The sequence below is a fragment of the Bradyrhizobium sp. ORS 111 genome (genome assembly GCF_045571485.1).
In the GTDB taxonomy this organism is placed as follows: domain Bacteria; phylum Pseudomonadota; class Alphaproteobacteria; order Rhizobiales; family Xanthobacteraceae; genus Bradyrhizobium.
Genome location: NZ_CP120701.1, coordinates 2,462,934 through 2,520,604 on the forward strand (window position 1 = coordinate 2,462,934; position 57,671 = coordinate 2,520,604).

Here is a 57,671-nt window from a genome sequence, read left to right on the forward strand (position 1 = left end):
GTTGTTGAACGCTACGACCGGCAAGCCAGTGGGAACGACATCATCCGGGTACACCAGGAAGATATCTGCCTGGCCATGGGCATCCTGCCGACCAGGAAATACCAGAACGAGGGCGGACCAACGCCTGCAGATGTGATTGAGCTCTTACGCACTCGCTCGACGGACCGCGCGGCTGACCTTGAGACGTTCGCCAGGGCTTTGGGCTTCAACTGGCTCATTGGAGGCTCCGACGCCCATGCCAAGAACTATTCCTTGCTTCTGGCGAGCGGCCCTCACGTCCGTCTCGCACCGCTGTACGATATAGCGAGCATTCTTACCTACGACCGCATTGACCAGCGAAAAGTCAAGCTCGCCATGAAGGTCGGGGGCGAATACAAGCTCGACCAAATTGGTGTGCGTCAATGGCAGAAATTTGCGCGCGAAACGCGCGTTGATGCGGACGAGCTTATTGCAAGCCTGGTTTCCATGGCCGAACAGATTCCCGACCGCGTGGCGGATATTCACGCGCGCGCTCACCAGGAGGGGTTAGATTAACGCCGTCGTCGGGCGATTGTCAACCTTGCTGCGTAAACGAGCCAATGACTGCCAACGTCTACTAAAGAGAACCTAGTTTTCGGCGAAGCAGGTCAGTGCCGGCAGCATCAGCGCCAGCATGATGATCGTCGGCGTCGCGATCGATACGGCGATGATCGCGGCGATCGCCGTTGGCATGACCGGCACCGCAATCGCCGGACCGCGATTGCGGTGATCTGTCCTTCCACAAAGCGGCTGCGCTTCATGCTCTGGTCCTTTGGCCAAAGCGAATTTAAAGCCGGGTTAGGCGGGTTGCGGCAAGTCACCGGGGCGTAAAGAGCAATGCCCACCGATCTCGCGTACTTGATCCAACTGGCTTTCGCTTTCAGACGCTGACAAGGATCCCGATTTCGCGAAGGCGCTTGATGCGAAGCGTCACGGCCTCGGACATGATTGCAGAAGCGCCTTCATGCCATCAAGGCCTGGTTCGCTCTTCGGCAGCTCGATCGATGCGGCATTCCAGTTCGGCGGGACCTGCCCAAGTATGTTACGAACGAAGTAGTCTAGGAGCTTGAGCTGGGTATAACGGCCGGGCGTTCCGTGATCGGCGCCGGGCACATAAAGCATGTCGAAGTATTTTCCCGCCCTGATGAGCCGATCGGCAAGCTGGAAGGTGGAGGACGGATCGACGTTGCGGTCCATTTCGCCGACAATGAGCAACAGCTTGCCCTGCAGCCTGTGGGCGTTGTCGATGGCGGAGGATTGCGAATATTCGATGCCGACCGGCCAACCCATCCACTGCTCGTTCCACCAGATCTTGTCCATCCGGTTGTCGTAGTTGCCACTGTTGGCCACGGCCACCTTGTAAAAATCAGGATGGAAGAGCAGCGCGCTCACTGCATTCTGGCCGCCGGCGGACGTGCCAAAAATGCCGACGTTGGAGATATCGTACCACGGATACTTCGCGCTCGCCGCCTTGTGCCAGAGGATGCGGTCGGGAAGGCCTGCGTCCTTCAGGTTCTTCCAGGCGATATCATGGAAGGCGCGCGAGCGGTTGTTCGTCCCCATGCCATCGATCTGGACGACGACAAATCCCAGCTCGGTGAGCGGCTCGACCCACGTCGAGAAGGATTTCGGAACGAAAGAGCCCTGCGGGCCGGCATAGATCCGCTCCACGACCGGATATCTCTTGTTTGGATCGAAGTTGGCCGGCAGGTGAATGATGCCCCATATATCGGTCTTGCCGTCGCGCCCCTTGGCATGGAAGCTGAGCGGCGGCTGCCAGCCGGCAGCGCTGAGTTCGGCGATGTCGGCACTCTCGACATCCATCAGTTTGGCATTATCGCTGGCGCGATACAGCACCATGTGCGGCGCGACGTCGATGCGGGACCATAGGTCGACATAGTAGCGGCCGTCAGGCGAGAATTCGATGTGATGATTGGCCTGCTCAGGCGTGAGCGCAGTCAGGCCCTTCCCATCGAAATCGATGCGATAGGCGTGGACGTAGTAGGGATCCTCCCCTGGGTTCATCCCGCTGGCGCCAAACCAGATCTGGCGCTTGATCGGATCGACATGATAGACCGCGCGGACCACCCAATCTCCTTTGGTGATCTGGTTTTTGAGTTCGCCGGTCCGGCCGTTGAACAAATAGAGATGCTCGTATCCATCGCGCTCGGAGGCCCAGATGATCTCGTTTCCGTCGTCAACGTCGTAGCGGAAGATCTTTCCACTATGCGGCTGGTTCACCAGAGGATGGTAGTCGACAAAGGTTTGGCTGACCTCATCAATCAGAGAGCGCACGTGGCCCGTGGCGGCGTCTACCGCGACAAGTCGATAGAGCTGATGCCCACGTTGATTGTAGTCGAAGGTGAAGCCGCGCCCGTCCTCCCACCATTGGATCGGCGAAAGTTCATAGGGATTTGGAAACAGGGTATTATCGATTGGGATCTCGCGCTGGCTGACGATGTCAAACAGCACCGGCTGGGGCAGTGCCAGGGCATCACCTGGCTTCGGATACAGCATCGTCGAATGTCTGGGTTGAAGCTGATCCCTCGGCGATGACTCCACGTAATGGATCTCTCGCTTGTGGCCCGAACGGATGCGGTAAGCCGCGAGGTGACGTGAATCTGGAGACCATTTCAGCGTTGAGACGGCATAGTAGTCGCCTTCGGATCCGTCAAAGGTCAGTGGAATGTCCTGCAAGCCGTCCTTGCTGCGCAGGACAATATTGTAGTTCCTGGTATAGGCCAGCCATTTGCCGTCAGGCGATACGCTTGCCTTGTGCGGATCATTCTCCGCGGGCGGCGTGTGGTCGTAGTAGCTCTGCTGATCGGCGTCCAGGCGCGATGCGTTTCGTGTGCAGGCGTAGCTTACAAGGTCGCAGCTCCACCGGATATTTTCAATGCTGAAGTCGACCTTATTGTCGGTCAGCTCGAAACGGGCGAAGGGCAGGTCGTCAGCCTTATAGTTCTTGTGGCTCGCCCTGTTCAGAGCCTTCGCGAGGCGGGCCTGATCAAAAGCCGGCTGCTTTACGCCAGTTGCCGCATTCACCAGCATGAACTGCTGCTTGCCTTGGGTTGTCCGTCGGTAGACGAACGCCTCGCCCTCGCGGAGCCAGAACGGTTCGTCGGGGATATTCACGGTGAGCCGGCCATAGCGAGCGCCGATCGTGAGCGCTCGCTCGTAATCGGATAGCGCCAGCGGTGGTTTAGCGATGTCCTCGGGCAGAGTCCGCGCGGCTGCCGAGTCCTGCGGAGCCAACAGCGCAAGCATCAAGGCGCCGTACTTGTACATGATCCCTCCTGTTTGTATGTCGATACCGGAATACTGGAATTGAGCGCCGCCAATCACGTGCGGCAGCGTCGATGTCTTCTTGGGGAGGGCCGCTCCGGCCTTCTTGCGCATGACGCGACCGCGAACGTTGGCTCGAGCTGGGCAGAATCACACTGCGCACTTGCGGACATCTGGATGGGCGGTTCTGGTTGCTCTCAAGGCGAAGACAGCCGATGAAAACGCAAGCGCCGCCGACGCCGGTATTCGTCTCGAAGATCGGTAAATCCCACCCGACGAACTGCTCCCTGTATCGTGACCGCCCCGGTTCGTTCGCTGCTCGATTAACATGAACGTTTCATGGCCTCCGTCGCCGTTCTGCGCTCTGAGCGGCACGTGTCCGATCTGCTGTATGCATTCGTCATGCCAAGGTGCAAACGCAACAAAGTCGTCCGCAACGGCCAATGTCCGATATCCGGGATCGTCGTAGATCGGACAATGTCACTCGACATTGCTCGGCCGGCGGTGGCATCACGGAGCGTGCGGCCACCACAATGCGCCGTGACCGCACCTAGACCTCATCAACGTGTTCATGCGACGTCTGCGGCTGCTCGGCCGGCCCGATCAGCTGGAACCTCGAGGTCGTTGGTATCTTCGCCTTGGACGAGTTTGGCGATCGCGTTGGCAAAAGCTCCGATGAGCACCGATCAGGTTCGGGATATTCACCGGCTGAACGCAAAAAGACGCAAGTAACCAAGGACCCTGGTGCCACGTGCTCAGCGATCCATCGCCAACACACGGGTCCGCCGCTCCCTTCGACCTCGAGCGGGGCAAGTTGGCGTGCCCAAGGCCTATATGGCCATCGCCCTCGTGACCGCCGTAGGGCTGTAGTCTCCTTGAGAAAAACCAAAGAATTCGCGCATCTCGGTGAGTTGGTTGTCCATCATCACGACGCCCGGCTGCACGTAGCAGCCGCGCGCTTGTGCGGTAAGCAGCAGCGGGGTCATCTGGGGATGAACGACAACGTCCCCGACCAATGCCCAAGACACCAGATCAGTGCAGTCGATCGAGATCGGATCATCCGGTTTCATCCCGATCGGACTGGCATTCACAATGAGATCGTATCCTCGCGCCGATGCTGCCGAAATCCCGGACGGGATTCCGGCTGCCTGAAGTCGGCTCGCGAGAGCGCGCGCGCGATCTGTCACGATGTCCGCGACATGGACAGAGGCCGCCGCCGCCTCTGCAATAGCGAAGGCGATCGCAGTGCCAGCTCCTCCCGCGCCAACGATGAGCGCACGACGTCCCTCAATGCGTTGACCGGCGCCCAGCAATCCCCTGACGAACCCGACGCCGTCGAGAATGTCTGCATGCCAGCGGCCTTGGTCGTCCCGCCGCATGACGTTCACAGACTGCACCCGACGTGCCCGGTCTGTATGGATGTCCGCATGGTGCACAGCCGCCAGCTTGTGCGGGATCGTAACGATCAGACCGGCCAGGTTCCGGATCGTTTGCAGACTCCTGAGGGCGGTCTTCAGCTCGGCAGGCTTGACATGGAGCGGGACGCAGACCGCATTGAAGCCATTTGCGCGAAACAGAGCGCTCCAGACTTCAGGCGCGCGCACCTGCTCAATCGGATCCCCAACAATACCAAGGAGCTGCGTCGAGCCGTCAATGATCTTGCGCATCAAGCCTCCGCTTGCGAACTGAGCCCGCAGTTCGCTGAAGGACGGGCTACGGTTCTTCGCGAGTGCCGGCGCGCAGCCCGCCGTCGGGTTCTCCTGCGTTGAGCTTGCACCGACCAGCAGCGCCAGGCTGTGCCCGTGACCTGAAGATGCCGTCGCGGCAAGTGTCGTTGCGGAGCACGCGCGTCAGCCGATGTTGGCTCAGGACGACAAGATGGCTCGCGGAGCCGTTGACAGGTGTCGAAGTCTTGGACGAGCGGACGGCCGCGATCACGATCGGCGCGACAATCAAATCTTTCGATCGACACAGGAGCTAGACCTTGGCGAGCGACGGCAACGGCCCGGACGGATTTCATCAACAGTCTCGCATGAGCGGGATCTCCTGTCGAGCGACGATCCCGCTGGTCAGCAAGCGCGCAAGCGCAACCGCCACATTTGAGCTGCGGGCGCTCCAGTCGTGAGACGCCACCGGCCAGCCTTGAGGACGTTCGAGCTCGTCACCAAAGACGACTTTCTTGACTTGGCGATTCATCTCGTCTTGTCCAAACGGCGTCGAGGTAAAGACACTATGTGTGTCAGGAGTCCGACAATGGACGCCCAATCTTCGGGCGAGGGACGTGATGCTGCCCTCTCAGGCAGGCTTCTGACAGTGTCTTTTGCGGCATGCCGATTGCTCCGACATCCCCTGATGGAGCCGTTATGACCCAGACAGTCCCAACCGATCACTGACGTTGGATTTCTGATGGAACTTGCTCGATCTCAGTTGATCAATCCGTTGAAGGCAGCTTCATGGATCGAGGCGTTGTCATGTGACTCGAGCGCGTCATTGTTGCGCGCGCGGCGGCGTCGGTCCTTGAGGGAAGCAAAGAGCGCCCAGGCACTTGCCGGCGGCGAGCTCTTCCATGAGATGGAGCCGTGCGCTGGCACTGACCGATGCTCGAGCCGCAGAGCGAAATGCGGGTCGATGATTTCGGCGCTCGTGCGAGAAACCGGAAGTGGTGGTGTTGAAGCAGCTTGAGAGCGTTTAGATCATGATTGTAAGGGGGGGATGAACTCATTGCCAATGCAATGTCTGAACATTATGGGCCCGGCAATGACGCCAGTTGACAGAGCGTGCGACGTCCAGTGAGCGAGATATTGACAGGTTCATCGTGGCGGACCCTGGCGCACGGCACAGCATGGACGGCAAGGTGTTGCTCAGTTCGACGAGAGGAAGTCCGTCAAGCTAACCAACGAGGCCACGCCACCCCATCTCAGCACGATATTTCGCATGCAGCACCCTTGTCGGGCTTTGAATCTTATGGAGGAGATCACGCCCACCAAAGGCCTATCGAAGCTCGCGTCGGCGGCGGAAATGCATAGAGCCGACGAATTGCTCTGCCGTTCACTTCGTGCTTGCACGCTAAGCGCAGTCCAAAAAAGCGGCGGTGGACACATTGGCTCATCGCTTTCGTTGATCGAAATCCTCTATTGCCTGTTTTATCGATTTCTGCGCATCGATCCGCTGAAACCAGACGATCCCAACAGAGATCGCTTCATTTTGAGCTCTTGCCAAGGAGCTGTGGCGCTCTTTGCCGTCATGCAGCTTCGCGGGTTCTTGCCGCCATGTTCGCTGGAGCGGTTTCTCGCGCCTGGTTCTGAACTGACGATGTTTCCAACCACCCGGATACCCGGCGTGGAGATGACGGGTGGATCTTTAGGGCACGGGATCGCGTTTGGAATCGGAACGGCGCTGTCCGCAAGACGATATGGTCAATCCTACTTAACCGTCGTGCTTATCGGCGACGGGGAAATGAACGAAGGATCCATCTGGGAGGCAGCCCTGGCGGGCAGCCACCTCAAGCTGAGCAATCTTCTGGTCATCATCAACCGAAATCGACTTCAGATTGACGGCCCAACCGAATCGATCATGGCCCTTGAGCCCCTGGCTGAGAAATGGAAATCGTTCGGTTGGAATGTGCAGGAAACCGACGGACACTCGCCATCGAACATCTTGCGCGCGCTCGATCTTGCCAGGGCCAACGCTGAAACGTCGACATCTCCACAGATCTTGATTGCGCACACGACCAAGGGGCGGGGCGTATCCTTCATGGAGAATTGCTTGGATTGGCATTACCGCGTTCCATCTGAGGCGGAGTACGAGATGGCGATCAAAGAGGTGGAGGCGTGCCGGTGCGCTGGCGGTCAATAACCGCCGTGACCTGCGGATCAGGTTGGCCTAGCTCGTCGACCTGCAATGTCGAGAGTGAGCCTCGCCGGCGAATGGCTGGCTGACGGAATAGACGGGCCGATGTGGTGCAACGAGACGTCCCGCGGCTGGCATCGTCGACAGCAGCTCATCCCGGTGTCCGCCGCAAAGCAGATCCAGTTGCGCCCTCCATTGCGCCGTCACCGCAACAGTCGGTGCTTATGGCCAGAAGCCTGTCAAGTCCAGTAAGGAGCCACGCCTAGCCGTGTCGAGCCAATCTGTTGATCTTCGTTCCGCGTTCGCAGCCGCGCTCATCGGAAAAGCAAGGGAAGAACACGCCTTCACCCTCATTTCCGTTGATTCGAAGACATCATCGCATGTCGAGCAAATCGAGGCAGAGTATCCGGCTTACTTCCTAGACCTTGGGGTGATGGAGCAGTGCGCGGCCGGCGTCGCTGCCGGACTGGCCAGCTGCGGCCACAAAGTATTCATTGTCGGCATCGCATCGTTCGTCACCATGAGGGCTTATGAGCAGATCCGCACAGTTCTGTCCCATGAGAACTACGACGTTAAGATCGTCGGCCTGTGGTCCGGCCTCTACTACACCTTCCAGGGGCATACCCATGTTCCCCACGAAGATATCTCGATCATGCGCAGCTTGGACAATGTATCCATTTACTGCCCAAGCAGCGAGCTCGACATGCGCAACGTCGTCGATCTCCTCTTTGCCGAACGGGGATTTGCTTACCTACGCGTGGAGAACCCGTTCTTGCCGGCCAGGATGAGGGCGCATGGTGGAGAGAGCTTGGAACTCGGCAGGCTGCAGATCTTAAGGCGGGGCCACCGCGTGACAATTCTGAGCATGGGCCGCTGCCTTCTCGGCGCTATCGACGCCGCTGATTTGCTAAATGACAAAGGGATCAGCTGCAGCCTTCTCAATGCAATCCGTCTGTGGCCGTTTGACGAAACCAGCTTTCTGACAGTGCTCAAAGAAACAGACGTACTCGTCACTGTCGAAGAACATGGGAAGGTCGGCGGGCTAGCCAGCATTGTTTCGGAGTTGCTCGTACGGCATCGCCTGGATCACGTCAGACATTTGCCGCTCTCTGGTTCCTCGAGATATCAAAACAATCTGTCCTATGAGGACGCGCTCGACAGCTTTGGATTGACGGGCGTCAAAATATCGACGGCCGTTATGCAACTGCTCGACGGCCGTGACGACACGCAGGCCGACTAACGCATGTTCCAGCCGCCATCCACCGTTATGGTGTGGCCTGTGATCATCCGGCTCTTGGTGTCGGAGGCGAGGAAGAGCACGAGCTCGGCGATATCGCGAGCCTGACAGAAGCTGTTTAAAGGCACCTGGCGTAGGAGCGATTGCTGCTGTTCCTCCTGCAGGCGAAGCATTCCTCCCTCTACTCCGCCAGGCGCGATGCAATTGACCCTGATATTGAACTCTGCAAGCTCGCGCGCCAGTGATTTGGTGAGGTTATGGACCGCAGCTTTTGATGCGCAATAATGGATACCGGAATTGCTGTACGGAAACCTGTTTGACGTCGCGCTTGTGGCTCCAATGAAGCCCATCACTGAGCCGATGTTGACGATATGACCCGAGCGCTGCCGACGGAAATACTCGCTTGCGGCCTTGCAGGTCAAGAACACGCCGTTCAGATTGACGTTGATCACATTGGTCCACTCATCAAGGGTCAGATCCCAAAGCCGTGCTCTTGTTGAGCCCTCTCGCTTGGGCGAGATTCCTGCCGCGTTGACCAATAGATCAAGTCTGCCCTCCCGATCAAACAGTTGCGCGAAGGCCCCGTTGACCTGATCTTCTCTGCAAGCATCTCCCGGCAAGTAGATCACCTCATCGGAGGAACGATCCCGCGATGGGGGACGTCGATCGAAAACGGCTGTGCGATAGCCCTGATCCGACAATGCGTGCACGATACTTTGTCCGATATTGCCAGAACCGCCCGTGACGATTGCAACCTGCCGGTTAGCGAGCATTAAGAAATCTCCGTTTTTGTTCCAGGCAAGCCAAATGCGGTTGCATCTGCTTGGCTGAATGGTTTCTCGATAAATATGTCCGAGCCATCCCGTCGCGCTCGATCGCGCTTTGAGAGCGTCCATCGGCGCTGGGCCATTAGCGCCCGCCCGACACATGGATCAGTGAACCGGAGACATAGTTTGCCGCATCGCTCGCGAGAAACCCGACCAAGGAGGCGACTTCCATCGACGTCGCAATTCGGCCGATCGGGATCGTTGATAGGATGCGGTCGTAAGCGTCACGCGGCAACGCATCGGCCATTCGCGTTTCCGTCATCCCAGGCAAGAGCGCATTGACCGTTATGGCGTAGGAGGCGACTTCCTTTGCCAGGCTGCGCGTAAGCCCGAGCAAGCTTGCCTTGCTTGCCGCATAGGGGCTGCCATTGGGCAAGCCTTCTGTCGCGGCTATCGAAGAAATGTTGATGATGCGACCCCAGCGTGCTTCTTTCATGGCGGGAATGACAATTTTGGTCGCGAATACAACTCCAAACACGTTGGTCGAGAAGACGTCACTCCAGGTCTGATTGTCATGCTGTTCGAACGGGCTGACCGGGCAATGGACCCCGGCATTGTTGACCAGGATATTTGCATTTCCCCAACGGACCCTGAGCATGTCGAACGCAGAACTCACCGCATGGTAATCAGAAACATCCACGCGAAGCGTCAGGAGCCGATCGCGGTGCTCCCCAACATGTTCGCGCAGCTGCTTGGCAGCCTGCTCGTCACTATGAAAGAAAGCGCACACATTGGCCCCCTGTTCCAGAAAAAGCGATGTGATGGCGCCGCCTATTCCTTGCGTGCCTCCAGTCACGACCACGGTCTTGCCCTCAAACGCGGAATGCATCCTGTTACCCTCCTTTGCCGCGGCGACCCGCAAGGACACCGCCTCCATTCGAGCGTGTGCCGGTTGGCGCGAGGCAGGCACGCGGAGCAACGGGTCGACCCAACGACATGGAGTCTTTGATTGCCTGTATGACAGACAATGTCGACGCGGCGTCTTCCAGGGTAATTGCCGGATTGCACTGTCCCTCGATCACGGCAAGAAAGTGCTCGACCTCGCGTAAAAGAGGATTGCACGAAGCATTGTCGGTCACGTCTGCAAAGATCGAGTGTTCAAGCCGCTCCGTCCATCCCTTACCGGGCCGCTTGGTCGACCAGATCTCTCCCGATGGAAAGCAAATCGTGCCGGTTGCTCCGAACAGGAGGTAACAGTCCTTGGGGTATCTGTGAAAGACGCCGTTCTCTGCAGCGTCGTTCTCATAGCTGAACGGTGAGGGGCTTAGGTCAGAGTGGATAAAGGTGAGGTGACAGGCGCCGCCCATCCTGTTCTCGATTTTGGCCGTGATCGTACATGAATGATCGAGTTCATCCCGAGTACGTATCGTCTCCTGACCGACAGCGCTCACCTCGCAGATCGGACCAAGAAGATGCTGAAACGTATCTATCTCGTGCACGATGTTGATCATCATCATGCCGCCACCAGCAGACGGTTCAACGCGCCAGGAACCAAAATAATCGTCTGGCTTGCGTACCAGCCAAAGCGCAACGGCGCGGTTGATTGATCCTACGATCTTTTCGTCGATGGCGCGCTTCAGCCATCCAATTTGATTTGAGAATCTGCGGTGATATCCGACAAGCACCGGCGTTCGACGCAATTTGACGGCTGATTGTAGGCGTCCAATCTCCGTCACGTCTCGAGCTCCTGGTTTCTCGAGCAGGACAGGAACGCCTCGTTCAATGCATCGCTCGGCCATCTCAACCAGGCTGTCAGTCGAGGCTGCGACGATGACGCCGTCCGGCCTGGCATTGTCAAGCAAAGCCGCGATAGAGTTATAGACTGGAGCTCCAAGGTATTCGGCCTTTTGAGCGTGTTTGGACGGATCTTTAACGCATAATCCGGCCAGCATCGCCTTTCTGGTCGCGAGAACCTGCTGCGCCATCACGAAGCCATGTCCCAGACCAACGACCCCGACCCGTAACCCGCCAGTGCACCCGGCCTCACTTGGCATGCTTTTCTCGTCCTCAAGCATCGTACCTGACGCCATTTGCTCCAGGCTCTTGACCATTTGTTCATCCGGCGAGCTTTTGTGATTTCGCTCGCGCCTTGCATTGATGCGAGTCACGATGGCGCTGACAAGCTATCCAACGTCACAGGCTTGCGCGACAATCAGCGTGCGTGGAGGCTGTGCTGTTTGAAGTCTCGCCGACAATGTTGTTCGGTCTCGCACAGAACGCGCGAATGCAATTGTCATATCGAGCCGAAACTATCGGTCGAGTCTGATCTTACTCCAAGTGCCACCCAGTCTTTTAGTGCACCGTTGGACATGACTGGCTAATTGCCGCGGGCAACTGCAAACTGCCTCGGAGTTGCACGGGACTGCCGGACGATGTCACCGACGCGGTCCTGGAAGCGGGGCTATTCGCTATTCGCCAAGTGCGGCCCCGGCAGCCGGCACGCGGCATCGGCGCCTCGCCGAACCTGACTGCGCAGCCGTGCAAGACCGATTCAAGCGCCGGGACGTGACGCTGTCGATCCTTGACAATCTGTGGGTTACCCCTCGATGATAGCCCTATACTTCTTCTCGATCTCTTCGGATTCCGGGTCGATCCGGACACCCGGTCCTCCAAAAGCTCTCGCCTCCGGCGTCCTCAGAACTTCACATTGAAGTTGGCGTGGAGGCTGTTCTGTGCGACGCCTGAGCCGAACTGACCCTGATAGGCGACGCCAAGGGTTGTGTTGCTGGAGAGCTGGAAGTCCACACCGGTTTCTACGAGTGCCAAGTCCCTGCCAATGGATAGGCCAGAAGCTGCAAAGGCGCTAGAACCGGCAGCGAAGCTGCCTGTTGACAGTGGAATGTAGTCCGCAAAGGCATGGCGCCAGCCAAGGTCGGTTCGTACTGTCGAGGCTACGTGCCCAAGCTGAAGGCTGTTAGTGACTCGGATGCCGAGGGTGGAGAGGGTGGTTTCTATTGTGTCGGCGCGCATATCAAGTGTCGCTCCGCTCCATCCCTTCTCGCTAAAACCGTCTGTGTTGCCCCGAACATAGGCGAGATTGGCGTAGGGCTCGACCAAGGAATGGTCGCTGACGTGAGCCTTGTAGCCCAGCTCTCCGAAGATCTGGAAGGTGCGTGCATCGTAATCGGAGCTCAGATTGTCGCTGAAGCCCGGGAAGGCAACGTTGCGGGTCATCTGCAGATCGTGCCATGTGAAGGCCAGGCCTGAGCGGAGCGCGATAGCTCCTTTTGGCACAGCCCACTCGGTGCCGCCGTAGGTACCGACAGTGTAGTCCTCGCTGCTGCCGGACGACCGAGGAAAATTAGCCATTAAGGTAGAGCGGCTGTAGCCTGCAAGAACGCCGAAACGCCAGTCGTCATCGACGGCCGTATCGATACCAGTTAGGAAACCGCCAATGGTGGATTTGGTCTTGGCGGCATTGCTCTCACCTGATTGCGTTGACCAGCCACCAAAGGCGAAGCCCCACGCCGCGTAACGCAGCAAGTCATCGGATGGAGCGCCGGGAGGCGTCTGTCCGATCGAACCGACAGCGGTGCCGGATTTGCCGGTAGCCTGCTCAGACCCATAAGTCATCACCGCAATCGGGTGGGATGGCGCGCCGCCGAAAGCCTGCTTCAGACGATTGTAGACCGCCGAACGGGCATAGAAGCTGTTGTTGACCTGCTCGGCTGTGGCCGACGCATAGGCCGCTGGCGAAAGCTGACCCAGCGCAGATGTAACCCCTGTACCGTCCGGCGCGGAGAAGTCGAGTGCTCCGACGAGGGTGTGCAACCCTAAAGCAGCGTTGCCCGCGACTTGATCAAGTGCCGCTCCCACCTGGCGGCTGTTGGCATCGGCGGCATAGCGAGAGTAAGCGTCGGGTGGGCGCGAGAACGTCACAGCGTACGTATTGTTGCCCTGAGCCGCGGCCACGGCTGTCAGGGTAGGTGATTGAAGAGATGTCGCCACGTTCGTGAATGAACCGGTGAGAGCTGTGGCGTTCAACCACTGATTGGATGCAAACCCGAAACCGCTGCCATACCAACCACGCTGTGGCGCGATCGCGAACGTACCACTGACAGTTGCATTGCCGTTCACCACGAGTCGGCTGAATGCGCCGGTATCGTTCAGTGCGACTTGCAAGCGGCCGCTAGAGGTCTGCAAGAGGTCGCCTTTCACCGTTATGCTGTTGTCACGGCCATTGATTAGCGGCGCGAACGTGCCGCTATTGATGAAACGGCCACCGGTGTTGAGCAGGTAACTGCCATTGCCAGTCAGCGTTGCATCTTGCGAGACATTCGCGTCGTAGACTTCGTGATGTCCGGTAAAAAAAGAGCTGCCGCCCAACAATTGCAAGGACAGATTGGTGTGTCCGACGATATTGCCATCATAGCGAAATGCAAAGCTTGGGTCTGGTTGCCCTGTAGAGTGACCACCCGCATCCGGCGTCATGCCGAACGTCAGCTTTGTCAGCCGCGGCGCACCGTTTCCATCAACCTGGGCGTAATCTGAACGGATGTCGCCTGACAGCACCGCCCCACGCATCACATTGATCTGGCCCACATAAGCGTTGTTCGACATGTACATCGCCGCATGGTTGCCAGCCAGACGTCCGGTCAGGTCGAACGTGCTGACCAGCGGACCATTGATTTCATCGAGGATTGGGGCCGGTTCATTGCGCGCTGTGTGAATGTACGAGCCACGATACTCGAAGCGATTCCCTAGCACGTTGTTGCCGAAATCGAAGCTTGCGGCGATGCCATGGTTGCCGACGCCTGCACGTCACCACGCTGAGTAAATGTGTGATCCTTGCCGTAGATGAACATGACGGCGCGCCCATTGGCGCCGTCCGCATAGACGCGAGTCCCGGGCAGGATCGTTATTGAATTGTTTCCGCCGTCAACGCGGATGCCGGCACCGCCCACGCCGCGTGAGAGCAGGTCGGCGCGCTGAACCACCGCATTATTGCTGCCATACACGTGCAATCCCGGCCCAAGCATGGCCGTATTGTAGGTATTCGGAAGGTAGGCGGTACCACCGGCGTTGCGGCTGAGGAAGGGGTTGTCGTTCACCAGAGTCCGGCCGCTGCCGTACAGTGAGTAGCCGAAGAAATTGCGCCGATCGATGGTGTAGCCGAGATCCTGGAGCGCTGCGAGCTCCGCCTCCATCAGATTGGTGTAGTTCCGGTATTTCTGATGGCTCATCAAACTGTTGTTGAGCTCGATATGCGACATGCCACTCGTCGATCGCAGCGGAACACCTGGCATGGCGCCGGCGAGCACTTCGCTCACGTGCCTCCCACCGAAATAGCCTTGATCGCGCCGGAGGTCGAAAACGTCGGCAGCTGGCGGGTTCAAGCATCGGGAACAATAAACCGTCTGCCCCGGCTGAGCCTGTTTGCCATTGTCATCGTACCAATGACTCATCCACCCATCTATCGTTTTGGAAAAAGACACCCAGTTAGTAATGTCACCCAGCATGCCCAACGCATGTGCCATCTCGTGCACTACGACCGCTGGTAGATTAGTACTCGGTGTCATCGACACTTGAGACGGGATATATGCCGCGGATGAAAACCCCATCTGCCCGATTCCAATCCCGCCATGCGCGCCATCGTCAAGCTCGCCCGGATCCTGACCGGTGAGTGCCGCCTGCACCTTCGTGACGACTCCCTGATAAGCAGAAAAGCCAGACGCGTTGTCAGTATGGTCTGCGACGATATTGATAATCGCCGGCGATTGACCAGGGACAACCTTGATGATTTCAGCCCAATACTGAATCCCGGCCAGCGCCTGATCTGTTTCCCATTGCGACAAATTCCGCACTGGGGACGCCGGCTCCGCATTTTCGCAACAATAGGAGGCGTCGCCGGTACCGAATATTCGCGCCCGTATAAACGGCACACCGTTCGAATCCCTGACATCATAAGTTTCAATGGCCTGGCTGGGCATGGCGAGCAACGCGTAGGCCGCGACGGCCGTAGCCGTCATTGCGAATTGTTTCGTTCTCAATTTATAGCCTCAGCTCGGGGGACCAATAGAAACGCGCGTAGCTCAGCGTCGTCCGGAATTCGCAGTTACGCGAGGCGCGTAGACATGCAGCTAGGGAGCAACAAAGCTTCGTCGGCCGCTCCCGTCTCTATCCAAAGCGGCGCGCCAGACGCTGTATATGCGGTTTGTTCGGATGCACCATGGCTGACAGGTTGGTCTTCACTGTTGTTCCTTCGAATGAGATGATCGCTCGTTGAGCTCGGGCGGCACCTGCCAAATCAAGATTCGTGCCGACTGCTGCGATGGGCACCCTTGAAACCGTTCTACATTTTATTCAGAGACTTAAGTGAGCGCGAAACAGCAAGGGTCGAAACACCACCTGTTGCGAACTCGACAAACCCAACAATAGTCGGCGCAGAGCTTTGAGGCGGGAGCGAACGCTTCGGAGGTGACGCAGCGCAATGGCATCGGCCCGGACTGCTCACGGGAGGGCGCCGCCAGGTTGCGGCGCCGGCGGTCAAGACGCCGAGCTTCGTGCCGATCTAAATTGGTGTCGAGAGCCGCAGCGCAGCTGACGTGCGTATTTCATCGGCGAGGCCTTTGGACATCAGCGCGCGGCCGACGAAGGCCTGCGGGCTGGTCGAGATCGAGCTGAGTGCAGCGGATCGCGCCGGAGGAGCTGGCGTGGCTTTCGACCGCGGCGCTTCGGGGCATGCGTGGTTGCACTGAGCAACGAGCTCAAGGTGGAGCTCGCGGCACAGTCGGTCGACCTTCGCATTCAGTGCAAGCGATCGAAATCTTTAGAGTTGAGCTTGGTTGCGCCTGAGGATGCGCGAGCCGGGCACGAGCGCGCCGCAGTCCAGCACTCTTCGACGACCCCCATTAAGCGTAGCTGGAACCGGCTCAGGTGCCCGGCGTGGGTGACGCGGAGCGCATTGCCGCGCTGGGGGAAGAGTCCGCCACCTCGAACGCGGACGTGCGCCCGGCACCTGCCCTGGGCGAGATCTCAATCGTGCGTCGAGATCGTCGAGCGGACTTCTGGCTAGTGCGTCCGATTGGTTGCGACTTGCGTGCATCGCTCCGTCGACGACAGTCGCGCATGCCTAAGAAGTACTTGGATGAGCCGGATACCAGTACCGCGCCCATAACGGTGAGTAGCAAAGCTGTGCCGCAGAACATGTGCCATCACCCGCTGATCGAGGCGGGCATGCTGCCAAGCTTTGCGGCAAGTCTCCTGGAGGTGGCAACGCTCACCAGATCGCCCAGATTGCATCCCGAAGACAGCCAATGGCGCGGTTTGGCAAGATACCAATAGGATCGCAGGATGATGAGCAGCCGCAGCGACAGCATCATGTAGCGATCGTTGCCGCCCTTGCGGGCCGTCATCAGGATCAGCATGCGCTTGCTGTCGATTGCGCTGGCGTCAGGCGGCCGACCTCGCCGACCCGTAGCCCCGGCAGCGTAGGCCGTCACCAACGCAATGCGGTCGCGCAGGATCGGGACAGCCTCCAGGAAACGGGCAACGTCCTCCGCACTCAGCGCCAGCGGTGCTTGATCGGCTCGCTGGCCCATCATTGCGACGTGCCCAAGCTGCGTGAGCGCTATCGGTGTCGCGGGCGTCACGGTTGCGGCGAGTCGCCGGTCACGCGACGGACGCTGGTGACGCCACGGTGATGCTACCTTGCTTGTACTGTCTTGCTCATTCAATAGGTTGGCTCCGGATTGCGCTCTCCAAAACACCGATCTTTTGCTTTGTTGAGACGATCGTCTCGCCGCGGTCGCGTTCGCATCACCGGCGTCATGTCTATTGATAGAATGTTCTACTCGATAGCGCGCCACCCGAAATTGGTGAGAGCATTCTGGCTGCAAGGGAGGTTTCTCTTCAGTAATCGCGGCTATCGACGTCGTGCTGCGACGTTGAACTGTCTCGTTCAAGACGTCGCTTGGCTTAGGCGCGACAACAAGATGTCTGCATCCAGACAGTGCGGCGAGAGCTGTCCTTTCATCGAGAAAGCTCTCAAATGTCTTTGGCATGCCGGTTGCTTGAAGATGCGGCGAAATCCGTCGCGATCATGATCGTCGTCCAACCCTGATCGACATATTCAGATGAGACTTGCTCAATTGATCGCGGTCAGAGCTGTCCTGATGCGCTCGCGTCCAAAGCGCGCAGCTGCCGCGCGACGTCTCTCATCTTCGGGTGGCGTTCAGTTTGTCGGCCGCTATCCAATTGCCCGGTACAAGGCATGGACGAATGGCGGGGCTCAAAGAGATGGTGTGCACCATAGTCAAAACGTTATGCCACGAGGCAATCGACCGCGCGGCCGTTAACCTGAGGCTCAAGCACAAGTATCGCATGGCGGCGAGATGCCGAACCTGTGTTCTTAAAGCTGACCGCCGGACACGCATCGGTAATCATAGATAACAAGAAAGATGATGCAGGGCGATTGGGAGCTCGAAGAAATATTGAGGCGACGAGACGAGCTCAAGATAACACTCCTTCGCGCTCAATCGGTTGTAATCGAGTGCAAGGCAGAATTGGCGGACCTCGAGCAGAGGCTTGAGCGTGGGGATGGCCTGTCGGCGCTCGGTGAACGCCAGAGCAGCGCTGCGGCAAGTGCTGCGGCACGGAGCGCGCGACTGCGCAAGCCTCGAACCGCCGCGGAGCCTATTGGCCCGCAAGCGGATGCCATGGCGTTGACGTCTCGATCGCGGACCGTTGACAGCGGCGGCCGCGCGCGTCGTCGGAGGAAGGTGGTGTCATGAGGCACAAACATCACGGAGCCATGCATCTTGGGCGCATCGCGTTGCGAACTCGGCGGCGGGATCGGGTCGGTCGCGGTGCTTGGCGATCACATGCGCGCGGATGGCAACGCAGATAGGGGTGCGATCACCGCGTTATTTTATGGCGATGCGCCTGTTACGTGCTTTGGCTGCCTACAAAAATATGTTGTCAATCACGAATACAGAGCTATCCGTCCGGGGCAGGACCCGTTCGCTCGCGTAGATATTCTCCTTCGTTCGTGTTGCCCGCAGATGTGTTTGAATGTGTGCTCGCGAAGCGATTGTCCGCTGCGATGATCCGCTATCGCGCTCTGCGGACAAGCAAGCTCTTCAAGCGACTGCCGCAGCCATGCCATATCGAATAGCGTCCTTGCGATACCTTCGATTGCACCGCAAAAATGCTGCAGCATCTTGATGACAAATGCCTGTTCCTGCCGAAAGAGGGGAGCGACCATTCGCAGGAAAGTCGCTACGCAAGGCTCATCGCCGAAAGCGGCGCATTGAATCCGCCGAGTTGGTTCAATAGGGCAACAACCGCCGTGCCCGCGCAAAGCGAACGTCCTCGGCGAATTCGCATCCTCCTTTACCGCCCTCCATGCCCCCTGCCTCGCGCGCCGTTGCGAGCCTCGGTGTCGTCTGTAGGACATCCGACATAGCGATGTCGGAGTGGTCGTATTGCTCTGAAATGAGTTTCTCATTTGGCACGACGCCTGCAAGGCGATCCGCGAACGCGCTGTATCATGGACTGAGAACAACTCATCCCTTGGTCGGGCGCGCCGAACATACGGTTGTCAGCAGTGGCTGCGCTCCCGAGCCGACCCCGCGCATTGGGGGCCCAGTTGGAGACATCCGGCAACGCTTTATGAGGGATGCTCTTTGCGCGGGAACACGGTAGGGGCCGATAGAACGGAGCCGGTCGTCGCAAACGTGTACGCCGCATCGCGTCAATCCGTCAGGGATCGCCAACAATGCTTGTCACCTAAATCCGAGGAAAGAATATGCTAATCAATCAAGGAGAACTTGCCAACCTCACTGATAAATTCCAGTGGGGGCACGCAGCGATCTCGTATGTTCTATCGAAGTTCAACAATGTGGCCGAAAACGGTCCTGGATTTCCATGTTTTTTCGGGCGGAGCGCGGTCAAGCGCGGCAAGTTGCGCTTTCTCCTCATTCCATACGATTACGGAAAATCACGGTACGAGCTTGATATTCTAGCTTGCGGCTTACGAACTTACATTGAACAGATTGATATCGACGCTCTCGATGTTAAGGGCCACCACCCACTCCTCGTGCTTTTTGAGCCAGTCGCCGCGCTCTCCACCACGGATCACTTCAAACAGGTCTTCATAGAAGCGATGCAGTTTCTCATCGATGAAGATCGGCGACCTTGGCCTGTGCACGTGGCCAAGGATCCTGCGCACCACACGTGGACGATGTGCTTTCACGGATGTGAACTCTTCGTGAATGTAAGTCATCCTGCCTACGTTCTTCGCAGAAGCAGGAACATGGGAGCCGGACTGGCCTTCGTTATCAATCCGCGAAAGATCTTCGACATTGCAGCTCCCGCCGATCAGCGAGGCAGAGCTATTACAGCGAAGATCAGACGCAGCATCGACATCTATGATGATGTCACACACAGCCCATTGCTAGGATCGTACGTTCTAGGGGAAGCGCAGTGGCCGCAGTACATGATCCCCGACAACAATGAGGACGCTCCACTCGAGTGCCCTCTGCACTTCAAGTGACTGGCGGCATGTCAACGGCTTCCCTCCGTCCTTCTCTCCACCTGGATCTTGAGACCAATTTGGGTGTCAGGCAATGTGGCCGGTCGCGCTTCGCTTTTGTGGCCGTACAATGATTGAGCAGGGTCAATGGTCTTGCAAATGAGAGACGCAGCGGTGATGCCCGCTTGCGACATACTGTCGGTAGTACGCAGATGCACGACTCGGTGTGGTTACTACAGAGAACCTATTTCTCATTCCGAGGACTGGTGTGAAAGATGAAAGTCAAGGTGAGTTCAAGGGACACCTGGGACTTGCCTCAGGGATATTGCTTATAGTCACAATAATCCTTGGGTCCGGCATCCTCGTGCTCCCAGGACTTGTGTTCCAGAAAATCGGGCGGGATGGCATCTACGCTTGGCTCGCATGTTCGCTGCTCTCTGTACCGATCCTAACAACGATGGTTGTTCTCGGTAGCGCATATCCGAACACTGGCGGGGTTGCATACTATGCAAAACTTGCCTTCGGCCAGTACCCAGAGTTGCTCGTGGCACTGCTCTTTCTTGGAGCGACATTATTGGGTTTGCCATCGATCGCAATTGTGGGATCGGCCTACTTACAGAAATTAACCGGCTCCAGCGTGGATATTCATCTGCTTGCCGCGCTGTTGATTTTGCTTGCTGCCTTCTTTGCCCTGTCTGGCGGCGAGACACTCTCAAGTGGCGTGAGGCTGGTGGGCGGATCGTCGTTATTCCTTCTGGTAGGCGCTCTCGTTGCCCTCATCGTGCTAGCAGTGCGAGCCAGCGGTGTTGGGTTCAGTCGCCCCTCAGATTTCTTGTCGGTTGCGAGTCAGATCCCGTTGATCTTCTTCTCCTTCACGGGTTGGGAAATCGCGTCCCATTTGTCCGCGGATTTTCGGAATCCTAAGAATTTTGGCCGAGCAATGTTCTTCGCATTTGTTCTGGTTTGTAGTGCATACGTCGGCAGCGCGGCGCTCGTGCATATCGCTGATATTAAGGCGAATTTCAATACACCAATATTTCAGGCTGCGGCGCAAGTCGCGCCATTCGCACCAGGCTGGCTGGTTCCTTTGCTTGGTGTATCGCTGATCGTTGCCAATCTCTTCGGGTCAGTTGTGGCCGTCTCACGACTTGTTCTTTACCTGTCCGGTCGACGCTTCCTTCCTGCCAGCCTCGGATACTTGCGCGACGGTGCGCCCCGCAACAGTGTCTATTTCGTGGCTGCATCACTGATCGTAATCGTGGTCTGCGACAAGATTGGGTTGCTCGATATTGAAATGATGTTCAGCTTGGCCGGAACGAACTTTATTGCCGTTTACGTGATTTCTGCGATTGCATTGGTTAGGCTCCGAGGAGGATTGGCAGCGTGGTTGCTCGCTGCTGCGATTTTGATTCCCTCCGGGTTGATCATATTCAGCGCCGCGTCTTCTGTTTCTTATATCGCATCGACTGCCCTCATTGCCTACGTCTCAGTCCGAAACAATCGAACGAGATTGATATGAACCAGCTCCATATCAATGAGGTATTCAGGGCCATCTCGATCGAGGAGGGCCTGTTACCCGTGAAGGTCACGCCATTCTATGAAAGGAAGATCAAGGAAGAAGTTGGGGCGCTAGGCAATCATCTGGGGCCGCTTCACCGGGTGTCCTTTCCAACGCGGGACAGAATCTCATTGAGGGCCCCCAACGAGGTAAAGGACTTCGTCGACGACCGGTCAAATGCGTGTGGCCCCGCCAATAAGACCTCCGCCGTCAGAAAGTACGCCGATCGCGTGCTTTTCTTGACCACCTCGAGGTGCTTTGGGAATTGCCAGTATTGCTTCCGCACGGACGTACTTAGAGAGAACGCCGCCATTGACGGGCGATCTGAACTAGATGCAGATCTGCGTTATCTGCTCGAATACCTTCGTAGCCAACCAGAAGTCACTGAGGTGATCCTGTCGGGTGGAGATCCGTTGATCCTGCCAGGATCACGGCTGGAGGCAATCATTGAAGGAATTCGATCGGTTCCATCGGTGAAGTCAATCCGAATTCATACAAGGGCGATCGTGTATGAACCGAAGGCTTTCACTGCGGAGAAAATTGATCTCTTTGCGAAACATAACCTCCGTATCACCTTCCACATCGTGCACCCATACGAAATTTGTGACGAAGTGTCCGAAAAGATCGCAGAGCTTCGACAGCGCAAGCTTAGACTTTACAACCAATTTCCGCTGCTACGTAACACTAATGATCACCAGTTGGTCCTTTATCGACTCCTGGAAATGCTCGACGACAGGGGCGTGCGCAATCTGTCGATCTTCATTCCGGATCCCATCAACTTCTCCGCAGCCTTCCGCGTGCGTTTGAGTCGCGTCTGGCACATTTCTGATCGTCTTAACTTCATTTCACCATCATGGATCAATTCGACACGCTTTGTGTTCGATTCCAGTCGCGGGAAGGTAAGGCGAGAACATTATTCTGAAACGAATAGCGGGACTGATGTTGCCATCTTCGTACGAGACGGAAAGTCAGTTTCCTTTCCCGATTTTCCTGAGCATCTTGATGTCCCTGGCAAGATCGAATTTATGCTGTGGAAAGAAAAGTGGCCATAAGGGATGATATGTCGCCGGTTTGGCGGATGCCGATATAGGGTGATTTTCCGGCGCTCCCGCGGGTTCTTTTTGGCAAGCGGGGGGTACGATTGCTCACTTTCAGTCCAGCTTTATCGTTCGGCCGCGATCCGGGAATCTGTTCTGCAATGACGAACCCGCTTCTCCGGTGAGTTCGCGCTGGTGAGTGTTATCACTACGACCAAAAGTAAGCGTGGCGTTGAGGCCCTTGAGAATTTTGGTACTCAATCCTGAGAGCACCGCTAGAAGAGTCATCTTCTGCAAGGGTGCTCACAATGGACGACCATTCGGACGACATAAGACGACCGTTGTCACCGCGTATCGAAGTGTACGCAGGCGCAGGTCGAAAGCGCTGGCCGGACGATTTGAAGGCACAGATTGCCGCGGAAAGCCTCGAGCCGGGCGCGATTGTCACAGATGTCGCGCGTCGCCATGGGTGCCGACCCCAGCAGGTGCACGACTGGCGGCGCCGGGCGCGTTTGGGCCAGTTGGTGCTGCCGGCTTCGGCGGACACGCTGTCGTTCGTGCCGGTGGTGTCGGAATCGGCGCTACCAGCGGCCGCAGAGGCCACCGGGTCGCCGGAAGCAGCCGTAGTGACGGTTGAGCTCCAGGGGGCACGCGTGGAGGTGCGGGGGACGCCTGGCCTTGCTGTGTTGAGTGATGTTCTTGGCGCTTCGACGGACACGTTCATGCTGATGCCGCCCGCGAGCCTCATGATCTACGTGGCGACGCAACCTGTGGACTTCAGAAAAGGTGCGGAGGGCTTGGCGCTGTTGGCGAAGGAGACGCTGGGCCATGACCCGATGAAGGGCGTGGCGGTGGTGTTCCGTGCGAAGCGCGCCGATCGGGTGAAGATTGTCGTCTGGGATGGCAGCGGCCTTGTGATGTATTGGAAGCGGCTCGATGGCAGCGGCTTCAAATGGCCTCCCATCGTAGCCGGCGTGATGCGGATGAATGCCGCCCAGCTGTCCGCGCTTCTGGCCGGCATGGATTGGACGCGGATGCACGCGCCTCGAATCCCGCAGCCGAAAGCACTTGCGTAGGACATAAAATCTTCGCTGCATCGGGGCGCGAAGCATGGCAGACTTGGGCCAATGAGTGATTTGCCTGATGAGCTGCCGAGCGATCCAGCCGAGCTGCGTGTCTTTGCCGCGGCTCTGGTGGATCGCTGCGCCAGGCTCGAGCGGTTGCTCAAGCTTGCGAAGGATGCGCAGTTCGGTCGATCGTCGGAAAAGCTGGACGCTGATCAGCTACAGCTTGTTCTGGAGGACATCGAAGAGGCCGTCGCGGCTTTCGAAGCAGCTGAGGATCGCGCCAATCCCAGAGCCCGCGAGAAGAGAACTGCCAAGCGCAGAGCCAACCGTGGTCAGCTTCCGAAGCATTTGCCGCGCATCGTCGAAACCCTGATGCCGGCTGCAATCTGCTGCCCGTGCTGCAAAGGCAATCTCGTTGAGATTGGTCACGATGAGAGCCAGAGGCTCGACGTCGTTCCGGTGCAATACAGGGTGATCGTCACCCGCCGGCCCAAGCTGGCCTGCCGCGCCTGTCATGGCGTCGTCCTCCAGCACGCTGCGCCCGAGCGATTGATCAAGGGGGGACTGCCCACCGAGCGTCTCATCGCGCATGTAATTGACGCCAAGTATCATTGGCATTTGCCGCTCTATCGTCAGGCGCAGATGCTGGCGACCCACGGTATCGCCATCGACCGTTCCACGCTCGCCTTCTGGGTCGGCTACGCCGCCCAGGAATTGAAGCCCTTGTGGCATCGTCTGCGCCAGCTTCTGCTCGCCTCTTCGAAGCTCTGTGTCGATGAGACCCCGGCGCCGGTGCTGGATCCAGGGCGCGGCAGGACCAAAACCGGCTACTTCTGGGCGCTGTCACGCGATGACAGGCCCTGGGCCGGACCTGACCCACCTGGCGTGGTTTACGCCTATGCACCGGGCCGTGGGGCCGTTCATGGCTTGAGGCTGCTCGAGGGCTATCGCGGCATCATCCACTGCGACGGCTATCAGGCTTACAAGACCATGACCCGAGAGACGCGTGCGGACGCCTTGTCCGGAACGCTCGCCTTCTGCTGGTCGCATCTGAGGCGCCAGTTTGTGAAGATCGAGCGCGAGGCTGCTCCGGCGCCAGCTCCGGTTGCCCGCGAGGCTCTTGAGCGCATCGCCCAACTTTACGCGGTCGAGAAAGCGCTCCGCGGCCGATCGGATGCCGAGCGCCGTGCTGGCAGGCAGGCGCATGCCCGACCTCTGGCTACAGCCTTGAAGCAGTGGTTTGAGGCCAAGCTTGATCACCTTGCACAAAAGAGCGACACGGCGAAGGCCTTGCGTTACGCGTTGCGTCATTGGGACGGCCTGACGCTCTACCTTGATGACGGGCGCATCGAGATGGACACGAATGCTGTCGAGCGTGCGATGCGGCCGATCAAGCTCAACGCCAAGAACTCCCTTTTTGCCGGTTGCGACGAGGGCGCCGAGAATTGGGCAGTTCTGGCTTCGTTAATCGAGACCTGTAAGCTCAATGGCGTCAGCGCCGAGCACTGGCTCGCTGATGTTCTCGCGAAGCTCGTCAATGGTTGGCCTGCGGCGCGACTGGACGAACTGCTCCCTTGGGCGTCGATCTACACGATGCATGCACACGATCCGAGGCTGGCGGCATGAGCCTGAACACGACCGCGGTCCGGATCAAGGTGACCCTCAAGGATGTGAAACCGGAGGTGATGCGATGCCTTGTCGTGCCGCTCACGCTGCGCCTTGATCGGCTGCATCTGACGCTTCAGGCGGCGTTTGGCTGGACGAACAGCCATCTCTTCGAGTTCCTGGCCGGCGAAGGACGTTGGGGTATCCCTGATCCCGATGGAGATTTTGGCCCTCAGCCCATCGATGCCCGCAAGACGCGGCTCTCTAATATCGTTCAGGAGACCGGCGCGAAGACGATCCATTATCTCTACGACTTCGGCGATAGCTGGGATCACGTGATCAAGCTCGAAAAGTGGTTCGACAACACGACAACAGAGGGACTTCCGTTCTTGCTCGAGGCCGCCGGCCGTTGTCCTCCGGAAGATGTCGGCGGTGCGCCAGGCTATGCCGAATACCTCGACGCCATCAGCGACCCCACCCATCCGGAGCACGAACATATGCGCCTCTGGGGCCCGCAGCAGTTCGATCCCAACGTCATCGACCGGAAGGCGCTTGCGGCCGCTGTCAATGCGTTGTCCGACATATGGAAGCCGCGCCGGCGCACCACGCGCTCAAAATAGACGTCAAGCGCCAATCAAATGGGCCTCAGAGCTACGCTTACGACCAAAACGCGAGCGTTGTCGATGCATGCGGGTCATAGGCGAATGCCGGCCTGGCCGCGTGATGATAGCGGTAGCCGTAATAGGCGAACGATAGGGGCTATGTCAGGATTACAACAACGTTCAGAGAGGCAGTCCGCGCATCCATCAATTGCTTTCGCAGCCGCGCACCGACGCCCTGCAGGATCGCTCTTCCTCTCGCGAATAGAGTCGATCCAGCTCGACGAAAGGCACGGTGAGACGGGTCTACGAGAAAGTGCGCCCTCGCGATAGCCATCCTGAACGGGTGACCTCTTGCAGGAAAGTCTTTCTTCGCGCAGCGCTCCTGCGAGTTCGTCAAGTCCACGTCTGCTTTGCGTCTTACAATTGTCATCTTGCACGGGCCAGTGCGCCGAGCGGCGGTTGATCTGGTCTGCGCGCAGCCCCGACAGGGCAGGCCGCAAGGATGCACGCAGCAAAGCATGAAGAGGTCGATGACAAATCTGTTTCGCGACTGGATCTTGTTGTCCATAGTTGGCGTGATGACTCTTTGCCCCGCTGCCAGAGCGCAAGACCGCCGCGTGGTCGTCGAACCCGTTGCACCTCGTGCGGTCTGTGACCGGCCGGTGCCATCTGGCAACAACGATACGGCCAGGCTGCAAGACGCGATTGACCATTGTCCAGCTGGCGCAGCGGTCTATTTGGGGCGTGGTGAGTTCAGCTCGGGTCCACTCGAGATGAAATCGGGCGTAACGCTCTGGATCGGGCGTGGGGCCAGGCTTTTTGCCATTCCCGAACCAACTGCGTATGACAAGGGCTGGGGCCATTGTGGGCGCATCGCCGGCAAAGGTGACGGTTGCCGGCCGCTCATCAGCTTTTCCAAAACGCGTGGCGGCGGCATCTATGGCGAGGGCATCATCGATGGCCAAGGCGGCACAGCCATGGCCGGCAGTGCCGAAACCTGGTGGCAGCTTGCTCGCCGTGCGCAGGCAGAGGGCGGCCACCAGAACGCGCCGCGTTTGATTCAGATTGACCATGCACAAGACATTACTTTCCACGGCATCACCTTGCGCAATGCGCCCAATTTCCACGTTGCGATGAACCGCGTCGAGGGAGCCACCTTCTGGGACGTCACCATCGATACGCCCGCGGATGCCCGCAACACCGATGGCATCGATCCGGGCGCTAGCCAGGATGTCACCATCTCCCATAGCATGATCCGCACTGGAGACGACAATGTCGCGGTAAAGGCTGGCAACAACGGTTCGACCCGGTATATCTCGATCATCCATAATTATTTCGGATGGGGACACGGGATGTCGATTGGCAGCGAAGTGAACTCCGGTGTCAGCGACATCCTCGTGCGCGACCTGACCCTGGACGGCACGACATCAGGCCTGCGCATCAAGAGCGATGTCAGTCGAGGCGGCCTGGTGGAACGGGTGACCTATGAGAATGTGCGCCTGCGCGGCAACCGGTGGCCAATCATGTTCGATACAAAATACGATCCTCGCGCCGATGGTGATAGAATTCCGCTCTATCGCCAGATCGTTCTGCGTCATGTCCGCGGCGATAATGGGACGCTGTTGATGCGCGGGCTTGACCAGGCGCATGCTCTTCAGATTACGATGGACGACGTGCGCTTTGGCAAGTCAGCGGCTTGGCAGATCGAAAATGCCGACGTGACGGTGGGAAATTCCGGCGTATCGCCGCCCCTGCCGGGGCGACTGCCGGACCGCTAGCTATTGGATGGGAAGGCTGTTCGCAGACACGTCCCAATCACTAGGCCGTCGGAACAATCTGATGTCGGACGCATCCGGAAAGCGATCGCAACGCGCAAGCGGGCGTGAACCCTCGGCATCAGCGCACGGACGCGCTCAAACCCCGACTGCGACTATTGCGGCGGTTAGATGACATCTTGGGTCATCATCAACAGTAAGATTGTTGTGAGGAGTTTCGCGCTTTCCGCCGTCGTTCTGGCCGGATGCTTTGATCCCTCGCAAGCACATGCGCAACCACTTCTGGTCTCGCAAGTCGACCAGAATGCGTATCACTCCCTTCAAGCGGCGATCGAGGCATTGCCGGCGCGCGGCGGCGATATCCTGATAGCGCCGGGCACCTATCGCGAGAAAGTCAAAGTCGTCAAGCCTGGTGTTCATATAAGAGGCTCCGGCAAGAAGCCGGACGACACGGTTGTTGTCTACAACGACGCCGCGATCAATGTGGGGGGAACCTCCCATTCCGCGACCCTGGAGGCGTCAGGCGACGACTTTCGGCTCGACAATCTGACGGTCCAAAACGACTACTCCCTAGACAAGGCCAATCCGCCCTCCCAAGCGGTGGCGTTATCCATGACCGGAGACAAGGACGTGATCACCCACGTCCGCCTGCTCGGCGCACAGGACACGCTGTTCGCCAATAAGGGGCCGAACGGCCGAATGTCGCGTCAATACTTTTCGGACTGCTACATCGAAGGCCATGTCGATTTCATCTTTGGCAACGCGAAGGCTTATTTCCATCGATGCGAGTTGCACGCCATCGCCCACCACACGGTCGTGTATACCGCGCAAAGCAAGGCCTCGCCGGACGAGGATAGCGCCTATGTGTTCGATCACTGCAGGCTGACGGCCGATCCTGCCGCGCGAGAGATCGCCCTCGGGCGCGCCTGGCGGCCCTATGCTGCGGTGATCTTCTTGTCGACTGAGATAGACGCGCCAGTGATCCCACAAGGCTGGCGCGAATGGACGCCCGGAAAGACTGACACACTGACAACGGCCTACTACGCCGAATACAAGTCCACCGGCATCGGATCCAATCCCGCAAGGCGCGAACCTTACTCCCATCAACTGAATGGCAGCGAAGCCATGCAGTGGTCACTCAAGACGTTCTTTGCCGGCGAGACGGCGTGGCTGCCCCACTAGCCATCAAAATGGGATCCGGTGGCATATTCGAGGCTCGCCAAGATGATTCCAGACCTGCTGCTCGGTTGAGGCACGTCTCGGACGCTGTCAGCACGATCAATGTCCTCGTTGTCTGACTGCGGACAGGATTTGTCGGCATTCGTACATTGCGCGACGTCATGGCCGCTCTTCGGGAGAAGGACACGCGTGTCCTTGATCATGATCGCGTCGTCATCTATCGCGGCATGGCCCAACCATTGCAGGTAGAGCAAATGATGCAGTGGGAGATGTTCGCAAGCATGGTCATGTTCGGCCGTGATTTCACTTTGTTGAGCAGGGCTTGCGCAAGAGGAGGTCGCAGTGGCGGATAAATATGTTAGTCACGCGCTCTGTTTGCTAGATCGAAATGAGCGAATGTGGGTAAAGCGCCTGTCGGGTCCCGTTCGGCCATGTTCGAGTCCTGCTGCCCACGGACAATCGAATTGACCCTGTTCGCCGCGCTGTTGATAGGCGTTGTCTCGCTGTTGTACGCGTCCACCGGCCTGGTCGGGGGGACAGCGTTTCTCGCTGTCATGGCCTTCGCAGGGCTTCCGGCCGAGCAGATGCGTCCGACGGCGCTTGTTTTAAACGTGCTTGCCGCCGGCTATGCGACTTTCGTGTTGCATCAGCACAAAAAGATTGAGTGGCAGCTGCTTTGGCAGCTCGCAATCCCATCGATGTTGACCGCCTTTGTCGGCGGATGGTTGGCGCTTGACGGGTCGCTGTACTGTGTCATGACCGGCGTTCTGCTGATCGCTGCCTCCATCCTGATGTTGCTCAAGCCTGGACTTGACGGCACCAGGCACCGCCAGGTGTGGCCCGCTCATGCCGCGTCGGTCGGTGCTGCCACGGGGCTGCTCTCCGGCTTGACGGGGATAGGTGGTGGTGTCTTTCTGATCCCATTGATCCTGGCGCTTGGTTGGGTCTCGCCGAGACAGGCAGCTGGACTCTCTCCTCCGTTCATCCTTGTCAATTCGGTGCTCGCACTGGCTGGAGTGCTGGTGTCCGGCCAATCGGTGAATTCCGAGGTCGCGTTCTATGCGATCGGTGCGGTATTTGGCGCAGTGCTGGGAACCTTCATTGGGCTGCGCTGGATGTCGAATTGGACCACTCGATATGTTCTGGCAACGATTTTGCTTTTTGCAGGCGTGAGATTGTTGTTGCGGTCCTGACGTTCGGCTTGGCTTGTCCGCGGCCGCTTTCGAACCAGTTGCGTGTTGCTCTCGGCAGAGCGCAATGTCGATTCGAGGGTATCGGCGATTGAGGGAACTCCGACTTCGAGATCGATGAGACGTTTGGGATGGCACCCGCGTTGCGCCAATCTCGCAATTGTTGTGTTTGGCGATCAATTCGACGGCGCTTCTATGGAGAGGCTTGATTCAAGAGGGCTTTCGCTATGAGTGCGCTTTACGCGATGCACACTTTGTTGGAAAGGGCGGAAGGGGTGGCGGTGCCGTTTATGTTGGTAATGGCAAGATCGTCGGGATCGATGTCGGAAACCTGCGCTATACAGGCACCTTTACGGAGCAGGGCGGCCGCTTGCAGGGCACTGTTGATCTTTATGCGCCGACCGGTGGCACGCTTGTAACCGACGCTCAGGTACCTGCGGGCAGCAGATGGAGCATCGCGCTCGATTGGCCGGACGATTTTGCTGATGGTAGCGTCCAGGCCCTTGTCGTCCAAGGGAGCCCAGTACACGTCGTATTTGAGAAGGTCGGGGATATCTAACGTCCTCATAGCTCGGCAGTTGTTAGCCGGCAGTCGTTATCGTTCTGTTGTTGTCCGTGCGATTGCGCCGGTGCGCCCGAATCACAATAGGCATGCCGGTTATGATAACCGATAGGGAAGCTATCCTGTTCGTACTCGCCATCTAAGGCGCGGCGCTCTCCAGTTGGAATCTGTAGAACGGTCTTTGCAATGATCGGCGCGCCGCGTCACCTTTGGTCTCGAAAATTCCGTCGACACGAGCTCGCTTAGCGCATGACGCCCGATGCTGCGGCCGAGCCTGCCGCGTGGGACATGAATGTCGACAAGCGCTCGCTGGCGGGTCGGCGTTAACAAACCTCCGGCGATCTAACCGCTGCCGGTGGACCGTGCGACGCGCTCAGGCAGCCATTGCGGGCTCGCGCCAGTTATTGGCGGCTCCTTCGAAGACGCGGGCGCGATCGCCGTTTCCGACTTGCGGCTCTCTACACTCGTCAGCTTCTCGAAAGCTAGCTCCTGCAAAAAGCACAATCTAGCTCTGACTGAAAACGCTGCTCGCTGGCACTCCAGGCCGAAGTGTAAGTCCAGATTGCGCAGCACCTACACCGTCAAGAGGAGAGCAGGATGGATCCAATCGACCCATTTTTCAATTCAGAAGCCTGGATACAGGAATACGCTGCCAGGCAGGAACGGCAGCGGGCGGGGCAGCAATCGGGCAACGCGAGCCAGCAAGGCGGCTTTGAGCAGCAGATGGAGAGTTTGCAACTCAGTTCACCTGATCGGAGTTCAGCCAGCTCAGCTTCGCCTGATGAAAGTCCCGCAGAGCGGACTGCACAGCACCAGCACGCTGGCCTCGGCAGTTCGATGCGGATGCCGCCGTATCCCCAGCTGAGGGACGAGTTATTCAGTAGCGCGCGCCACAGCGTGGACGTTCCCCGCCCTCGTCCTGGAAGTGCGGCCCAGCTGCCGCGCTCCAATTTGCGCGATAACGTGTTCAGCAGCGCGCGCTACACCTTGCCAGATGCAGAGCCTGCGATTCAATCTAAGAGCAGCAAAGGCCGCGGACTGTGGTCGCGCATCAAGTCGGGGGTCGGAAAGGCGTTCGGAGGAGGTCGCAGTGAAGGCTCGTCCGGCGCCACGATGCAGCAAGAGGCCCTTCCAACGTTTCGCGTGGATTACGCCAGGCAGCCCGGCCGGGCGCGCGGTGGCCCTGTCCCTGCGGCGGACGAGGCGCTCATACAGGATTTCAGAAACAAAGCGGGAGGCAATCTCAGCGACGGCACCATCAAAAATGCGGCCGCAGATCTGCGTCATTTGAGCGCGCGCCTGAGCATGAACGGCAGGCCATCAATAGCAGACCGGATTCGCCGTGAGTTGGAAAACGCGCAATTGGAAAATCCGGAGGTGGACAACCATCAGCTGGAAGCCGAGCTCGATCAGGATGTGGACACCTATGCAAATGACCGCGGCAGGCGGATCAAGGCGGCCTTGAAAAAACTTCGTGAGGTTGGCGCCGGACGGGCCCTATCGGCCGATGTTCGCCGACTGAATCCCTATCCTGCAGACGCAACGCTTATCGACATGTGGGCTGCGGCGGAAAAGGCGACGCACAGGATCGAGCCGAAGACCGTCGACAGGCAGGCTCGTCGCCTTTACAGGCTGAGCGAGTGGCTGCAAGCCCGAAACCTGGAGCCCATCGCTGGCCGGCTCTTCACCGACGGGCTTTCTGGTGACGTCGAGGACTACAAGCGTGAAACACAGGAGACTAAAATTGGCCCTGATTTGATGAGGCTTGGCCAATACCAACAAGTCCTCGACGCGAATAGAGCGCTCGGGCTGTCTCCTGCCGCGGGTGCGCCCCCGTTCGCCAGGGAAGGTGCGCAGCGATCGGCGCCGCTGGAATTGCCGGCAACGCCAGCTACCCCAAGCGCGGGAGCCTGGAATTGGCTCGGGGAGCAGATCCATGGACCCTCATCATCGTCGTCCACACCGCAACGCGGCCCTCAAGGCAGCTTGTCGCAGGGCCTTCCCACAACGCCGGCCACCCCGAGCGCGGGAGCCTGGGACTGGCTCAGCGAGCAGATCCATGGATCCACGTCAGCATTGCCAGCGCCGCCACGGGACCGGCAGCCCAGTTTGTCACACGGGCTTCCGGCGACCCCAGCCACGCCGAGCACGGGAGCTTGGGATTGGCTCGGGCAACAGATGCACGAAGCCGCCTCACCATCATCTGTGAGGCGCCCGTCGTCAGACATCTACGGCAATCTCGATCAATTGGTTAATCTGGATCCGCCCACGCCGTATGAACTGCGTGACGATGCCCAGTCCGTGCCTGCGCCTCGGTTCGCTGGACCGCCGTCGGTTGCTGGACCATCAGGGACATCGCAGGAACTACGGGACATCGGAACTATCGTTGGCGAGGACTGGCAGCACGGCTCACAACCGGCCTCAGACGTCCTCATCGACGTACTGGGCAATATCAATCTGCTGCCGAACCAATACGGGCCAAGCCAGTTTGCGATCAACGGTGAGCGCTACTCGGCTACGTTCGGACCGGGAGGACGCAGGGACGTTCGTCTCATCCACCATCCTGGCACCCGGCAGATCAATCAGGCAGCCGGGCCATCGCGGCAGCGCCATCAGCCGCCGCAGGTAAGCGACGCTGGGCCATCGCGCGAAGGCGTCGTGGATCTTGGTTATCTCATTCACGGAGGATGGCAGCACCGCGAACGCTACCTTCCGTCTTTCCTTGTCAGCGCACTGGAGGGCCAGAACCTGATGCCGGACGCCGAGAACCCAACGTATTTCAACATTCGCGGCGTGCCCTATAGAGGCAAATTGGAGGAAACAGGCGGCCGCCGGCGCGTTCGCATTCGCCCTGAACCTGGCTGAAGAATCCGCCTGGCCTGCAACCTCACAGGATCGCTGGCGCAGCTCACGCGAGCGGCGTTCTAGTCAGGCCCTAGCACGGGATCGCGATCGCTTCAGGATATCGTCAACAGCGCACGGGAGCAGCTCTTGGAGGTTCGCCACGCGTCGAGCCGGCCTTTGGCGCAATCCTGCGGTGATCGCGAGTTGAGGTCTCGCGCTTGAGCAAGAGATAGATGTCAAGATGGACCACCATCCGTGCTGAGTTGACCTTGATGCTACTCATCCTCCTCCAGGGCAGCTTTCATTTCCAGGAGGGCTTCCTTGAGCGGGCAGATCGTCCTTCACCGCCTTCCAGATAATCTGGCTATCGGCTCGCTGATACTCGTGCCGCAGGATGTTGCCGATGCTCGACTCTCGCTTTGGTTGTTTCGACGATGTCATCGTCCTTGCAGACGACGATCAAATCGAGGCCCACGCGGTTCACCGAACGTGTCGCCTTTCACGGTCACGAAAAGAGGGTGGCTTGCGCAAGAAATTGTCGAGTACGAGAAACAGACCAGCCTTTTCCGAACCATCCTACCAGAAAGCAGAGGTGCAGATTCAACGAACTCCTCTATAGGCTGCGCAGGGCGCGTTCAACCGGTCGAGCGACTTGGGCGGATCGGCCACTCGATCGGACAAGCTCGCGTGAGCGGGCTCGCCTCCGTTTTCTTCTCTCGCTCTGTTTGCGTCTCCGTCGCTGTCGTGCGGTAGATTTGATGAGTCTGGACCCCTGGCAGACTGCGTTTCGTTTACTCGGCCACCAGGGTTGGTACACGCTGCCGCGACCGGCGAAGGACATCGATGGCGAAACAGATACCCGCATTGACCGGCATCCGATTTATCGCCGCAGCAAGCGTGGCATTGTCTCACGGCGGCAGCCTGTTCCTGGAGGGCACCAACCTGACACTCGATATCAGTATCGGGACCCTTGGCCTGCTTGGAATGTCGGTCTTCTTCGTATTGAGTGGTTTTGTTATCCAATACAACTACGGCACCACGATTGCCGACAGTCCGCGGAAAGCGATACCGGACTTCCTGGTGGCGCGCATAGCGCGAATCTATCCACTCTTTGTCGTTCTTTTCCTTGTTGAACTGCTGACCGGACCGATGGCCTGGCGCTGGCTTCTCGGAACGCCGGGACCGGCAGAGGGATTTTCGTGGCACATTGTGCCGTTTCAACTCGCAATGCTCCAAAGCTGGTTCTTCGCAAACGTCGCTGGTGTCGCGCCGATCTGGCAGTATGAGTCGATCGGAACCGTCAGTTGGTCGGTCAGCACCGAATGGTTCTTCTATCTCGCCTTTCCGATCGTTTGCCCGTTACTTTCGCGCATCAGAACCGTGCCTGACGCAATCCTGTGCGCAATCGGGGCGGTCACAATCGAACTGGGAATCGACGTTGCGATATTGACTTTTCAGAACCATATCAATCTGTTTGCGCTTCATACCTATGGGACGGAGACGGCTCTGCCGAATTGGAACAACAGCCCCATCCTTTGGCTCGTTTACTTCTCGCCCTTCTGCAGGGTATGGGAGTTTTTTCTCGGCTGCTCTTTGGCTAAACTTCACGAGCTGTGCCTGGCTCAGAATTTGAGACCATCTCGAGTTCTCCTTGACATCGTCGCAGCGATTGGTGTCGTCGCGGTAACCTCGGTGTTCTGGTTTACTGCTCATAAATCGCCATTTGGCTTGCAACTCACCCTGTTCGATATCGCGCGCTGCAATGTCGCCCTGACGGCGCCGGTTGCGTTGATCCTTGTTGCAGCCGCTCATCCCGTCAGCAGTGCAGGACGGTTGTTGTCGGCAAGATGGCTTGTCTTCCTCGGAGAAGCGAGCTTTGGCCTGTATCTTATTCACTTCATCATCTACAAGCGCTTTCCCGTCGTGCATTGGCAGACGAGCAGCGAACTGTTCGCCCATCTCGGGGCGCTCGCATTGGCTTTCACGCTGGCTGTTTGCGTCGCCGTCCTGCTGCATTTCAGTTTTGAGGTGCCTGCACGAAGGCTGATTCGAGGATGCTTTCAAGACGCCACCGCTCAGCAGCGCAGGTCCGTGATTCGATTGTGCGGTGCAGGCTTTGTCACCCTTGCCGCCGCTGCCGTTGTGTATGCAGTCCAAGGTGCAACCGCATACGCCGTCACACAGCCGGGTATTTCAGTTGTCGCTGGCACTTATGGCGGTAATTGCCGCTGGATGTCAGCGCGCGGCAACGCCACGCACGCGCTTGCCGCCGCCTGTAATGGCAAGAACGAGTGCACATTCCGGACAAGAATGGAGGATATTGGAGATCCGGCTCAAGACTGTGCGAAGGAGTTCACGGCAGCCTGGATCTGCAGGGGTGATCGATCGATCCGCTCTGGCTCGATTCCTGCCGGGGCCGAGCTGGGCTCGGCGCTGCAGATCTCTTGCGACCATTAAGCTCGCGCTTTTCCGCCGGAGCGCTGCGCAGGCCCTTTAGCAGAGGATCGCACGGTCAGACTTTCGCCGCAGATCGTAAACTGGACGGTCGGCGCCGTCCGCCGGCGCCGTTACGAGAATTGGGACGCTGATTGATCTGAAGACATCGATGCGGATAAGTGGCCGCCATGCCGAGCAACCCGCGCTGGTACCCTTTGTCGGGCAGTCGGACATCAATGGTGGCATTGACTGATCCGGGAGCACCGACACCGGTTGAGGCCCCCGACGATGCTGATTGTGAGCCGGTGCCGAACCTTCAACTGCCCCGCGGCTGGGTTGTCTACCTAGCCAGGGCCCATCATCAAGCGCCCGGACTTTGCCGATCTCGGGCCTCGGGCGACAATGGACGCCACAGTCCTCACATCGACGCCCGATCATCGAGATGTTGGATCATGTCTCGTTCCCAGTACGTCGCCATGATCTGTTTTCCAAGGTCAAGAAGCCAGCCGCAATTGCGCTATGTGAACATCGGCTTCGACCACCAGAGCAACCTTTCCGCGCGTAGTATAGGCCGGAGCCGTCACGAGGCGAGCTAACAACCTTGCCGGCCAACTACCAACCTTGGCAATTGATGGAGCAGACCGACGCATGGCAATCCTGCTCCATAAATCGTGAAGGAAGTCGCACCGGAATTGGGCTCAAGAATGAAGAAGGTCTTGCTGGGCGCCGTGGCTTTCATCGCGCTGGCCACTCCCGCCTCCGCCACCGATCTGGAGGTGAGGGCTTCGCTGCACCGCTTGCCATGGCATGCCATCATGCGACAGGAGGCCCATTCGGCGACGAGATGGGCCTTGGTCGTCCGTGAGCTCTCGCGGGAATGGCCTCTGCAGGGACATCGACATTGGTTTGCTCCGTGCCAACGTCCACCGAAATGGCGCGGACGTCGTGACATACTGATCCTGGCATTGGATCAAGCCTTCCGCACAGCAAACAGAGGAACCGATGTCCAGAATTTTGGCTGTTGGGACGGCGCTACCGCCATTCCGACTTTCGCAGAGCGACGCCAAGCAACTGGCGGGGGGCCACTTCGGGTCCAGGGTACAGGCGCTTAAGAGGTATCTCAGCGTATTCGACCACGCGTTAGTCGATCAGCGTTTCCTTTGTGTTGCCCCCGAATGGCTTCTCCGCGAGCATCGGATAAGTGAAACAAATCAAATATATTTGGAGTGGGCAAAGCAGCTCGCGTACGAAGCGACAGTGCGCTGTCTCGACAGCGCCGGCATAAAGCCCGAGCAAGTCGATAGGGTCATATTCATTTCAACGAGCGGGATAGCGACCCCCAGTCTCGATGTGGATCTGATCTTGAAGGCAGGATTACGAACGGATGTAAAACGGACGCCCGTCTTTGGCCTCGGATGCGCGGGGGGCGCATCCGGGGTGAGTTTGGCAGGAGCGATCTGCCGCGCGACGAACGAACGTGTTCTTCTTGTGGCTGTCGAACTGACATCGCTGACATTCCAGCCGAATGATCTCACACCGAAGAACGTTGTCGCTGCGAGCCTCTTTGGTGATGGCGCTGGTGCGGTCCTGATTGGCCCAGCTGAAATCGGTGTCGGCAAATTGGATATCGTGAGAAGTACGAGTTTGCTTTACCCCGAAACGACGTCTTTGATGGGCTGGCATTTTGGCGACACCGGATTTGAAGTCGTCGTCTCAGAGCGTATCCCATCAATGATCAGCGAATTGATGCCCAAGGCGTTGCGGTCGTTGCTAGGGGAGGATGGCATCCATCTTGATCAGGTGAAGAGCTTGATCTTTCATCCAGGCGGCAGGAGAGTCTTGGAGGTTTTTGAGCAGAGCCTGGGTAGACCGTCTAATGAATTCATGTCCAGTTATGAGACCCTTCGACGTCATGGAAATATGTCGAGCGCAACCGTATTGTTCGTTTTAGATCACGTGCTCGCGCATGCGGAGCAGGCGCCAGGATCATACGGAATCCTGGCTGCGTTCGGACCAGGGTTCTCGGCCGAACTGTCGCTGCTGAAATGGGCTGAGGACGAAGGAGCCGGACGGCAGTAGCAGCTCGGCAGCACAAGATATGTTGAGCTCCGGCCAAGATGCCCTTCACTTTGGCCGATAGCGCCGCGATGGCGTTGCAGCAAACGGAGCAACAGCAATCACCGACCAATTGTGAATCAGTCCATCAAGGATGGCGTTTGCCGCAACGGGACATCAGACGGTACGCAGTCGACCGCCCAACGGTCGTGATACCAGCATCCTGTCAAGTCATTGTCGGCGGCCGCTGCTGCGTAAGCGCGTAGGTCACCCCACGTAGCGGATGATGTTCGATTGTCGGAGAATCTCCTGGTGATTTGTCCCAGGAGTTCATGAGAGCGAACATATGTCTGATAGCAAGAATTTCGAAGTTATCACGGCTACAGCTGAGCGGCTTTCGGTCAGTCCTGGGCGGAGCTACCGCACTTGGTCGCGGGAGGAGAAGGAACGGATCGTCGGCGAAACGTTTGCACCGGGAGCGAACGTTTCGGCGATCGCGCGCTCCCACGGGCTCGATCCATCGCAGTTGTTTGCGTGGCGACGCAAGGCGCTGGCCTCGGGGCTGGTTGCGCCGGCGTCTGGGGCGCGAGCGCAAGCGGTCAAGTTCGCGCGGTTTGAAGCCGTGGCGGGCGAAATGGTGGAAATTGTCGTCGGCGATGTTGTGGTGCGCATTGGCGGAGAGGTGGAGGTAGAGCGGCTTGCCGCCGTGATCCGGACGGTTCGGCAGGCATGATCCCGGCGGGTGTTCAGGTTCACGTAGCCAGCACGCCAGTCGACTTCCGCAAGGGAGCGATGGGGCTGATGGCGCTGGTGCGGGATGGTGGCATCGATCCGTTCTCAGGGGCGCTCCACGTCTTCCGCTCGAAACGAGCGGACAAAATCAAGATCGTGTGGTTTGATGGAACTGGGGTTTGCCTTTTTGCCAAGACGCTTGAGGAAACAAAGTTCTGCTGGCCGAGGATTGCGCCGACCCGGGTGCAGCTGAACCATGCGCAATTGCTCGCGCTGATCGACGGGCTGGACGGGACGAAGGTCCGTCCGGTGGTTGTGAAGCGCCCGGAATCGGTGGGCTGACAAGCTGCGGCGAATTGAATCAGGGCGGCTGAAAGGTTTGGGAGATTGGCGGCGACTCTGCTGTGATGGCGGCGATGACGACGCCCGTTGCAGAGCTTCCGACGACCCTTGCCGAAGCCCATGCGCTGATCCTCGCTTTGGCGGAAGAGCGGGCGGTGATCGAGGCCGAAAACAGCCGCATCGCCTCTGAGATTGCAACACTGACGGCAGCCAACGCCGATCTTGCCGCGGTCAATCAGGCGGCCGACGGGCGGATCGTGGAGCTGACGGCGATCGTGAAGATGTTGGAGCGCACGCTTTACGGCACGCGCTCGGAACGCTTGCGTAGCGACACGCCGAGCGATGAGCAGATCGCCTTCGTATTTGACGAGATCGCTACCGGCGTGGCGGCCATTGAAGCCGAACTGGCCAAGGCGGGCGGCCGGGACAAATCGAAACGCGCGCCGCGGCCGCGCAAGGAGTTCGGCGCGCATCTGGAGCGGGTGGAGATCGTTGTCGAGCCCGAGGTGCCCCCTGGGTGTGAAGGGTTGGAGAAAGTCCTGATCGGCGAGGATGTGTCGAGGCGGCTGGACGTGACGCCGGCGAAGTTCCGCGTGATCGTCACGCGCCGCCCGAAATACGCGTATCGCAACCGCGATGGCGTGGCTCAGGCTCCGGCCCCCGCGCATCTGATCGAGAGCGGCCTTCCGACCGAAGCCCTTCTCGCCCAGATCGCAGTGGCCAAATATGCCGACGGGCTACCGCTCTACCGGCAGGAAGCGATCTACGCGCGTGACGGCGTCGATCTCGACCGGTCGTTGATGGCGCAATGGATGGGCAAGGTCGGTTTTGAATTGCAGCCGCTGGCCGACTATGTGCTTGAGAAGATCAAGCAGGGCGAACGGATCTTCGCCGACGAGACGACCCTGCCAACGCTCGCTCCCAGATCCGGCAAGACGCAAAAGGCCTGGCTGTGGGCCTATGCGCGCGACGATCGGCCATTTGGCGGCATCGGTCCACCGATGGTGGCTTATCGCTTTGAGGACAGTCGCGGCGGCGAATGCGTCGAGCGGCATCCGGCGGGCTTTGCCGGCATCCTGCAGGTCGATGGCTATGCCGCCTACAATCGGCTCGTCAGGTCAGCGGGTGCCAATGAGGGCGTGCGACTTGCGGCTTGCTTCGCGCATGTCAGGAGACGATTCTACGAGCTGCACGTCAATGAGAGCTCGCCCCTGGCGACGCAGACTGTCACGACTATGGCGGAGCTGTGGGCGATCGAAGCGGAAATCCGCGGCCTCGATCCTGACACGCGAGTGAAAGCGCGCCAGGAAAAAGTCCGCGGCGATCGTCGCGGCGCTCTTCGATCTGTGGGACAAGGGGCTGCCGCGCCTGTCGGGCAAATCCAAACTCGCCGAGGCGATCCGCTACGCCACATCCAGACGCGCCGCCCTCGAGCGCTTTCTAAGCGACGGCCGTATCGAGATCGACTCCAACACCGTCGAGCGGGCAATCCGGCCGCAAACCATTACAAGAAAAAATGCGCTCTTTGCGGGTAGCCATGGCGGCGGCCGGACCTGGGCGACCATCGCCACGCTTCTGCAGACCGCGAAGATGAACGATGTCGATCCGTACGCCTGGCTCACGCAAACTCTCGAACGGATCGCGCAGGGCTGGCCGATCTCTCAGATCGATGCTCTCATGCCCTGGCACTTCAAAGCATGAACGGCCTCAGCTTCGCGCTTACGCTGCTGCAACACCCATCCGCAGCGCATTCGCGTTCGAGGGGGCCGGCCCTACCACAAATTGGTCGAAAGCCGGCAGATGCGCGTCGAGCCCTGATTGGCCTGCCTTGCAGGCGAGATATTCGAGATGACGCAGGTCATGGGTCCCGGTAGGGAAGGTATTTCGCATTTCAGACGGGCCGTTAGAAGAATATAGATGTCGATACCAGGAGATTCAGGGCATGTCCTGTTTCTACCGCGTGCGTGATGCTTGTCGGGTTATGAATGTATGTCAGACCGACGCTTGCATAGATACCTGGTGCCAGATGCGCGGTATATGTTGCCGAGATCGCCGTAGTGTCGCGATGCGCAAGTTGCTGTTTGGTCAAGGCGGCATCCACTGCAAACTTGCTCCAGACCATGTTGGTGGCAACAAGAGCAATCTGATCAGTCGGCCTGCTATCAAACAGTCCCCTCGCATAAAGGCGAAGCTCGTAATACTGGCTGAGCCTATTCACGTCGGGCGGAGCGCCCATGACCGAGAAACCACCATAGATGCCATGAGATGGTGCACTCCGGGCATCACTTTGCCAGAGCTGTCTGTCGGCAGCGACATAATAGAAATGATTGTCGTTTGCCCTTGGTCGAGCCGGGTCCACGACGTTCCTGTAATGACTATTGTTGAAGCCAAAGCCTGCCCGCAGCCAAGTATCGGGTATGCCAGGAGCAGCTTTGGTCTTGTAGCCAATTTCATCGATGAGAAGAACGCCGGCGTTGGCCGTGCTCCAGTTTAAGCCCGTCGGGTTCTCGGTTATTTCCGCATATTGACCGTCCGGATTGAGCGAGCGTTGGATCGAGACTTTGTCATACAAGCGATCGTCAAAATTGTACTTCAGGTTGACGGCAGGCCTTGGCGCGGCATTGTTGCTCATGCCGGCCTGGTACAGGAGAAAAAGGGTCGCGCCCGTAATCGCTCCGGTCACTGCACCTGCGAACTCATTTTGATTCCTGAGATAACCGAGCTTGAGTTCGAGTTTCCTGTCGAAAAAGGTCTGATAGTAGGCCAGCGTATTGAGTCCCAGTCGATCCGGGCCTGGCCGCTCCCATGTCCAGTATTGCTGCTCGGCGCCCACGACAATCTGGCCATCTGAAATTCCAAAGCGGCTGAGATCGTAGGTTACGGTCACGATATTTGCGCTGTAGAACGTCGGATTCTGGCCCATGTAGAGCTGATTGGCGATGGTGCTTCGAGCCGCATTTGGAAGTTGATTGTCGACAATGGCGTTGAGCGTCCAGCCGGCGTAACCGATCCCGAGGTCGGCTAGCGCGGATCTAACGCCGCCAGTATCCTGATCTATCGTATCAGCGGGACCGGGTATATTGAGCCACATGCCTTTTTCACGAAGGTTCTCGAATTTTGCGAACGGATCGATCTGCTTTTGAGTTCTCTTCAAAGCAACGTCATGCGCGCCGTCGCGCTTTGCGGCAAGCATACTGGTGGTCGGTGCCAGCGCTAAGCTGCCGATTGGACGCGGTGCCTGGTTCAGCTGGCGGCGTCGGGGCGTCGTCGCCGGATTCGACGCCGTTTGAGCTTGTCTTTTGCTAGCTTCATGCAGAATGTCTGTTCCTGGGTTGAGCACGTTGACGCTTTGTGCCAGCGCGGGACTAGGAAGCAGACTTGCTGCCACAGACAATGCGACAACATGCGCTCGCTGTATCGGAGCCGATCGACGCTCGAGTACGGCTGCCGCAGCCGGATACATCAAAATCGATATAGCCACGAACAGGCGATCATGCATCGTGAACTCCGCGTCTGTACTGCTGGTCTTGAATGAATTGCGCTGCGGCTCGACTGGTCGTTGAGCTGCCCGGTGACTGAGGGCAGTCGGGATTTGACAGCACTTGGCCGACCAGCGAGCCGCAGCTCAGCCATCCCCCGAGCTAGATCGCAGGCCGTTACGTCATGGCAGGCAAGGCGAGTACACGATGACGACTCGTTGGCGCGCATGCGGCGCGTTCCGCAGTGCTGGCCCTAAACATATCTCGTCAAAGACCTCTCCTTCGAACATATGCCAGTCGCCCAGAAGGAGGTCCTCGCCCGCCAGGACGGGACTCCAGGACGTGCCGGAGGCATCGTGTCGCCGAACGACCATGGGCCCGGAGACCAAGGACCTTTGACGCATGAGCGCCAGGCGATCGCGTCCGAATGTCCTATATGGCGTTCGAGCGGATCTGAAAGCTGCAGATGAGGAGTGGCAAACCCAACAGGTCCGTTGGTGCGGCCAGATTGATACTGCAATCCCAAGTTTCCTGACCTGTGATCCGTCCGGTATTCGCTGGCCACGATTGCCATGTCCCGGTCATCTCGATCAATTGCCAAGGTTGGCAGTTGACTGGTTCTCAAGGCGTCACCCGAGACCGTCGCGATCCCGCGCTTGGGTCGCGGCACAATGAGGAGATTCGGCAAGGCCGGATCGTCAGTTACAAATCGAGTGTCAGTCACTCCAAAGTGCTGCTGGCTGACACCCGCTCTTATGCGCCGCTGTCTCGGCGAGGCGGCGTTGAACCGCAAAGTTCTGCATCGCGAACGCCGCGCTCTGCCGATCGAGGGCCGGATAGATAGACCCGCAACAAGCTGGTCGAGTCTGCAGTTCAGTCGAGCATCGAAGATCCGTGTCCGGGGGCGGTGAGATTGGCGAGTGATCCACATGATTGGTCTTGCGGGTTATGCCGGCTGCCGCGTTACTGCCGGGTGACCTGGCGTAAACCGGCGAGCAGCTCGTCGAGCAGCCGCGGTGCCCGATCAAGACTTTGCTGGCCATGCCAAGTGACGACGCCAGGCTGAGCTGCCGAACGGCAATCGAGGGAATTTCGGCTGGCGCGCATTCGAGCGCCCAAAAAGACGAAAGATAATCTGTAAGGTTCTTCTCAATGGCGACAAAATGCTGCGGCGGGGTCAATAGTGACGAGAACTATTGCGTCGCGGTGGCGCTATGATGTAGAGGCGCGCGTGCGCAACGGTGTCGCATCGCGCTCCTCATCAAGTGCGCCTCATAGGGCACATAACCCAAAACGATGGGATAACGTTGCCGCTCAAGATGTTGTGGCGGCCGCGGTTCGCTGACCCGCTTCTGGGCGCGTCAACGGAGCCGATCCGGATCGGTGCGTCGGACGAGGGATGATGTAGATGATGGATCAAGCCGTGACGTCGGAGTTGCCGCCGATCTTGCGGAGGTCGTCCAGGCGCCCCCCTGTGTGTTCTGGTGCTCTTAGTTTTCTGCCTCGGGCTGGGCGCTGCGGGAGTTTATTTTGGGGCAAGCATCGAAGAGGTTGGCGAGGTAGCGGCCTCCCGTGAAGCTGTCGCACCGCTGGCCTTGTCTGGCAGGACAAGGCAGCCCTGTCTGAAATTCAATCAGGACAACGCGAGGTCGGCGATGGGATCGCCGAGCTCAAGCTCAGCATCGATGCCCAACGGGCCGACCTAAAGCGAATCGCGGATCAGATCGCAGCCTTGGCTTTACGAATCGATTTGTTGCAGAAACTGACGTCCTCCGCTTCTTCTTCTTCTTCCTCTTTTGTTCCTCGTTCGCCAGACCAAGCCGTTGCGAACCCCGCCAAAAGAATGCCGCGGTCCGCCAAACCACAAGGGCCAGTTTCAGTCGGAGGGGCGCCGTTGACATCGAGCTCAAAGACAGACGAGCCTTGATGCTCTCAAGAGTGCGAACGGCGCAGTCCCGCCCGTGAAAGGCGCGAGAAATACACGTCGGACCGGTAGCTGATGCTGTTTGCCGGCCGAGCATCACGCGGCTTTCTACCATCAGATGCTTCGCGGGGAGCGGCACGCGTGGACTATCCCAAGAGTCATCGTGAGGTTTCTCGCGGCTCGCTTCGCTCAGTCAGCAGAGCGAATAATCAGCCGTGTGAGAGGAAGGTTGCAGCTCCATCGCACGCTTCGCCGGCAATGTTGAGCCGATGCTGTCAGCCGCACCACTGCAGAGGAGCGGTTGATGAATACCGAAGCGCCCGACCGAAGATGGAACGGAGCCGCAGCAGCCGCAATCTTATCCTGTCTGGCCCTGTTAATAGGGTGAGCGGCCGAGATAGGCGTCGAACGCGGAAGCAACCGCGCGAAGTACAAAGCGGTGCTCCTGCTTTACGCGGATGAAACCCTTATCGATGTCCACGACGCCGTCCTCGGCGAGCATCTCCAGGCGTTCAGCCGAATCAAGAAAAGCGGCCGGGTCGAACCCGTGAGCGGCGCAGATGGCCGACACATCGACCTGCAAGTCGCACATCAGCCGCTCGATGATTGCGGCGTGGAGGCGGTCTTCGTCGGTGAGAGTGTAGCCCCTCGATATTGCCAGACGGCCGGCCCTGATGTGCTGGTTGTAGGAACCCGTCGCGATTTCGTTCTGGACGTAGCCATCACCAAGACGGCCGATGGCCGACGGGCCGAAGCCGATCACGGTCTTGCAGGTGTCAGCCGAGTAGCCCAGGGAGTTGCGTCGCAGCCGGCCGGCTTTCTGCGCCAGCGTAAGTTCGTCGTCCGGCAAGGCAAAATGGTCGAGCCCGATTTGACGGTAGCCGGCGGCAACGAGCGTATCGGCCACGGCCGCAGCTTGCTCGGCGCGAGCGGCGTTATCCGGGAGCGCTTCCTCGTCAATCAAGCGCTGTCGCTTCATATAGGACGGAACGTGCGCGTAGCCGAAAACCGCGAGCCGATCGGGGCGCATGGCAATCGCCGTTTTCGCAGACTGGACGCAGGACGGTACGGTCTGATTTGGGAGACCGAAGATCAGGTCGAAATTGATGCGGCGTATACCGTGTCGACGCAGACGTTCGACCGCGGTCGCCGTCTGAGCCTCGCTCTGGACCCGGTTGACCGCCTTTTGAACGATGGGATCGAAGCTTTGCACGCCGATGCTTGCGCGATTGACCCCGGCGGCTCCCAGGGTTTCGGCCATCTCAGCCGTCAACGCGCGCGGATCGATCTCGATTGCGATCGTTGCCATTTTGCTGAACATGAAGCAGCGGCGTAGAAGTTCCAATAGCTCCAGGAACGCCGTTGGCCCGATGCTGGTCGGTGTTCCGCCACCGAAGTGCACGTCACTCACCGGTAACGCCTGCGGCACGTGATCTGCCACCAAACGGATCTCGTCTCGCAGCATTGCCACAAAATCGAGGATCGGCTTATCCCGACACGTAAGCTGTGTCGGAAAGCCGCAGTACCAGCAAATCGATCGGCAGAACGGAACGTGGAGATAGAGCGATACAGGATCGTCACCAGGAAGACGCCTCAACCATCTCTCACAGGCGCCGGCGCTGACTGCCGCTGAGAACTCCGACACAGTTGGATAAATCGTGTACCAGGGCAGCCGAGCATCGCAGTATTTATCCAGGATTGAAGTCTGCAATGGTTTGCTGTCCCAGAGTTCTGTTGCCATTAACCTGTTCGCTGCGCGCGAACCTGTCTTTGCGCTATGTCAATCGGTCCGCCCTCGTTGCAAAGCCTGCGTTCCGTGATCTCCTTGCGAAGCGCGCGGCTTAGCGGCGGATCGCCGGTGAGGTGGCGTGAGACTAAATTTATCGATGATCAGCCTACATGCCGTGCCTACCTGCTAACCACCAACTCGACCCTGGTGTGATACGGCGCTCCTGCCAAATGGTTCACGCCGTGAATGACGCCGATCGAATAAGCCGGATCGCTCGATTAAGACACCTCTCGGACAGAGGCCTTGAACTCCACGTCGAGTTCCCGGGGTAATGAGTGCCTGAACGCGATCGTGCTCGGAGGACACCCAGCTTCGCCGCTGGAGGGTTTCGCGGAAAAAATATTTGAAAGCTTGAGGAGAGCGGACGCGTGAGGTCCGTTCTGCGGTGCATGACGACAGCGGCAATGTTGTGAGACGCTGACGATGAGAGCATCATGCCCTCCTTGATCGTTGTCGCAAGGCCCGCGCGATCACGAACGGGAAACTGTTTACGGAAGGGTGCGCCGAATTGGAAATCATACAACTTGACGCTACGTACGATTCAAGCTCCCGCACGGTTGCGCACGAATGTATTTTTGAACACCCGGGCTCAAGCGCAGCGCGCCTCAATTCCGCCACGCTACTTGTTTCATTCCCGGCAATATCATCCGGATGTACTGATGATGTGGGGTGGACCCGGCGCACTTATTACCCGGCAAAGTGCGTCGGGGGCGCCTTGGTTCAGGGCCTTCGATGACCAGAGCCAAGCAGCTCATCTAGCTTTCATAAGAGTTTGGAACGTTCGATCCTGTCAGCACGCGTACGCGATGCGCTCTTGTGCGTCAGCACCTGCTGTCGTCTGCTCTCATGCAATCGCTTACTGCCCGTTAGGGCCGGAGCTTGTGTCATTCGCACAAAATCGCTCATGCTTTTCATCTCGGCATCGCGACGCCGAACATCGCCAAACGGACGTTCGATGGGTGGGACGCGCCAGGACGAACAGGCTCCCCAAGGGAGGCGAGGCGTGTGAAATGATATAGATACAATCTCTCGATGATCCAGCGCCGGTGGCGAGCGCCGGCCGATCGGTCGCCCTTGAACGCGTCCCGATTTTCGCTGTTTTGGAAACGAAGATTTGTCACGGCAGCCATGAATACTGGCCGAGCCAGTTTTGGGGCGGGGCGGTGAAGCGCGACATCGCCCCAAGCCGCCGGCTTGATCGCCAAGCGCCGTGCACTCTTCCTAAGATCGTACTCACGTATGATTAAACTAAAGGTTGCATATGGAACTGAGCGAAGGCCGACGGAAGATCGCCGCGATCAAGTTCGACCGGGATGGAACCAGGGCTCAATCACCACAATGTTGAGCAGGAAGCTGCTATTCTCACCGGAATAGGGGAGGGTCGGGTTTTCATTTTGCCCGCAATTGCCAACCTGTCCTTGCCTAGTATATCTAAATCTATATATGCGGATATACGCGTAGTGTAGAGAGCTGCGTCATGGCCTTCTATATTAAGAATCCGGAGCCCGATGCGCTGGCCCGCAAGGTGGCCGCGCTCAAACGAATTGGCCTCACCGAGGCCGTGCACACCGCGTTGGCCCATGAGCTCGAGCGCGAACAAGGCACTCCCTCCCTAGTCGAGATCGGCGTTCGGTTCTGCAGCGAGCTGCGCGCGAAAGGCAATCCGGCGAAGGGCCAACCGGCCGACCGGGCGTTCCGCGACAGCCTGTACGAGGATGGCTGATGTTCATCGATGCCTCGGCGCTGACGGGCGCTGCTCACTGATGAGAGCGAAGCGCGCGAGCTTCTGGCCCGCCTGCAGATGACGCGAACCCGCCTGACTTCGCCGCTGGCGGCGTGGGAGGCGGCAATCGCGGTCGCGCGGGTGCTCAACCTGCCGATCCACGAGGCGGCGCAGGCATTAGAATCCTATCTCGCGCTGGTCAAGATCGAGATGGTGGCGGTGCCGCCGCAGGCGGCCAGGATCGCGCTCGACGCCTTCGATCGCTACGGCAAGGGCCGCCATCCCGCGCGGCTCAATTTCGGGGACTGTTTCGCCTATGCCTGCGCCAGACACCTGGGCCAGCCCTTAATGTTCAAAGGTGGCGATTTTGCGCAGACTGACATCGAGGCGGCCTGACCGGAGTGCGGCAAGAGGCCGACGTCGCCCCCAGGGCGCAGCCAACCCACCAACGTGACAGAGGCGCAAATCTCTAGTTCTCGGTGGTCCAAACTTCGGTCTCGCTGCAACAATTCCGAGAGGTTAACCGCAACTCAGTGGCAGGTCACGAGGGAAGGTTGAGAGTGCCTATCACGGTGAAAAGACACGGCTATCGCATATGGCACTGGCGAGCTTATGTGATGGACGCTCCGAGATTCGTCGGGCACCTTGTCCCGGCAATGACGTCTTTTTCGCCGGGAAGCCAAGACATGGATGCCAAGGGCGGCCCAAGGCCGGCATGACGAGTTTGTGGAGTTACCCAACGTAAAAAGGGCGCATCGAAACCGCGGCACGAGCCGCATATGCGACAGCTCTGGGTAAAAGCGGGCGGCAGTCACCTAAACCGGCTGGCAATAAGAATAGTAGAGCTGCTGCGAATGAGTTGTCACTGCATCGCAGTGACCTTGGCATCGAGTAGTCTCTCGACGCGCGCTTGGGCTGAAATCCGGCCTGGAGGTGTCGTCTTACAGCGCCTTGCTTGATCGACGTCAACCAATGTCAGGCCGCACGAACGGCATTGTCGCATTTCCTCCTGATGTCGCGATTGCTTCAATCTGCAGTGCGCTGCAATCCTGGTCAAGCACTTGTCTTGATGGTCGATTTTCTCAGCTCCTGCGATTGGTACGACACTTGCTGCTGCCACCCCAGTTCTTCTCCCGCCTGGAGATGCGCATGCAAAGTGTTCTCTGCGTCAAGCAGGTCTCTCGGCTCCACGGGTGCCTGGGTAGCCCGGCCGGCATGCACTGGGGAAGCCGATCGCCATTGAGCCATACGATTTGTTCGCGCCGAACTGAGAGCTGCAGACGCCTCATAGTCGCGCAAGGAGCGCTCCATTCGCAACGATTAGGCCCGGCACCTCACCGATCGTGTGCTCGCCCGCAGCCACATACTGACGACCAGATGCGGGCCGGTAACGCCGATCTGCAGGATCGGGACGGGATATGACCCACTTGATTTCGTCTTCGCCGGCAAGCCGAGCATCAACCGCGCAACAGCCTTGGTGGTGTCCGGTGTCGCGAAGCGGGTCAGCACGCTGTAGTTCACCAAAGTGGAGAACCTCGTCATCCCGGCTCTGGCCGAACGCTCCCTCGAGATGCAGCGAAGCGTCGTTGATGCCGCGCGGCGACCTCGCAAGAGCAATTGTCGCCTCTAGCGACTTCCGAGGGTTTCCGGCACGCCCGGCGTGCTGTTTAAGCCTGGAAAAGCGAGCGTCGCCGCAGCGCTGCTGCTTGATCGACCCGCCCGCGATTTTGCACCTGCCGCAAAGAGTAACGGATCCGACAACAGCGGCTGCCACGGGCGGAGCGTCTAAGCGCGCAAAGAGTGGAGTCGGACAGTGCAGTTGATCGTACAGAACTTGCCTTCGCCCAGAGCAAGCTCAATAGAACGGCGCGAGGCTGACCGTTTGGCGCGCCCTCCAGAGGCGCCCATAATGGATCTTTTCAGCTTCACCGAATGCGCAAATCAAACGCAATCCCTCAGAGTGTTATTCGAGCTCCTGGTGAGCTGCGCGAGCAAGGAGGGATTCAGCGAAGTTGCCTACGGAGCGCTCAATTTCGTGGAGCCGCTTCGTTTTCCGGAATATCCACCGCCCACAGTGGCCGTGAAATGGCCTGCAGATTGGTGCGATCGATATTTTAAACGCAAGTACCATACGATCGATCCAATCGTCCGCCGAACACCAATGCTTGCTCGGCCGTTTCTCTGGGATCAGCTCTCCGAGTACTATCAACTCCAGGCCGATGAAAGGCGGGTACTGAATGAAGCCAGAGAAGCGGGACTGAAGCACGGAATGAGTGTGCCATTGTTCGGGCCGCTTGGACGACTCTCGGTGGTATCGTTTGCATCGCCGTCCGACGATGTTGATCCTCGACATCGCATCAGCCATCTCAACGCGCTCGCTTGGCACTTTCACACCGCGTGCGTGGAGATCGTGCGTCCCTCCGACGACAGCTGCAATAGGAAAGTGACGCTCTCCGAGCGCGAATTAGAGTGTATGCGGTGGGCGGCAGAGGGCAAATCGTCGTGGGAAATGGGGGTTATATTGAAGATCAGCGAAAACACAGTGAACTTTCATCTCAAGAACGCGATGCGTAAACTGGGTGCGACAAGTCGGATCCAAGCCATCATTATTGCGATGCGTCTCAATCTTCTCTGAAACCAACTGCGTGGAAGTCGTGTTGAACGAATGCAGATGTGACATCGGATCCTGACGCGTCCAGGGAGTTGGCGCGGGACGTGTTGCAACGATCACAAAATGCCTCTGGCATCGCGAACCAGAGTAGCCCATCGAGGACGATCGGTCCTGACGAGCCGAACCGGCTCGCCGGAAAAACGAGCCGGCGATCTCGAATCGGGGAGCTTGGAATGCGGCGGCCGCATGAATGATTGTTGCTCGCGACAGACGCACCAAAAGCAGGAGCCCCGACCAAAGGTCGGGGCTCCTCGATTCGTCGCCCCAAGCGCGCAGAGATCAGTACTTGGGCAATGCCGGGCCGAACTTGTAATTGAGCCGCGCGGTCACGAGATCGATATCCTGGCTGATACGATCGGTGGCGACCCCGCCAGCGGCCGTGGTGAAGGTGAGATTGCTGTCTGGCATGAACAGGTGGTCATACTCGACGCCAACCGACCAGCTGGGCGTCAGGCTGACTTCAAAACCGGCGCCGATCGTACCACCCCAACGAATATTGTCGCTCTTGGCAAGCTCGGTACCGGTAGATGCCGCGTTGATCTGATAGGTATTGCTGGTCACCGCAGCTCCGCCCTTTGCGTAGAGCAGAACGTTATTGAACGCGTAACCGATCTGACCGGTAAGCAGACCGAACGCATCGACCTTGGTGCGAATCGTATCTGCGGGGAAGGCAGCGCTCACATTGGAGCCGCTGAAGTCGGCCCAGTTACCTTGGGCTTCGAGACCGTAGACCGTGTTGAATATCTGCCAACGATAGCCGATCTGGCCACCGAGGGTTCCGCCAACCGCGTCATGGCAGCCCTCGGGTAGGATGCCCCCGGCGTCCCAGCAGTTGCGGCTCGAGCCCCAGCCGCCATTGATACCGATATAGTAGCCCGTCCAGTCATTGAGCGTGGCGGTTACGGGGGGCGGGGGAGCCTTGGCGATCGGCTGCGCAGCGAGGTCCGCGCCAAATGCAGGCGTCAACGCGCCAAGCGCGAGGATGCTTGCAGTCAAAAGCAGCAAATTCTTCATTCTGGTGTCGTTCCTTTCGATGTGCCCGGCGCTGCGCGTCTTAGCAAGATCGTCACGAATTGCTGTAACTTCAGCACAACATGTTTTCGGAAGAAATGGCTGCAATCGTACGCTGCGTCAGCTTGCAGAGTCGTCGTGATGATGCGTGATGACGACGGCAGCCGCTTCGTCCTGCCGCAGGCCATTGTCGAAAGCGGCAGGTGCGAGCTCCCACCGAGTATCATTTGTCGGGCGGGACGCAGGTCGTGTGCCCGCACTTACGACGTCATGATACTCGCCGAGCCGCGGACATTGGCGCGCCACCCGGATCTTATCGATCGCTCGGTCGTCGCTCGTTTTGATCTGGCAAAGAACGATCTCGACCGTCCAGTGGACTCGTGCCTCGATCATAAATGCTTATTCGGCGCTGGGCATTGCCAGACTGAGATCCTCAGACGCCCACCTTTAGTCCGGAAAGCGGTCGCTAACATCTCTCTATCCCCGCCTATCGTTTTGGTGGCCCCGCCAGTTCGGCACGTAGCTTTGCTATCGCCTCGTTTGCTAGCTTCAATGTGCTGCGTTCACCGCTCATAATTGAGCATTGCAGATGAGCTCGCAGTCGGCTGTGCAAAACTGTCTTGCGAGTGTGTGCCAAGATCGGATCGGCCTCGACAAAGCGCCACGCCTTATCAAATGCAGCGCTTACGAGAGCCTGCGGCGTTTGATCGGGCTTGGATAAAGTCTGGTCCATCTCAAATGCTCCTGCGACATGCTGATGCAGAGGGTGATGACCAATCCGGCTCCCCGATTTGCGTGCTCAGCGTGCCATAGTGGAGCATTGGATCCGTTGGCGGCATGCCCATTGAGGGAGAACGCGGCCGCTGACATTAATAGCAACGCTCGTTGAACTTGAGATGACCGCCGTCAGGTCTCGAAGTAATTTGCATTGCTTGTGGCCGAGTACTCTGCTTGCGGTGGCGGCCGTGCGACATGGACTTTGAAGTCGTAACCGGCTTTTGCGCTCTTCCGGTGCAGCGCTCCGATCGTTCAATTTAGCGCTTCCGAACTTTAGAGCGGCTTTCTGCAAATTTGTTTCCGGGACGCTCGTATTCGTGACATGCCCATCCGGATCGGGACTGTTGCCGAGGTGCCCGGATGCGGAAGTCCGGCGCGCGTGGCGCAGCGTTTGCTTCTCAGCGGAGCGAATCGTGCATGAGAGAGGAGTGGTGGTTCAATTGAGGCGATCATGCCTAGCAGCGCGGGCACGCTTGCCCGATTGTGGCTTCACGCAGCGTTCGACAGGTGCGGGGAGGTCGTTCTTGGTGGGTTGATGTAACCGTCAAAAGTTAGCGGTTCACCGGGTTGCATTGCATGCCGGCTCGCGTGCCCGCGCAAACGAACGATTCGCTGCCGTATCAGCTCTCGTCGGCACGCGGCCGTTGCGAGAAGCGTCTTGTCGTCGTGGCTCCGGCGGTCTGCAGCGTAGGCCAGGTCCCCGGTTGCTTGCCGGCTTTCGCTCGACTGCGGAAGGGATGCCGCTTAGTTCGTCGTCTGTGATGCTGGCCTCGCGCGACGGACGCATTGCGCCCGTGCGCCTTGCTTCACGCCAGCAGGACAACGACGATTTGTGTCGAAGAGGAATTGCGGCAGGCCGGAAAGATGCTTGTTAGCAGCTCGCAATCTGAGAGAATAGTCTTCGGATAATGCGGCATCAGAGCATCTATGAACTGCACGCGCAAGGATTGGAGGTCGGCTTTATCAATCGGCAGGAGCAAAGGGCCGCAGGAGTTGGATCGGAAACATGCAGCCGACCCTCGGTAATCACGGCATGCGACAAAATGAACTTGGCGACTGTCGACCGGTTGGTTGGAGTTTGCAAGGCTTCTGGTAAGGCAGCGATCGCGAGGTCAAAAATTCTGCCGAGAAGCTGAAGGTCTTCCGGATAGTAGACAACGTTGGGTCCCTGTAATATTCGTCCGGTTTCCCGCTCGCCAACGCCATCGCTGGTTCTCGGCCTATCGAGGCTATCGCGCTCTGTTTCCGCCACTATCAGTGCGCTTGTCAGCGCGTTGAGCAACTGAATCGTTTCGCGAGCACCATTGTCTTCGCAAACGGGTCCTGCGCTGGCGTCTGCCAGCTGGTTGGCGCCGTGTTTGAAGCAGTGAGTGTTTGAATCGCAACGCTCGATGTCCACTGTATTTCTCCGGATTAATCGAAAATGAGTGATAAGTGCGGGAAGACGAGTCGTCTTCCCAATTCCGCTTGGTAGGTCTTGACCTCGCGCGGAAACCGCGGGCGGTGTCGATAAATGACCTGCGTCTTCGCAATCGACGTCCGTTGAAAGTCAGGCGCGTAGGTGCCGGACTCGGGACCGCAGCGCCCTGGTCTTCATCATCGTTACAAATCGCACAACCTCCCCATGACGTTCCGGTATGATCGTGAACTGCTCTGATGCGCGGCGGGTGCACGGAGCGTATCTTGACGCTGAGATACGACGACATGAACCATTGGCGGGGGCGTGGAGAGCGATCACGTCATCGGACACTGGCGAACGGCTTTCCGACAAGCACACAGCGCTTGTCGCTTCCAAAAAATCGGCGAGAGCCGGGCATAAGACGCGAGCGAACTATCGGCCGTAGCGGGCAGGTCCACTGCGAGACTGCTTACTCATCGAGATTGCCAAGCAGGCGGCTTGAGAAGCGCTGTCATGAAAAGCACGAAAAAAACCGGACGAGCTGCGATGATCAAATGGCCGAACGTTCTGTCATTGGTCCGACGCAGAGGAGCAGATGCATTGCGTAAGAGCACAAACTCGTTTCGCCAGAGAGCAGCCCGGACTGATCGGCGGAAGGTGGCGGCCGTGCCGGTGGCCAGTCTGACGACCCGCGCAGGGCTGCACAAGGCGGTCCTGGCGATTGGCGACAGTTCGTTGGCTTGGCTCTCGCGCGGCGTACCCACGCGCACCAACCGATCAAAGGAGGCGAGACCCAATCGTTCTGATTGCTCGCTTGGCGAAAGATGATTGTTATTGGCCGAGCGCGTGATCGGGCGAGGTGAACCGACTGCCACGGCTGCGCGATGATCGCAAGCTGACGGGCAGGGACCTCGATGTTGGGGCAACAGCTTGCTCGCAAAAGGTCGCTTCGGCCTGCAGGGACCGAAGATCTGGAATTGCTCGTGATGTGACATTCCGGGGATGCTTTTTAAGAATTGGCAGTTGAGTATGGGCGTTCGACTGGAACCGGTAAAATCCATTGTGTTTATGGAACGCATCCAGGCCACCGATCGGCCGTGGTCGATGCGCGGATAGCCTCATGCGTGTGCCTTGAGGCAAGTGCGGGATATGGGTCGATGGTCATGATTGGCGACTGCGTCCCTGAACCACGAGCACTCAGCATATATCCGTCATAGGTGCGATATGGGCGGACTTGGTCCGGCTTCTGCGCGCTTCGACATACGGACCGATCGTCTCAAAATCGAGGACCTAGGAGCTTGCCAATGACCAGGGCGGACTCGCCGAAGCGATAAGCAGATCCGAATCTGTATCGGCTTGGGCGAGGGAATAGCGTTGCGGGAATGTACCCCCATAGCGTCAGGCAGGCGGCCTCGGACCGGGTTTCGATGCCCTCGGCGACCGGGATAAGCGATACGAAAGCCCGCTACTGTACTGGACTTTCGGCTTCTGCAACGAGCAGGTGTCGTCAGTCCCGACATATACAAAGTGCGGCCGAGCCGGGACGATGACGATTGGTCGTGACGGTGACCATCTCCTCGAGGAGAGCGCTTGAACGTCAGCCTGCCGACGGAGCAAATTGACTTCGGCATGGAACATCGGAGAGTTGTTAAACGGACCGATCGGGAGACGAGCCCTACCAGAACTCGTAGTTGGTCCACTCTCGGGAATACGACTACCTGTGGGGCGGACTGTTCGAAGGCTGCCGAGGTTGGAGTGAAGCGTGGTCAAGGCAAAGTCGCGAGTTGAAAAGCCCACGCTCGCTGATCCAGACGATGATCCCTATCTGTGGCTGGAACAGATCGAAGGCAGAAGAGCGCTTGACTTTGTCGAGCGGCAGAAGAGTAGAACGCTGCAAGCGTTTGGCGGAGCGGCAACCGGCCGCGATCGCGACACGCTCACGGCGATCTACGACCGGCCAGACAATATTCCCTATGTCAGCCGGCGCGGTGGCTATCTCTACAATCTCTGGAAGGATGCTGACAATCCACGCGGGCTCTGGCGGCGAACCACTTTAAAGGAATTTCGCAAGCCGGAGCCGAGGTGGGAATTCCTCCTCGACATCGATCAGCTCGCCGCCGCCGAGGGTGAAGACTGGCTATTGAGGGCGACAGCCTGGCTGCCTGGGTCTCATTCGCGGACGATTTTGAGCCTGTCGCGCGGCGGCGGCGATGCCGTCACTCTGCGAGAGTTCGATACCGAGGCGAAAAGCTTTGTTCGCGGCGGCTTCCTCCTGCCGGAAGCCAAGAGCAGCGTCGATTGGCTCGACCCGGACACGCTGGTGCTGTCAAGCTCTTATGGAGACGGCATGGCGACGACCGCCGGTTATGCACGCACGGTGAGACTGTGGCGGCGCGGCACGCGAGCGAACCAAGCGACAGTCACGTTTGAGACCACAACCGATCATGTGGGCGTCCGTTGCGCAGTCGACCACACCGCTGCATCGCCAAGGATGTGGTACGTGGACGACGCGGACTTCTTCAATTCTGTCGTCTGGCTCGGCGATAGATCGGGCCCCACGACGAAGCTGGATCTGCCGAGCAGCATCCGGATACAGCCTCATCGCGACTGGCTTGCCATGAAGCCCCGCGAAACCTGGTCTCCGGCCAGGCAGAACTATGCCGCGGATACGGTCCTCGTCACCTCATTGGCGGCTTTCCTCGGAGGCAACCGTCAGTTCGACATTCTCTTCGAACCGGGCCCGCGCCGCGCGCTGCAGGGATTTTTTTGGAGCGCAGGCAGGCTTGTGCTCTCCATTCTGGACGAACTGCGGCCTCTCTTCGAAATAGCTACGCCGCACGCAGACGGTTGGACCCGCCAGCAGTTGCGTGGACTGCCCGATATCGGTGTCGCGGACGTCTGGCCTCTCGATCGCTATCCGTCCGAGAGCAATGGCGACTTGCTCGCCAACATCCAGGATCCGCTTACGCCTCCGTCACTGATGTTGATCGAGCAAGGTGTCGCCAGTCCAGCCGTGCTCAAGCGGGAGCCCAAAGCGTTTGCCGCGGATGGTCTTGTGGTCACGCGACATGAGGCCGTCTCGGTCGATGGCAAGCGCATTCCTTACGTAGAAACTGGTCCTGCGGACCAGACGGGCAAAGCGCCGGTCCATATGAGCGGCTATGGCGGCTTTGGGCTTTCGATGAAACCATATTACAATTCGGCGCTCGGCAAGCTGTGGCTGGAGCGCGGCGGCACCACGGTGCTGGCGAATTTGCGCGGTGGCGGTGAGTTCGGCACGCGCTGGCACGACGCCGGCCGCTTCGCCGGCAAGAGATTGTCGCACGATGATTTCGCAGCGGTCGCCGCCGATCTCGTCCGCCGCGGCGTGACACGGCCGAAACGCATCGTCGCCGAGGGCGGATCGAACGGCGGCCTCCTCATCGCCAACATGCTCACGCGATATCCTGAGCGCTTCGGCGCGCTGTTCTGCACGGTCCCGCTGATCGACATGCGTCGCTACACCAAGCTGCTCGCGGGAACGAGCTGGATCGCTGAATATGGCGATCCCGACAAGGCAGAAGACTGGAATTGGTTGAAAACCTATTCGGCCTATCATGCCGCAAAGCCTGGCCGGCCCTATCCGCCGATCCTGATCGCCACCACGCGGCGCGACGATCGCGTTCATCCCGGCCATGCCCGCAAGATGGTGGCGAAGCTGCAAGCGATGGGCTATGAGGCCTATCTCTACGAACTCGCCGCGGGCGGCCACAGCTATGGCAAGAACAACAAGGAGCGGGCCGGCTTTCAAGCGCTCGGTTTCAGCTTCCTGAAGAGCAAGATCGGCTGGCTGGATGATGAAAATCCAACGAGGCAAGTGTCCACGACCTCGTAAATGCCAGTGCGATTATTGAGCAATATTTCGGCAAGCTCGGCTTAGGACGAGCCAAATCTCTGTGCCATGTACAACGATGTCAGCCGCGGCCTGCGCTAATGGCCAAAGACAGGCAGAGTGCCTTCGAGGCGATATTGTTTGCCGCATCAAAAAAGGATGACAATCTGTCTGCAGAGATTGTCGCGCTACCATTTGTCGAAGTGACGATTGGAAATCTGGTCGGATCTCCAGGCGCCTTCTCTCACAGCGTAGCCTTCCAACGTGGCGGAGCGACAGCCTGGACCTCATCATTTCGCCGAACGCTGGGACCGACCTGGAGGCGCTCGTGGGGGGCGCGCAAGCGTCCTCCA

Annotated in this window: 38 protein-coding genes and 2 pseudogenes (1 of these 40 only partly in view); 22 read left to right on the plus strand and 18 right to left on the minus strand. The window is 58.7% G+C overall.

Annotated elements, in window-relative coordinates:
• Nucleotides 1-534, plus strand: the 3' portion of a protein-coding gene (locus tag P6U30_RS11350) for a HipA domain-containing protein (RefSeq protein ID WP_407170430.1). Its footprint begins 75 nt before the window's first position; 534 of the gene's 609 nt are visible here — the last part of the coding sequence; its start codon lies off the left edge, out of view; the stop codon is at nt 532-534.
• A gap of 414 nt (nt 535-948) precedes the next feature.
• Here the strand turns inward: P6U30_RS11350 and P6U30_RS11355 are convergent, their stop codons facing one another.
• Together P6U30_RS11355 and P6U30_RS11360 are read right to left on the minus strand one after the other, a co-directional pair.
• Nucleotides 949-3,306, minus strand: a complete 2,358-nt coding sequence (locus P6U30_RS11355; RefSeq protein WP_407170431.1) for a DPP IV N-terminal domain-containing protein — start codon at nt 3,304-3,306, stop codon at nt 949-951.
• A gap of 827 nt (nt 3,307-4,133) precedes the next feature.
• Nucleotides 4,134-4,970 carry a shikimate dehydrogenase family protein gene (locus P6U30_RS11360; RefSeq protein ID WP_407169200.1) on the minus strand — a complete coding sequence of 279 codons (837 nt, stop codon included), beginning with the start codon at nt 4,968-4,970 and terminating at the stop codon, nt 4,134-4,136.
• Between the two features lie 1,297 nt (nt 4,971-6,267).
• Here P6U30_RS11360 and P6U30_RS11365 point away from each other — a divergent pair.
• Both P6U30_RS11365 and P6U30_RS11370 read left to right on the plus strand, forming a co-directional pair.
• Nucleotides 6,268-7,158: a transketolase gene (locus tag P6U30_RS11365; protein ID WP_407169201.1), complete on the plus strand. Its 891-nt coding sequence runs from the start codon at nt 6,268-6,270 to the stop codon at nt 7,156-7,158.
• A gap of 262 nt (nt 7,159-7,420) precedes the next feature.
• The gene (locus P6U30_RS11370) at nt 7,421-8,392 is read left to right on the plus strand and encodes a transketolase family protein (protein ID WP_407169202.1); all 972 of its coding nucleotides are present in this window, start codon (nt 7,421-7,423) and stop codon (nt 8,390-8,392) included.
• Here P6U30_RS11370 and P6U30_RS11375 read toward each other — a convergent pair.
• From P6U30_RS11375 to P6U30_RS11405, 7 genes are all read right to left on the minus strand, one after another.
• The gene (locus P6U30_RS11375) at nt 8,389-9,285 is read right to left on the minus strand and encodes an SDR family NAD(P)-dependent oxidoreductase (protein ID WP_280973129.1); all 897 of its coding nucleotides are present in this window, start codon (nt 9,283-9,285) and stop codon (nt 8,389-8,391) included. The genes P6U30_RS11370 and P6U30_RS11375 overlap by 4 nt on opposite strands.
• A gap of 13 nt (nt 9,286-9,298) precedes the next feature.
• Nucleotides 9,299-10,045 (minus strand): SDR family NAD(P)-dependent oxidoreductase, encoded by a 747-nt coding sequence (locus P6U30_RS11380; protein WP_280973128.1) that lies wholly within the window; start codon nt 10,043-10,045, stop codon nt 9,299-9,301.
• Nucleotides 10,046-10,049: 4 nt separating this feature from the next.
• Nucleotides 10,050-11,267, minus strand: a complete 1,218-nt coding sequence (locus P6U30_RS11385; protein WP_280973127.1) for a Gfo/Idh/MocA family protein — start codon at nt 11,265-11,267, stop codon at nt 10,050-10,052.
• 583 nt (nt 11,268-11,850) lie between these two features.
• Nucleotides 11,851-13,923, minus strand: a complete 2,073-nt coding sequence (locus P6U30_RS11390; RefSeq protein ID WP_407169203.1) for an autotransporter outer membrane beta-barrel domain-containing protein — start codon at nt 13,921-13,923, stop codon at nt 11,851-11,853.
• Nucleotides 13,917-15,185 (minus strand): hypothetical protein, encoded by a 1,269-nt coding sequence (locus P6U30_RS11395; protein ID WP_407169204.1) that lies wholly within the window; start codon nt 15,183-15,185, stop codon nt 13,917-13,919. Before P6U30_RS11395 ends, P6U30_RS11390 begins: the two co-directional genes overlap by 7 nt.
• A gap of 1,042 nt (nt 15,186-16,227) precedes the next feature.
• Nucleotides 16,228-16,458: a tyrosine-type recombinase/integrase gene (locus P6U30_RS11400; protein ID WP_407170432.1), complete on the minus strand. Its 231-nt coding sequence runs from the start codon at nt 16,456-16,458 to the stop codon at nt 16,228-16,230.
• The gene (locus P6U30_RS11405; RefSeq protein WP_280985010.1) at nt 16,371-17,219 is read right to left on the minus strand and encodes a hypothetical protein; all 849 of its coding nucleotides are present in this window, start codon (nt 17,217-17,219) and stop codon (nt 16,371-16,373) included. The genes P6U30_RS11400 and P6U30_RS11405 overlap by 88 nt, the downstream gene beginning before the upstream one ends.
• A 1,745-nt stretch (nt 17,220-18,964) precedes the next feature.
• Here P6U30_RS11405 and P6U30_RS11410 point away from each other — a divergent pair.
• The 9 genes from P6U30_RS11410 to P6U30_RS11450 all read left to right on the plus strand — a co-directional run bounded on the left by P6U30_RS11410 (nt 18,965) and on the right by P6U30_RS11450 (nt 29,706).
• Complete coding sequence (locus P6U30_RS11410) at nt 18,965-19,711, plus strand: YqcI/YcgG family protein (RefSeq protein WP_280973124.1); 747 nt, start codon at nt 18,965-18,967, stop codon at nt 19,709-19,711.
• 247 nt (nt 19,712-19,958) lie between these two features.
• On the plus strand, nt 19,959-21,209 hold the full coding sequence (locus tag P6U30_RS11415) for an APC family permease (RefSeq protein ID WP_280973123.1): 1,251 nt from the start codon (nt 19,959-19,961) through the stop codon (nt 21,207-21,209).
• Nucleotides 21,206-22,300, plus strand: coding sequence for a radical SAM protein (locus P6U30_RS11420; RefSeq protein WP_280980518.1), 1,095 nt, complete (start codon nt 21,206-21,208; stop codon nt 22,298-22,300). The genes P6U30_RS11415 and P6U30_RS11420 overlap by 4 nt, the downstream gene beginning before the upstream one ends.
• 293 nt (nt 22,301-22,593) lie before the next feature.
• Nucleotides 22,594-23,361, plus strand: a complete 768-nt coding sequence (gene tnpB / locus P6U30_RS11425; RefSeq protein WP_407169205.1) for an IS66 family insertion sequence element accessory protein TnpB — start codon at nt 22,594-22,596, stop codon at nt 23,359-23,361.
• 51 nt (nt 23,362-23,412) lie between these two features.
• Nucleotides 23,413-24,978: an IS66 family transposase gene (gene tnpC, locus P6U30_RS11430; protein ID WP_407169206.1), complete on the plus strand. Its 1,566-nt coding sequence runs from the start codon at nt 23,413-23,415 to the stop codon at nt 24,976-24,978.
• Complete coding sequence (locus P6U30_RS11435) at nt 24,975-25,577, plus strand: plasmid pRiA4b ORF-3 family protein (RefSeq protein WP_407169207.1); 603 nt, start codon at nt 24,975-24,977, stop codon at nt 25,575-25,577. Before tnpC (P6U30_RS11430) ends, P6U30_RS11435 begins: the two co-directional genes overlap by 4 nt.
• Before the next feature lie 512 nt (nt 25,578-26,089).
• Complete coding sequence (locus P6U30_RS11440; protein WP_407169208.1) at nt 26,090-27,337, plus strand: glycoside hydrolase family 28 protein; 1,248 nt, start codon at nt 26,090-26,092, stop codon at nt 27,335-27,337.
• A gap of 168 nt (nt 27,338-27,505) precedes the next feature.
• Complete coding sequence (locus tag P6U30_RS11445; RefSeq protein WP_407169209.1) at nt 27,506-28,516, plus strand: pectinesterase family protein; 1,011 nt, start codon at nt 27,506-27,508, stop codon at nt 28,514-28,516.
• Between the two features lie 461 nt (nt 28,517-28,977).
• Nucleotides 28,978-29,706 (plus strand): sulfite exporter TauE/SafE family protein, encoded by a 729-nt coding sequence (locus P6U30_RS11450; protein ID WP_280973118.1) that lies wholly within the window; start codon nt 28,978-28,980, stop codon nt 29,704-29,706.
• A 235-nt stretch (nt 29,707-29,941) separates the two neighbouring features.
• On the opposite strand, the gene P6U30_RS11455 is transcribed toward P6U30_RS11450, so the two are convergent.
• Nucleotides 29,942-30,217, minus strand: a complete 276-nt coding sequence (locus tag P6U30_RS11455; RefSeq protein WP_280973117.1) for a hypothetical protein — start codon at nt 30,215-30,217, stop codon at nt 29,942-29,944.
• A 645-nt stretch (nt 30,218-30,862) separates the two neighbouring features.
• Between P6U30_RS11455 and P6U30_RS11460 the strand changes: the two genes are divergently transcribed.
• Complete coding sequence (locus P6U30_RS11460; protein WP_407169210.1) at nt 30,863-33,130, plus strand: hypothetical protein; 2,268 nt, start codon at nt 30,863-30,865, stop codon at nt 33,128-33,130.
• Between the two features lie 258 nt (nt 33,131-33,388).
• Here P6U30_RS11460 and P6U30_RS11465 read toward each other — a convergent pair whose 3' ends face one another.
• The gene (locus tag P6U30_RS11465) at nt 33,389-33,550 is read right to left on the minus strand and encodes a HepT-like ribonuclease domain-containing protein (protein ID WP_407169211.1); all 162 of its coding nucleotides are present in this window, start codon (nt 33,548-33,550) and stop codon (nt 33,389-33,391) included.
• Between the two features lie 402 nt (nt 33,551-33,952).
• Between P6U30_RS11465 and P6U30_RS11470 the strand changes: the two genes are divergently transcribed.
• The 5 genes and pseudogenes from P6U30_RS11470 (at nt 33,953) to tnpC (P6U30_RS11490) (ending at nt 40,375) form a co-directional block, all read left to right on the plus strand.
• Complete coding sequence (locus P6U30_RS11470; protein WP_407169212.1) at nt 33,953-35,566, plus strand: acyltransferase family protein; 1,614 nt, start codon at nt 33,953-33,955, stop codon at nt 35,564-35,566.
• A 981-nt stretch (nt 35,567-36,547) separates the two neighbouring features.
• Nucleotides 36,548-37,624 carry a type III polyketide synthase gene (locus P6U30_RS11475; RefSeq protein WP_407169213.1) on the plus strand — a complete coding sequence of 359 codons (1,077 nt, stop codon included), beginning with the start codon at nt 36,548-36,550 and terminating at the stop codon, nt 37,622-37,624.
• 322 nt (nt 37,625-37,946) lie between these two features.
• Nucleotides 37,947-38,333, plus strand: coding sequence for a transposase (locus tag P6U30_RS11480; protein ID WP_407151217.1), 387 nt, complete (start codon nt 37,947-37,949; stop codon nt 38,331-38,333).
• Complete coding sequence (gene tnpB, locus P6U30_RS11485) at nt 38,330-38,674, plus strand: IS66 family insertion sequence element accessory protein TnpB (RefSeq protein WP_407169214.1); 345 nt, start codon at nt 38,330-38,332, stop codon at nt 38,672-38,674. Before P6U30_RS11480 ends, tnpB (P6U30_RS11485) begins: the two co-directional genes overlap by 4 nt.
• 74 nt (nt 38,675-38,748) lie before the next feature.
• Nucleotides 38,749-40,375, plus strand: a pseudogene (gene tnpC / locus P6U30_RS11490) (IS66 family transposase).
• 202 nt (nt 40,376-40,577) lie between these two features.
• Here the strand turns inward: tnpC (P6U30_RS11490) and P6U30_RS11495 are convergent.
• A complete protein-coding gene (locus P6U30_RS11495; RefSeq protein ID WP_407169215.1) occupies nt 40,578-42,173 on the minus strand; it encodes a carbohydrate porin in 1,596 nt (531 codons plus the stop codon).
• A gap of 2,280 nt (nt 42,174-44,453) precedes the next feature.
• The gene (gene hemN / locus P6U30_RS11500) at nt 44,454-45,788 is read right to left on the minus strand and encodes an oxygen-independent coproporphyrinogen III oxidase (RefSeq protein WP_407170433.1); all 1,335 of its coding nucleotides are present in this window, start codon (nt 45,786-45,788) and stop codon (nt 44,454-44,456) included.
• Between the two features lie 1,555 nt (nt 45,789-47,343).
• On the opposite strand from hemN, the gene P6U30_RS11505 reads away from it, so the two are divergent.
• Both P6U30_RS11505 and P6U30_RS11510 read left to right on the plus strand, forming a co-directional pair.
• On the plus strand, nt 47,344-47,589 hold the full coding sequence (locus tag P6U30_RS11505; protein WP_280973111.1) for a type II toxin-antitoxin system VapB family antitoxin: 246 nt from the start codon (nt 47,344-47,346) through the stop codon (nt 47,587-47,589).
• Nucleotides 47,589-47,985: pseudogene (locus P6U30_RS11510) on the plus strand (type II toxin-antitoxin system VapC family toxin). Before P6U30_RS11505 ends, P6U30_RS11510 begins: the two are co-directional and overlap by 1 nt.
• 924 nt (nt 47,986-48,909) lie before the next feature.
• Here the strand turns inward: P6U30_RS11510 and P6U30_RS11515 are convergent.
• Entirely contained in the window at nt 48,910-49,131 is a 222-nt protein-coding gene (locus tag P6U30_RS11515; protein WP_280973110.1) for a hypothetical protein, read from the minus strand.
• 367 nt (nt 49,132-49,498) lie between these two features.
• Here P6U30_RS11515 and P6U30_RS11520 point away from each other — a divergent pair, with 367 nt between their 5' ends.
• Complete coding sequence (locus tag P6U30_RS11520; RefSeq protein ID WP_407169216.1) at nt 49,499-50,224, plus strand: LuxR family transcriptional regulator; 726 nt, start codon at nt 49,499-49,501, stop codon at nt 50,222-50,224.
• 315 nt (nt 50,225-50,539) lie between these two features.
• Here the strand turns inward: P6U30_RS11520 and P6U30_RS11525 are convergent, their stop codons facing one another.
• The 4 genes from P6U30_RS11525 to P6U30_RS11540 form a co-directional block, all read right to left on the minus strand.
• Nucleotides 50,540-51,274: an outer membrane protein gene (locus P6U30_RS11525; protein ID WP_280973108.1), complete on the minus strand. Its 735-nt coding sequence runs from the start codon at nt 51,272-51,274 to the stop codon at nt 50,540-50,542.
• 117 nt (nt 51,275-51,391) lie between these two features.
• On the minus strand, nt 51,392-51,664 hold the full coding sequence (locus P6U30_RS11530; protein WP_280973107.1) for a hypothetical protein: 273 nt from the start codon (nt 51,662-51,664) through the stop codon (nt 51,392-51,394).
• Nucleotides 51,665-51,758: 94 nt separating this feature from the next.
• A complete protein-coding gene (locus tag P6U30_RS11535) occupies nt 51,759-52,004 on the minus strand; it encodes a hypothetical protein (RefSeq protein ID WP_280973106.1) in 246 nt (81 codons plus the stop codon).
• A gap of 969 nt (nt 52,005-52,973) precedes the next feature.
• Nucleotides 52,974-53,447: a NolY gene (locus P6U30_RS11540; protein WP_407151220.1), complete on the minus strand. Its 474-nt coding sequence runs from the start codon at nt 53,445-53,447 to the stop codon at nt 52,974-52,976.
• Between the two features lie 1,762 nt (nt 53,448-55,209).
• Between P6U30_RS11540 and P6U30_RS11545 the strand changes: the two genes are divergently transcribed.
• Nucleotides 55,210-57,321: a prolyl oligopeptidase family serine peptidase gene (locus tag P6U30_RS11545; RefSeq protein WP_407169217.1), complete on the plus strand. Its 2,112-nt coding sequence runs from the start codon at nt 55,210-55,212 to the stop codon at nt 57,319-57,321.
• The last annotated feature ends 350 nt before the right edge of the window (nt 57,322-57,671 follow it).

What these genes read in the sequence shown, in the direction of transcription:
- tnpB (WP_407169205.1), top strand. Translation starts at nt 22,594, where the DNA reads ATGGACGACCATTCGGACGACATAAGACGACCGTTGTCACCGCGTATC.
- P6U30_RS11365 (WP_407169201.1), top strand. Translation starts at nt 6,268, where the DNA reads ATGGAGGAGATCACGCCCACCAAAGGCCTATCGAAGCTCGCGTCGGCG.
- P6U30_RS11465 (WP_407169211.1), bottom strand. Translation starts at nt 33,550, where the DNA reads ATGACATCGTCGAAACAACCAAAGCGAGAGTCGAGCATCGGCAACATC.
- P6U30_RS11505 (WP_280973111.1), top strand. Translation starts at nt 47,344, where the DNA reads ATGGCCTTCTATATTAAGAATCCGGAGCCCGATGCGCTGGCCCGCAAG.
- P6U30_RS11380 (WP_280973128.1), bottom strand. Translation starts at nt 10,045, where the DNA reads ATGCATTCCGCGTTTGAGGGCAAGACCGTGGTCGTGACTGGAGGCACG.
- P6U30_RS11515 (WP_280973110.1), bottom strand. Translation starts at nt 49,131, where the DNA reads ATGACGAGGTTCTCCACTTTGGTGAACTACAGCGTGCTGACCCGCTTC.
- P6U30_RS11520 (WP_407169216.1), top strand. Translation starts at nt 49,499, where the DNA reads ATGGATCTTTTCAGCTTCACCGAATGCGCAAATCAAACGCAATCCCTC.
- tnpB (WP_407169214.1), top strand. Translation starts at nt 38,330, where the DNA reads ATGATCCCGGCGGGTGTTCAGGTTCACGTAGCCAGCACGCCAGTCGAC.
- P6U30_RS11525 (WP_280973108.1), bottom strand. Translation starts at nt 51,274, where the DNA reads ATGAAGAATTTGCTGCTTTTGACTGCAAGCATCCTCGCGCTTGGCGCG.
- P6U30_RS11355 (WP_407170431.1), bottom strand. Translation starts at nt 3,306, where the DNA reads ATGTACAAGTACGGCGCCTTGATGCTTGCGCTGTTGGCTCCGCAGGAC.
- P6U30_RS11480 (WP_407151217.1), top strand. Translation starts at nt 37,947, where the DNA reads ATGTCTGATAGCAAGAATTTCGAAGTTATCACGGCTACAGCTGAGCGG.
- P6U30_RS11435 (WP_407169207.1), top strand. Translation starts at nt 24,975, where the DNA reads ATGAGCCTGAACACGACCGCGGTCCGGATCAAGGTGACCCTCAAGGAT.
- P6U30_RS11420 (WP_280980518.1), top strand. Translation starts at nt 21,206, where the DNA reads ATGAACCAGCTCCATATCAATGAGGTATTCAGGGCCATCTCGATCGAG.
- P6U30_RS11475 (WP_407169213.1), top strand. Translation starts at nt 36,548, where the DNA reads ATGTCCAGAATTTTGGCTGTTGGGACGGCGCTACCGCCATTCCGACTT.
- P6U30_RS11395 (WP_407169204.1), bottom strand. Translation starts at nt 15,185, where the DNA reads ATGACGGCTACGGCCGTCGCGGCCTACGCGTTGCTCGCCATGCCCAGC.
- P6U30_RS11445 (WP_407169209.1), top strand. Translation starts at nt 27,506, where the DNA reads ATGACATCTTGGGTCATCATCAACAGTAAGATTGTTGTGAGGAGTTTC.
- P6U30_RS11470 (WP_407169212.1), top strand. Translation starts at nt 33,953, where the DNA reads ATGGCGAAACAGATACCCGCATTGACCGGCATCCGATTTATCGCCGCA.
- P6U30_RS11495 (WP_407169215.1), bottom strand. Translation starts at nt 42,173, where the DNA reads ATGCATGATCGCCTGTTCGTGGCTATATCGATTTTGATGTATCCGGCT.
- tnpC (WP_407169206.1), top strand. Translation starts at nt 23,413, where the DNA reads ATGAGTGATTTGCCTGATGAGCTGCCGAGCGATCCAGCCGAGCTGCGT.
- P6U30_RS11360 (WP_407169200.1), bottom strand. Translation starts at nt 4,970, where the DNA reads ATGCGCAAGATCATTGACGGCTCGACGCAGCTCCTTGGTATTGTTGGG.
- P6U30_RS11400 (WP_407170432.1), bottom strand. Translation starts at nt 16,458, where the DNA reads ATGCAATCTGGGCGATCTGGTGAGCGTTGCCACCTCCAGGAGACTTGC.
- P6U30_RS11375 (WP_280973129.1), bottom strand. Translation starts at nt 9,285, where the DNA reads ATGGACGCTCTCAAAGCGCGATCGAGCGCGACGGGATGGCTCGGACAT.
- P6U30_RS11440 (WP_407169208.1), top strand. Translation starts at nt 26,090, where the DNA reads ATGACAAATCTGTTTCGCGACTGGATCTTGTTGTCCATAGTTGGCGTG.
- P6U30_RS11410 (WP_280973124.1), top strand. Translation starts at nt 18,965, where the DNA reads ATGCTAATCAATCAAGGAGAACTTGCCAACCTCACTGATAAATTCCAG.
- P6U30_RS11535 (WP_280973106.1), bottom strand. Translation starts at nt 52,004, where the DNA reads ATGGACCAGACTTTATCCAAGCCCGATCAAACGCCGCAGGCTCTCGTA.
- P6U30_RS11405 (WP_280985010.1), bottom strand. Translation starts at nt 17,219, where the DNA reads ATGCCAAAGACATTTGAGAGCTTTCTCGATGAAAGGACAGCTCTCGCC.
- P6U30_RS11530 (WP_280973107.1), bottom strand. Translation starts at nt 51,664, where the DNA reads ATGATCGAGGCACGAGTCCACTGGACGGTCGAGATCGTTCTTTGCCAG.
- P6U30_RS11460 (WP_407169210.1), top strand. Translation starts at nt 30,863, where the DNA reads ATGGATCCAATCGACCCATTTTTCAATTCAGAAGCCTGGATACAGGAA.
- P6U30_RS11385 (WP_280973127.1), bottom strand. Translation starts at nt 11,267, where the DNA reads ATGGTCAAGAGCCTGGAGCAAATGGCGTCAGGTACGATGCTTGAGGAC.